The organism is Actinacidiphila guanduensis, assembly GCF_900103985.1.
GTDB classification, from domain to species: domain Bacteria; phylum Actinomycetota; class Actinomycetes; order Streptomycetales; family Streptomycetaceae; genus Actinacidiphila; species Actinacidiphila guanduensis.
In genome coordinates this window covers 286,966-344,636 of record NZ_FNIE01000010.1, presented here as the reverse complement: position 1 = coordinate 344,636, position 57,671 = coordinate 286,966, and the positions used below count along the sequence as shown (strand labels likewise).

Below are 57,671 nucleotides of genomic sequence, written 5' to 3'. Positions count from 1 at the left end.
GCAACTGCCCGGCCGACGTGGTGGAGACCTGCCTGTCCAACGCCGGGCTGCTGCCGTACTTCGACCACATCGTGGTCCCCGACAGCGCGGTGCGCCCCAAGCCCGCGCCCGACGTCTACCTCACCGCCGCCCGGCTGTGCGGCGCCGCGCCCGAGGCGAGCCTGGCCGTGGAGGACTCCAGGACCGGGATCCGCGCGGCCGTCCGGGCCGGGCTGCGGGTGATGGGCGTGGGGCCCTGGCCCGGCGAGGAGGCCGCCGTCGGCGTCGACCTCTGGGTGGCCCGGCTGGACGACCCGTACGTCTTCGAGTGGACCGGCCGCCGCGTCGCCCAGGCCGTGGCGCACTGACCAGGCGGCGGCGCCCGCGGGCGCGACCACCGGCCTGCCTCCCCGGCTCCGCGCCCCAGGCTGCCGCCGCTTGGGGGAACTTTTTGCCTCCCCCGGAAACATGCCTCCCGCCGGCACGGTTGGCACAGGCATGGCTACTCTCGGACTCATCGGCAGTGGAAACATCGGCGGCACCATCGCTCGTCTGGCGGTGGACGCCGGCATCGATGTGGTGCTCAGCAACTCCCGCGGGCCGGAGACGCTCTCCGGCCTCGTGGCCGAGCTGGGGCCGCGGGCCCGCGCGGCCACGCCCGAGGAGGCGGCCGCCGCCGGCGACTGGGTCGTGGTGACGATCCCCTACCACGCCCGGACCTCGGTGCCGCGCGAACCGCTCGTCGGCAAGACCGTCATCGACACCGGCAACTACTACCCGGACCGCGACGGCACCGTTCCGGAGCTGGAGTCGGGCGAGGCGGTGGAGAGCGAACTGCTCCAGCGGCACCTGCCGGGCGCGCACGTCGTCAAGGCGTTCAACAACATCTTCTACAAGGACCTCGCCGCCCTCCCGCGGCCGGTCGGCGCCCCCGACCGCACGGCCCTGCCCATCGCGGGCGACGACGAGGACGCCAAGAAGCAGGCCGCCGACCTGCTCTCCCGGCTCGGCTACGACGTCGTCGACGTCGGCCCCCTCGCCGAGAGCTGGCGCTTCCAGCCGGGCACCCCCGTCTACGGCCGCCCCTACACCGAGACCAAGGACGACCAGTTCGCCACCCAGCCCCCCGCGAGCGCCTCGATCGCCGAGGTCAGCGCGGCCCTGGTCGCCGCCAAGCGCTGACCCGCGCGCCCTCCCGGCCCCTGCTCACCCGGTCACCCCGGCGCCCGACCCACAGCCCCCCGCGGCCTGCTGGCCGGGCCCGGGAGTGTCGAAGGCGGGGCCGAGCCCGGGGTGAGCTGCCGCCCGGGGCGGCAAACCGGCACCGGGCGGGTTGCCGGGGCGCCATCTGACATCGGGGGGCAGCCGCGGTTGCCGGGCCCGTGGATGCCCCACATGCGGGCGCGGAGGCGCGGGCCTCGGCTATCGCGCCCTCGCGCACGGCCGGCGGCGCCGCTTCCGCGCGGTCCCGTCGCTGCCGTGCCCTTCGCGGCGGCCGCCAGCCGCTGCTCAGCGGGCCCGTGGTTGCCGCTCTCTGCGTGCCGGGCTGGCAGCCGCGGCGGTCAGTGCACCCCTGCGGTTGCGGCGATCTTCGTGGGTGGCCGACAGTCGCGGCGCTCAGCGGGCTCCCGTGGCTGCCGCAGCATCCGTGCCTGGTTGGCAGCTGCAGGGCTCAGCGCGCCCTGCGGTTGTGGCACTCTGCGCGGGTGGCCGACAGCCGCATGGTTCAGCGTGGCCCCGTGGTTGCCGCGCCCTCCGTGGGCGGTCAACAGGCGCGGTGCTCAGCGCGCCCCCGTGACTGCCGCACTGTCCGTGGGCGGTGGCAGGCAGCGTACGGCGCGGCCCGAACCTTCCAGCGCGCACCGCCCGTACCGGTAGGGCAGCAGCACGCTCTCGCCTGCCGTCATCACCGTGCGCCCGCCTGCCTCGTCCACGAGCGCCAACTCGCCGTCCACGCACACCAGCACCGAGAACGCCGCCGCCAGCAGCGCCCCGGCCGACACCGACTCCGCCCGGAAGAACGGATCGGCCCGCTCGGGCAGCAGCCTGGCCACACCCGGAGCCAGCGGCAGCGGCGCCGGCAGCCGCAACTCGGCCAGCCGCTCCGGTGTCCAGCCACTGCGGTCCACAGCCGCGAGCGCCATGTCCGGGCCGAGACCCAGGTGCCACTCGCCGCCCTCGCCGAGGTCGAGTCCCGCGTGCTCCAGCATCAGCGACCAGTCGGTGGGCTCCTGCAACTCCACCGCGAACACACCCGCGCCCACCGCGTGCGGCACCCCGGCCGGCACCAGAATCGCGTCCCCCGCCTGCACCGGGACCCGGTTCAGTGCCGCCAGCATCGCCACGCTGTCCTGCGCCTGCGACAGCGCCGCCAGCGCCTCGGCGGAGACCTCCTCGCGGAAGCCCAGGTGCACCGCGCCGTCCGCTGGGGCGTCCAGCACCACCCACGCCTCGGTCTTGCCGTGCGCGCAGCCCAGGTGGATCCGCGCGAACTCCTGGTCGGGGTGGTAGTGGACGGCCAGCCGCTCGTCGGGGTCGAGCAGCTTCACCAGCAGTTCGGTGCTGGTGCCGAAGGCCGCCACGTGGTCGGGCCCGAGGAAGCCCTCCGGGTCGGCCGCGACCGCCTCGGCCAGCAGCCTGCCGTCGGCGAGCCGGCTCGGCCCCAGCCCCTCGGGAGCGCCGAGGGCCTGCGTGGTCGACCCGACCCAGTCCTCCCCGTCGTACGGGCCGGTCGCGATCCTGCGGAACGGGCCGAGCCGGGACCCGCCCCGGTAGAACCGCGGCACGAAGTTGGCCGGCAGCCGCAGGGGAGCGGAGGCTGCCCCACCGGGCTGCTCGCCGGACATGGCCTGGGACATGGGAAACACTTCCTCGGGGCGGCAGTTGCGCGGTACTTCAGGCGTACCTCGACGCTGACGTGGTGATCTTCCCACGGCGGCGACGTTCGGTCCGGCACCTGCGGTGTCGTTCCCCGGCGGTGTCATTCCTCGCACATGGCCAGCAGCCGGGTGACCGTGTTCCAGTTCCGGGCCGTCGCCGTCATGCCGAGCCAGCGGTCGGTGAACCGGGCGGCCAGCTTGGAGTTGCGGATGGAGTCCGGGAAGTGGGCGTAGATCTCCCGCTCACCGGGCCGGAACTCGTCCGGGGCGTACGCGGCCGGGTCCAGGGTCGCCAGCTTGTCGAGGGGCGCGGGCCCCGACAGGAAGACGACCAGGAACCGCGAGCCGTCGACACCCTCCATCGGGAAGGGGTTGGCGGTCACCACCCGCCGCAGGTCCTGCCCCGTCCGGACCAGGCAGGTGATGGTCAGCCCCAACTCGTCGGCGATGCGCTGCTCCAGTTCGGCGCCCAGGCGCCGGGTGTCCTCCTCTCGATGGCTGAAGACGGCGTTGCCGCTCTGCAGGTGCGTGCGTACCGCGGTGCCGCCCATCGCGGTGAGCAGTCCGCGCAGTGTCGCCATGGGGACCTTGGCCCGGCCCCCGACGTTGATGCCGCGCAGCAGCGCGACGTGGACGGTGGATGTGTCGGCGTTCGTCACCTCCGTAAAACTAGCGGTGGACATCGTGGTCGGCGCGTTCGGCGGTCGCGCGGCACGCGGGGAGTGCCGTACGGCCGTGGGGACGCGGGGTGTTGGAGTGCGGTCGGGCGCCGGGTGATTCGGGCACGCACGGTTCCGATCCGCTGACCGTTTGCTTTCCGGATTCCATGCGGGTTAAGCCGAATGTCCCTCGATCGGATGACGAAAAGCGCGATGGAACGGTTCGGCGGGTTTCCCGGTGGCTACGTTCCCGCCCATGAGCAGCAGCCAGCCCCGGCCGATCGTCACCGAACTCCGCCTTTCCGCCTTCAAGTCGCATCGAGGCGCCAATTTCGCACTCGATCCGATCACTCTCCTCACCGGAGCGAGCGGAACCGGGAAGTCGAGCGTCCTCGAAGCGCTCGCGGTCCTGGGCCGGCTCGCGGCGGGCGCGGAGCTGCCGGAGGTCTTCGGCGCGGGCGGCGCCAAGTCGGTGGTGCGCGGCGGCGCGGCCGCGTGCATCCCGCAGGGGGCGCAGCCCGACGGGGAGGGCCGCCGCGGCTTCCGGATCGGCTGCACGGCGACCGGTCCGCTCGGCCCGCTCCGCCTCGACCTGGCCGTACAGGTCGAGCCGTCGCTGCGGATCGTCGGCGAGCGGCTCACCGGTGTGGGCGAGACCTTGCTGACCACCGCCCTGCGGGACCCCACCCGCCGTACGGTGCAGGCGGCTTGGCACACCGCGGGCGTGGTGGCCGTCACCCGCGCCCCGCTGCCGGACAGCCGGCTCGCCACGTCGCTGCTGCCGCTGCGCGTCGCCGGCCGAACTGAGGGCCAGCGCCTGGTGCTGGCCGCCGCCGAGCAGATGGTGGTCGCGCTGCGCGGGGTGTTCCCGATCGCCCCCCGGCCCGAGACGATGCGGGCGCCGGTCCGGCTCGGTGACGGGCGGCTGCGCAGCGCCTGCGACAACCTCTCGGCGGTGCTGGCCAGGACCGAGGGGGAGTGCGGCATCCGGCACGGCATGCTGGTCAAAGCGGTGCGGGACGTCTGCAGCGGTCCCGTCGAGCGGCTGACCACGGTCCCGGCGGCGCGCGTCGCGGGCAGCCGCGGCGGGCCGACGGTCGACGGTGTGATCGCCGCCGTCGACCGTGGCGATCTCGGCATGGTCCCTATCGACCGGCTCGGCGACGGCGAACTGCGCTTCCTGGCCCTCGCGCTGGTCCTGCTCACCGGGCCGGGCGTGCTCGATGTCGACACCAGCACCGAGTTGCTGCCGGCCGGACAGGTGCTGACCGTCGTCGCCGACGGGCTCGACCTCGGCGTGGACCGCCGCCAGGCGCGGGAGTTGCTGCGGCTGGCGGGGCTCGCGGCTTCCCGCGGCCACATCCGGCTGCTGGCGACCGTCCAGGACCCGTCGTGCGCGGACGATCTGGAGGGGGTGTCGCTGACGGTCGTGGGGGCGGAGGAGGCGGCGGCTGCGAAGGAGCCCGGGGGAGCGGGCGAGGACGGGGCGGCGAGCGAGGCCGCGATGGCGCCGGCGGGAGAGACGGCTTCGGCGGACGCGGAAGAGAGCGGTGGCCGCGCTGGGGCGGGCGGCAGCGCGGGAGCAGAGGGCACCGCTGCCGGCGCGGATCGCGCGGGCGGGAAGGCTCCGATCGACGAAGCCGTGGCGGCGACCGGAGCGGGTGCCGACGCGGCGGCTGGTTCGGGTGTCGGTGCCAAGGTCGGTGCCGAGGTCAGTGCGGAGGCGGGCGCGGGTCCCGTCGCCGCTGCGGGTCCGAACGCGGGCTCGGACCCGGGGTCTTCGGCCGTTCCGGCCGCGGGTCCGTCCGCAGGCCCTGGCGAGGAGCGCCGGATCGATGCCGCACGCTGGGAGGATGAGGTAGACCAGAGCGGGTGACCGAACGACAGGATCTCGCCGCGCTCCAGCAGCGCCTGGTGGACTTCGCCGCCGCCCGGCGCTGGCAGCCCTTCCACACGCCCAAGAACCTCGCGGCCGCGCTCAGCGTGGAGGCGTCCGAACTCCTGGAGATCTTCCAGTGGTTGACGCCGGAGCAGTCCGCCGCGGTGATGGACGAGGCCGACAGCGCGCACCGCGTGCGGGACGAGGTCGCCGATGTCCTCGCCTACCTGCTGCAGTTCTGCGACACCCTCGGCATCGACGTGCTCGACGCGCTCGCAGCCAAGATCGACCGCAACGAGCTGCGCTTCCCCCGGCCGGATAGCTCGGCCGGATGACGGAGTTATCCACAATCGAGCAGTTGTCCACAGATATCGAATTTTCTGTCGTCCGACCCCTTGTGTTCTGTCACGCTGTGTGACATCGGGCAGCGGTACGGAGCCGCCGCCCACACAACGGGAGGTACGGACGATGGACGCGGCACGGCTGGTGGCGCAGGCAGAGCGGGCGATGGGTTCCGACCTGCGTCCGGAAGAGATCGTCGCCGAGGCATGGCAGGCGTACGAGTTGACGGAAGCGGTCGTGCGGCTGCTCGACGAACGGGCGACGCGCGTCGCGGGGTCGGGTCCGCCGGGACATCCGGAGGACGGTTACCCGGACGAGGCGCGCCGCTCGGGGGCGGGTCCTGGGACCGTGCCTTCGGCCGCGGGCGGGCGACGTGCCGCCCGGCTGACGACGGTGCGCGATCCCGACGGCACCCTGCGGGCCCTGCGGGTCCTCCTCGGCGAGATCGGGCTCGCCGTGGTCGACCTCATCGGGTCCGCCGCCGACGAGCAGGCGTACTGGAGCTGCGTCGAGGCGATGGACGCCGTGGACGAGGCGAAGGACCGGCTGCGGGAGCTGGCGCGGGTGGACGCGGGATGAAAGGCGGCTGGTGCAGGATGGAGGAATGGATCTACGCATCTTCACCGAGCCCCAGCAAGGGGCGAGCTACGACACGCTGCTGGCCGTCGCCAAGGCCACCGAGGACCTCGGGTTCGACGCCTTCTTCCGCTCCGACCACTACCTGGTCATGGGGGACGGCGACGGGCTGCCCGGACCCACGGACGCGTGGATCACCCTGGCCGGCCTCGCGCGGGAGACCAGCCGTATCAGGCTCGGCACCCTGATGACCGCGGGCACCTTCCGCCTGCCGGGCGTCCTGGCCATCCAGGTGGCACAGGTCGACCGGATGTCGGGCGGGCGCGTCGAGTTCGGGCTCGGCGCGGGGTGGTACGAGGCGGAGCACACCGCGTACGGCATCCCGTTCCCGAAGGAGAAGTTCGACCGGCTCGAGGAGCAGCTGGCCGTCATCACCGGCCTGTGGAACACCCCAATCGGCGAGACCTTCGACTTCGACGGGACGTACTACCAGCTGAAGGACTCTCCCGCGCTGCCCAAGCCGGCGCAGTCCCCGGTGCCGGTGCTCGTGGGTGGGATGGGTGCCAAGCGCACCCCGGAGCTGGCGGCGCGCTACGCGGCGGAGTTCAACGTGCCCTTCGCCTCGGTGGAGGACACCGGCCGCCAGATCGAGCGGGTGCGGGCAGCGGCGAAGGCCGCCGGCCGGACCGACGAACTGGTCTACTCCAACGCGCTGGTCGTCGCCGTGGGCAAGGACGACGCCGAGGTCGCCCGCCGGGCCGCGGCGATCGGCCGGGACGTCGAGGAGCTGAAGGCCAACGGGCTCGCGGGCTCGCCGGCCGAGGTCGTCGACAAGATCGGGCGGTATGCCGAGCAGGGTTCCACCCGCTTCTACCTCCAGGTGCTGGACCTCAGCGACCTGGAGCACCTGGAGCTGATCGCCGCGCAGGTCAAGCCGCAGGTGGGGTGAGAGTCCGATGACGCTGCCGGGGCCGGCGGGGGCCGCGGGCGGAGCCGAAGCCGCCACGGGGCGGGGCGAACCTGTCCCGGCGGAGGGTTCGTTCGGCTCGCACGGCCCGGGGGACTCCGGTGCCCACGGCGGTTCCGGCCGCACGAACATCCGGGCCGGCGCGAGTGGTCCGGGTGCCTCGGGCTGCCTCGGCGGCTCGGATGACTCGGCAGGTCCGGGTGGTCCGCAGGGCGCGGGCAGTGCGGACGGCTCGGGCGGCGCGGAGGGTGCGGGCCGTGCGTACGGGTTCCGTGGGCTTCGGCAGCGGCTCGGGGCCGGGGAGGTCGTGGTGCTGGACGGCGGGTTGTCGAACCAGCTCGCAGACCAGGGATGCGACCTCGCCGACCCGCTGTGGACGGCTCGTCTCCTCGCGGAGGAGCCCGAGCAGATCCGCGCGGCGCACACTGCGTACCTCCGGGCGGGCGCCCAGGTGCTGACGACGGCCAGCTACCAGGCGACGTTCGAGGGGTTCGCACGGCGCGGAGTGGGCCGGGCGGAGGCGGCGGGGCTGTTGCGGCGGAGTGTGGAGCTGGCCCGGGAGGCCGCGGATGCTTGGTCAGCTCCTCGTGCGGATTCGGCTCAGTCCCGGTCTCCGGCTCCGAGCCCGGCTTCGGCTCGGGGTGTGGACCCGGGCGGTGGCCGGCCCGAGGTGTGGGTGGCCGCCTCGGTGGGGCCGTACGGGGCGATGCTCGCGGACGGCAGCGAGTACCGGGGGCGGTACGGGCTGAGCGTGCGGGAGTTGGCTCGGTTTCACCGCCTGCGGATCGAGGCGCTGGCGGAAGCAGGGCCGGATGTGCTGGCACTGGAGACGGTGCCGGATGTGGACGAGGCCGAGGCGATGCTGGCGGCGGCCGAGGGCACGGGACTTCCGGTGTGGCTGTCGTACACGATCGAGGGGCGGCGGACCCGCGCGGGGCAGCCGTTGGAGGACGCCTTCGCCCTGGCCGCGGGGCGGGACGAGGTGGTGGCCGTCGGCGTGAACTGCTGCGCCCCGGGCGATGCGGCAGAAGCGGTACGGCTGGCGAAGGAGGTGAGTGGCAAGGCGGTGGTGGCCTATCCGAACAGCGGGGAGCGGTGGGATGCGCAGGCGGGGCGGTGGGCGGGCGACGCTGCCTTCGATCCGGAGTCGGTCGCCGACTGGCGGGAGTCCGGTGCTCGGCTGGTCGGCGGGTGCTGCCGGGTGGGGCCCGCGGGGATCGCCGGGATCGCAGCCGCGCTGCGGAAGAACGCCTGAGGGCGAGCCGGCGCGAACTCGCAACCACGGGACCGTTCACACTGGGTGCTGGGTGCTGGGTGCTGGGTGCTGGGTGCTGGGTGCTGGCTGCTGGCTGCTGGCTGCTGGCTGCTGGGTGCGATGGGGTGCGCGGTTCGGGACTGGGCGTACCGGGGTGCCGTTCTGGGAGCTGGCACCGCTGCCGGAGTGGGGTGGGCGAGGTACGGGGATAAACCGGTGTCGGTCGGCAGGGGCGGAGCTGGATACTCGGCGACGTGTTCCTGACGATCACCACCACCGGCAGCACCGAAGTCCCGGCCACCGACCTGGGGTTCCTGCTGCACAAGCATCCTGGCAAGGCGCAGCCGTTCTCGACCGCCTACGGCGAGGCGCACGTGTTCTACCCCGAGGCGACGGCCGAGCGGACCACGGCCGCGCTGCTGCTGGAGGTCGATCCGCCCGCGCTGGTGCGGCGCGGGAAGGGCAAGGGGCGCGGCGGGGCGCCCGATGCGGCGCTGGCGCAGTTCGTCAACGACCGGCCGTACGCGGCTTCGTCGCTGCTGGCGGTGGCGTTGCGGACGGTGTTCTCGACGGCGATGCGCGGTGAGTGCCGCTCGCACCCCGAGCGGGCGGCGGCGCCGATGCCGTTGCGGATCGAGGTGCCCGTGCTGCCCGCGCGGGGCGGAGCGGAACTGGTGCGCCGGTTGTTCGAGCCGCTGGGCTGGCGGGTCGAGGCGAGCGCGGTGGCGCTGGACGAGCGGTTCCCCGAGTGGGGGCAGTCGCGGTACGTGGGCCTGGTGCTTGAGGGCGAGGTGCGGCTCGCCGAGGCACTGCGGCACCTGTACGTGCTGCTGCCGGTGCTGGACGACGCCAAGCACTACTGGGTGTCGGCGGACGAGGTGGACAAGTTGCTGCGGTTCGGTGAGGGGTGGCTGGCCCTGCACCCGGAGCAGAAGCTGATCACCACCCGCTACCTGTCGCGGCGCTGGTCGCTGACCCGGGAGGCGATGGAGCGGCTGGAGCTGGCGCGGCTGGCCGATGCCGACGACATCGGGGTGGAGCAGATCGACAACGCGGTGGAGGAGGAGGTACCGGAGGAGGTGGCCGAGCGGCCGGCGCCTCTGGCCGTGCAGCGCAGGGAGGCGATCCTGGCCGAGCTGCGGGCGGCGGGCGTGGCTCGGGTGCTCGACCTGGGGTGCGGCCAGGGACAGTTGGTGGCGGCGATGCTGAAGGAGGTGCGGTTCACCGAGATCCTCGGGGTGGACGTGTCGATGCGGGCGCTGGACATCGCCGCGCGCCGGCTGCGGCTGGACCGGATGGGCGAGCGGCAGGCCGGGCGGGTGGGCCTGGTGCAGGGCTCGCTGGCTTACACCGACAGCCGGCTCAAGGGGTACGACGCGGCGGTGCTCAGCGAGGTCATCGAGCACCTGGACCTTCCGCGGCTGCCGGCACTGGAGTACGCGGTGTTCGGCTCGGCGCGGCCGGGGACGGTGGTCGTGACGACGCCGAACGCGGAGTACAACGTGCGCTGGGAGTCGCTGCCCGCGGGGCACGTTCGGCACGCGGACCACCGTTTCGAGTGGGCGCGGGCGCAGTTCGCCGAGTGGGCCCGGGCGGTGGCGGACAGGCACGGATACGCCGTGCGGTTCGCCCCCGTGGGTCCGGACGACCCCGAGGTGGGGCCGCCCACCCAGATGGCGGTCTTCACCCGTACCGCCGACGGCGGCCGGGCCCGCGCCCAGAGCGAGCCCAACGCCGCAGCCGAGCCTGGAAGTTCGGGCCGACCCGACAGCCCGGGCACCCTGGGTGCTCAGGACAGTACGTACACGACAGAGACCAGTGGCAAGGAGGCCGTCGCATGACCGAGCACCGCAGGGACCCGAGCGCCGAGCGCGCCCAGGGCACCGCCGACGTGCCCGCGCCCGCCACCGAGCCCACGGCCGCGTCTGCGCCCGCACCCGAGCCCACGGCCGCGTCTGCGCCCGCACCCGAGCCCACGGCCGCGTCTGCGCCCGCACCCGAGCCCGCGACCACGCCTGCCGCCGAGTCCGTGCAAGCACCCGCGCCCGCCCCGGTGCCCGCCGCTGCGACGGAGCCTGGGCTCGCCACCGTGGCCCCGTCTGCCGCCGAGCCCGGGGCCGTACCCGCGTCTGCATCCGAGCCCGTGCTCGCACCTGGGATCGATGCCGCCACGATGCCGGCGCCCGCCGCTGGGACCGAGGTCGGGCGCGCCACCGCACCTGCCGCCGAGTCCCCGTCCGAGCCCGTGACCACGCCTGCCACCGAGCCAGCCACCGCGTCTGCGCCCGCACCCGAAGCCGTGACCGCGTCTGCATCCGCGCCCGCCACCGCGTCTGCACCCGCGCCCGCGCACGCACTCGGCACCACCGCCGTAGCGCGGGAGCTGGCTGTTACGGATCTTTCGCTGGTGGTGCTGATCGGGGCGACGGGGTCGGGCAAGTCGACGTTCGCCGCGCGGCACTTCAAGCCGACGGAGGTCATCTCGTCGGACTTCTGCCGGGGGCTGGTCAGTGACGACGAGAACGACCAGAGCGCCACCCGGGACGCCTTCGACGTGCTGCACTACATCGCCGGCAAGCGGCTGGCGGCCGGGCGGCGGACGGTGATCGACGCCACGAGCGTGCAGAAGGAGGCCCGCCGCCAGTTGGTCGACCTGGCGCGCGAGCATGACGTGCTGCCGATCGCCATCGTGCTCGACGTCCCGGAGCAGGTCTGCCTGGAGCGCAACGCGGCCCGCCCCGACCGGGCCGGCATGCCGCCGCACGTGGTGCAGCGGCACCAGCGCGAGCTGCGGCGTTCACTGCGCGGCCTGGAACGCGAGGGGTTCCGCAAGGTACACGTGCTGCGCGGCACCGCGGAGGTTGACGCCGCCACGGTCGTCACCGAGCGCCGGTACAACGACCTGACGCACCTGACAGGGCCGTTCGACATCATCGGCGACGTCCACGGGTGCAGCGCGGAGCTGGAGGCGCTGCTCGCCAAGCTCGGGTACGAGGACGGCGTGCACCCGGCCGGCCGTACCGCGGTGTTCCTCGGCGACCTGGTCGACCGCGGCCCCGACAGCCCCGGCGTGCTGCGCCGGGTGATGGGCATGGTCGCGGCCGGCACCGCGCTGTGCGTGCCGGGCAACCACGAGAACAAGCTCGCCCGCCATCTCAAGGGCCGCAAGGTGCAGATGACACACGGCCTGGCGGAGACCGTCGAGCAGCTGGCGCGCGAGGACGAGCGGGACCCGCGGTTCCGCCAGCAGGTCGCGGACTTCATCGGCGGCCTGGTCAGCCACTACGTGCTGGACGGCGGCCGGCTCGTGGTGTGCCACGCCGGGCTGCCCGAGAAGTACCACGGCCGCACCTCCGGCCGGGTCCGCTCGCACGCGCTCTACGGCGAGACCACCGGCGAGACCGACGAGTTCGGGCTGCCCGTGCGCTACCCGTGGGCCGATGACTACCGCGGCAGCGCCGCCGTGGTCTACGGCCACACCCCCGTACCCACCGCCTCGTGGATCAACAACACCCTGTGCCTGGACACCGGCGCCGTCTTCGGCGGCCGGATGACCGCGCTGCGCTGGCCCGAGCGGGAGATCGTGGACGTCCCCGCCGAGCGGGTCTGGTACGAGCCGGTCAAGCCGCTGACGACGCAGGTGCCCGGCGGCACCGACGGCCGCCCGCTGGACCTGGCCGACGTCGCGGGCCGCCGCTCCGTGGAGACCACGCGGATGGGCCGGCTCACCGTACGCGAGGAGAACGCGGCCGCGGCACTGGAGGTGATGTCCCGCTTCGCGGTGGACCCGCGGCTGCTCGCCTACCTGCCGCCGACCATGTCGCCGTGCGCCACCTCCCGCCAGGAGGGGTACCTGGAGCACCCGGCCGAGGCGTTCGCCGCGTACCGGGAGGACGGCGTCGCGCAGGTCGTGTGCGAGGAGAAGCACATGGGTTCGCGCGCGGTCGCCCTGGTCTGCCGCGACGAGGACGCGGCCCGGGAGCGCTTCGGCGCCTCGGCCGGCGTCACCGGGACGCTGCACACCCGCACCGGGCGCCCCTTCTTCGACGACCCCGCCACCACCGAGCAGGTGCTCGCCCGGATACGCGACGCCGTCACCGCCGCCGGGCTGTGGGCGGAGCTGGACACCGACTGGCTGCTGCTCGACGCCGAACTGCTGCCCTGGTCGCTGAAGGCGTCCGGCCTGCTGCGCACCCAGTACGCGGCGGTGGGCGCGGCGGCCGGCGCCGCGTTCCCGCCCGCGCTGGCGGCACTGGAGGCGGCGGCCGCCCGCGGCACCGAGGTCTCCGGCCTGCTCGCCAGGCAGCGCGAACGGGCCGCGGACGCAAGCGCGTTCACCGACGCCTACCGGCGCTACTGCTGGAGCACCGACGGGCTGGAGGGGGTCTGCCTCGCACCCTTCCAGCTGCTCGCCGTCCAGGGCCGCAGCCTCGCCGCCCTCCCGCACGACGAGCAGCTCGCCCTCATCGACCGCATGGTCGGCGCGGACGGCAGCGGGCTGCTCCAGGGCACCCGCCGGCTCATGGTCGACACCGGCGACGAGGAGTCGGTGGCCGCCGGCATCCGCTGGTGGCTGGAGCTGACCGCCTCCGGGGGAGAGGGCATGGTGGTCAAGCCGCTGGGCGCGATCGTCCGCACCGGGAGCGGCCGGCTGGTACAGCCGGGCGTGAAGTGCCGCGGCCGGGAGTACCTGCGGATCATCTACGGTCCCGAGTACACCCGCCCCGAGCACCTGGAGCGGCTGCGGCACCGGGCGCTGACCCACAAGCGCTCGCTCGCCCTGCGCGAGTACGCCCTCGGCTTGGAAGCGCTGGACCGGCTGGCCGCCGGCGAGCCGCTCTGGCGCGTCCACGAGGCCGTCTTCGCGGTCCTCGCCCTGGAGTCGGAGCCGGTCGACCCCCGTCTGTGAGCCCGCGCGGGCCCCACACCCCGCCGCCCCGCCGCCGCTTCGCCCCCGTGCGTGGCGGCGGCGGGAAAACGGGGAAGGTCTGCTCCATGGGATTCCACGTCGACTCCGAGGCCGGGCGGCTGCGCAGCGTCATCCTGCACCGCCCCGACCTCGAACTGAAGCGCCTGACCCCCACGAACAAGGACGCCCTCCTCTTCGACGACCTGCTCTGGGTGCGCCGCGCCCGCGCCGAGCACGACGGGTTCGCCGACGTCCTGCGCGACCGCGGTGTCGAGGTGCACCTCTTCGGCGACCTGTTGCGCGAGTCCCTGGAACTGCCCGCCGCCCGGAACCTGGTGCTCGACCGCGTCTTCGACGAGAAGCAGTACGGCCCGCTGGCCACCGACCCGCTGCGCGAGGCGTTCGAGGGCATGCCCGCCGCCGACCTGGCCGAGGCACTCGTCGGCGGCATGACCAAGCGCGAGTTCCTGGCCCGCTTCGCCGAGCCGGTCTCCGTCCTCTTCCACGCCATGGACCTGGACGACTTCCTGCTCAACCCGCTGCCCAACCACCTGTTCACCCGCGACACCTCCGCCTGGGTCTACGACGGGGTGAGCATCAACGCGATGCGTTGGCCCGCCCGGCAGCGCGAGACCGTGCACTTCGAGGCGATCTACCGGCACCACCCGCTCTTCGCCGGCGGCGGCTTCCACGTGTGGTCCGAGGGCCAGAGCGCCTATCCGTCCACGATCGAGGGCGGCGACGTGCTGGTGCTCGGCCGCGGCGCCGTGCTCATCGGCATGAGCGAGCGCACCACCCCGCAGGCCGTGGAGATGCTGGCCCGGCGGATGTTCACCACCGGCTCGGCCCGCACCATCGTCGCCCTCGACATGCCCAAGGGCCGCGCCTTCATGCACCTGGACACGGTGATGACGATGGTCGACGGCGACACCTTCACCCAGTACGCGGGCCTGGGCATGCTGCGCTCGTACACGATCGAGCCCGGTGGCGAGGCGGGCGAGCTGAAGGTCACCGACCACCCGCCCGAGCACATGCACCGGGCCATCGCCGCCGCGCTCGGCCTGGACACCGTCACCGTGCTCACCGCCACCCAGGACGTGCACGCCGCCGAGCGCGAGCAGTGGGACGACGGGTGCAACGTGCTCGCGGTCGAGCCCGGCATGGTGCTGGCCTACGAGCGCAACGCCACCACCAACACCTACCTGCGCAAGCGCGGCATCGAGGTGATCGAGATCCCCGGCAGCGAGCTGGGCCGCGGCCGCGGCGGACCGCGCTGCATGAGCTGCCCGATCGAGCGGGACCCCGTCTGAGAGGGGCTGTATAAGAATGCTATTCATCGTATAGAGTTCCACCGTTCCGCCCGCCCGACCTAGGAGCCCCCGCATGCCCGTCGACCTCAAGGGCCGGCACTTCCTCAAGGAGCTGGACTTCACGCCCGAGGAGTTCCGCCACCTCGTGGAGTTCGCCGCGGAGCTGAAGTCGGCCAAGAAGGCGGGCACCGAGCAGCAGCGGCTGCGCGGCCGGAACATCGCCCTGGTCTTCGAGAAGACCTCCACGCGTACCCGCTCCGCCTTCGAGGTCGCCGCCGCCGACCAGGGCGCCTCCACCACCTACCTCGACCCCTCCGGCTCGCAGATCGGCCACAAGGAGTCGATCAAGGACACCGCCCGCGTGCTCGGCCGGATGTTCGACGGCATCCAGTACCGCGGCCACGGCCAGGCCGTCGTGGAGGAGCTGGCCGCCTACGCGGGCGTGCCCGTCTGGAACGGTCTCACCGACGAGTGGCACCCCACGCAGATGCTCGCCGACGTGCTCACCATGACCGAGCACAACCCCAAGCCGCTCGCCGAGATCTCCTACGCCTACCTCGGCGACGCCCGCTACAACATGGGCAACTCCCTGCTCGTCACCGGCGCCCTGCTCGGCATGGACGTGCGGATCGCCGCCCCTCGCGCGATGTGGCCGCACACCGACGTCGTCGGGCAGGCCCGCGAGCTGGCGGCCCGCACCGGCGCGCGGATCACCCTCACCGAGGACGTCGAGGAAGGGGTGCGCGGCGCCGACCACGTGCACACCGACGTGTGGGTCTCCATGGGCGAGCCCAAGGAGGTGTGGGACGAGCGGATCACCCTGCTCAAGCCGTACGCCGTCACCGCCGAGGTGATGCGCGCCACCGGCAACCCGCAGGCCACCTTCCTGCACTGCCTGCCCGCCTTCCACGACCTCGGCACCGCCGTCGGCCGGGAGATCCACGCCCGCCACGGGCTGGACCACCTGGAGGTCTCCGACGAGGTCTTCGAGTCCGAGCGCTCGGTCGTCTTCGACCAGGCCGAGAACCGGATGCACACGATCAAGGCGGTCCTGGTCAGCACGCTGGCCTGAGCGGCAGGGGCACCGCGGCGCCGAGCCGAAAGCCGCAGGACACCGCGGCGCCGGGCCTCTGGCGCCGCCGCCGGACCCGGAGGCCCGCACCGCACCCGACATCTCCGCCCAGCGGGCCTCACCCCGGACAGCCACCCTGGACAGCCACCTCGGACAGGGCGTCGCCCGGACAGTCACCCCGGGCAGGGCCTCAACCGGGCAGCCACCCCGGGCAGCCACCCCGGGCAGTCACCCCCGACGGGGCCTCACCCCAGGAAAGCCCGCAGCAGCGCCGCCGTCGCTTCCAGGTGCTCCCGCGTCGCCCGCCGCGCCCCCTCCGGATCACCCGCCAGGATCGCCTGCGCCATCGCCCGGTGCTGGGCCGCGGAGTGCTCGATGTTGCGGTCGAGCACCGGGATCGCGTTGAGCAGGTCGTTCAGCCGCATCCGGGCCTCGGCCACCCCCGCCACCAGCGTCGGCGACCCCGTCAGCTCCGCCACGGCCAGGTGGAAGCGCGAGTCGAGTTGCCGGTACTCGCCCGGGGTCGCCGCCTCCAGGTCCGCGAGCCGCCCGCTCAGGTGCGCCCGCCCGGCCTCGTCGAGCACACGCCCCGCGGCAACCTCTGCCGCGCCCGTCTCCAGCACCATCCGGTGCACCAGCGCGTCTTCCAGCCCCGCGCCCAGGTCCCGCGCGGCCCGCCGCAGCCGGCCCACCCCCGGCTGCGGCTCCCGGTAGGTGACGAACGTGCCGCCGTAGCGGCCGCGGCGCGACTCCACGTAACCCTCGCGCTGGAGCGAGCGCACGGCCTCGCGCAGCGTGTCGCGGCTGACGCCGAGCCGCGCGGACAGGTCCCGCTCGGCCGGCAGCCGCTCGCCGTGCGCGTAGATGCCGAGCTTGACCGCCTGCAGGATGCGCTCGACGGTCTCCTCGAACGCGTTGCCCCCGCGGACCGGCCGGAACACCGCGTCGGCCGGCCGCCGCACGCGCGACTCACCGGTGGCCACGGCGGAATCGTACCCACGCCGCTCCGCCCGCGGTCTTGACGGCCCCACTCGCCCGGCGCCACCATGCTGGGCAGTCCAATGGACGAGTAGTCGTCCATTGCGCACCCGCGCCCCAGGCCGTGCCCCGACCCCCAGGGGAGCCCATGACGACCGCAGACCGCAGCCCCGGCCCGGACCCCGCCGGCCCCACCCGCCATGTCCCGCTGCCCGGCACTCCCGAAGCAGCGACGGAACCAGCCCCGGAACCAGCCCCGAAGCCAGCCGCGGAAGCAGCGACGGATCGGGCCGCAGAACCCGCCCCGGACGCCGGCAGCACACCCCGAACCGGCGCCGACCACCCTTCCCCCGCGGTGTTTCCGCCCGGCGCCGCTCCCGTTACCGACGACGAACGCCGCCTGCGCGAACTCGGCTACACCCAGGAGCTGGCCCGCTCCCTGTCCGGCTTCTCCAACTTCGCGGTGTCCTTCTCCATCGTCTCGATCCTCTCCGGCTGCCTGACCCTCTACGGCACCGGCATGAACACCGGCGGCCCCGCGATGATCACCTGGGGCTGGCCGCTGGTCGGCGCGTTCACCCTGTGCGTGGGCCTGGCGATGGCCGAGATCTGCTCCAGCTACCCCACCGCGGGCGGCCTGTACTACTGGTCGGCGCGCCTGGCCCGTACCCGCGGCCCCGCCTGGAGCTGGGTGACCGGCTGGTGCAACTTCATGGGCCAGGTCGCCGTCACCGCCGGCATCGACTACGGCGCCGCCTTCTTCACCAACGCCCTGCTCGACCTGCAGTTCGGCCTGAGCGCCACCCCGGGGCACACCGTGGAGATCTTCGCGGTGCTCCTCGCCCTGCACGGCGTGCTCAACACCTTCGGGGTCCGGCTGGTCGCGGTGCTGAACACCGTCAGCGTCTGGTGGCACCTGGCCGGCGTCCTGGTCATCGTCGGCGTGCTCGTCGCCGTCCCCGACCACCACGCCTCCGCCTCCTTCGTCTTCACCCACTTCGTCAACAACACCGGCTTCCACAACTCCTTCTACGTGGCGATGCTCGGCCTGCTGCTCGCCCAGTACACCCTCACCGGTTACGACGCCTCGGCGCACATGACCGAGGAGACCCACGACGCGGCCCGCAGCGGCCCGCGCGGCATCGTCAACGCCATCACCGTCTCGCTGGCCGCCGGCTGGGTGCTGCTGCTCGGCATCACCTTCGCCATCCAGAACTACGGCGGCGAACTCGGCAGCGCCACCGGCGTGCCGCCGGCCCAGATCTTCATCGACGCCATCGGCGAGCGCGGCGCCAAGGTGCTGCTGCTCATCGTCATCGGCGCCCAGTTCTTCTGCGGGATGGCCTCGGTGACCGCCAACTCCCGCATGATCTACGCCTTCTCCCGCGACGGCGCGCTGCCCGGCTCGCGGCTGTGGCACCGCATCCACCCGCGCACCCAGACCCCCGTCAACGCGGTCTGGCTCGGCACCGGCGGCGCCCTGCTGCTCGGCCTGCCCGCGCTGTGGAACAGCACCGCCTACGCCGCCGTCACCTCGATCTCGGTGATCGGCCTCTACCTGTCCTACGTCATCCCGGTGTACCTGCGGCTCCGCCAGGGTGACTCCTTCGTGCGCGGACCCTGGCACCTGGGCCGCTGGAGCCGGATCATCGGGAGCGTCGCCGTGGCCTGGACGGCGGTGATCACCGTGCTCTTCATGCTCCCGACGGTCCGCCCCATCACCGCCAGGACCTTCAACTACACACCGGTCGCCGTCGCGGTCGTGCTCGGGTTCGCCGGCGTGTGGTGGGCGGTCTCCGCGCGCAAGTGGTTCACCGGGCCGCGGACACCAGCCCCCACCCCGCTCCCGCACGCCGAACTGGAGAAGCGATGACCGGCGGCATGCTCACTCTGGACGAACTGCGCACCCAGGCCGCCCACGGCGCCCTGGACACAGTGGTGCTCGCCATGACCGACATGCAGGGCCGCCTGCAGGGCAAACGGGTCGCCGCCTCGCACTTCCTCGCCGACATCGCCGAGGGCACCGCCGAGGGCTGCGGCTACCTGCTCGCGGTGGACGTCGAGATGAACACCGTGGACGGCTACGACATCTCCTCCTGGGAGAGCGGCTACGGCGACCTCGTCCTCGCCCCCGACCTGTCCACGCTCCGCCGCGTCCCCTGGCACCCGGCGACCGCCATGGTGCAGTGCGACGTCGTGGACCACGAGGGCCAACCCGTCGCGGTCTCGCCCCGCCAGGTGCTGCGCCGCCAGCTCGACCGGCTCGCCGCCCACGGCTGGACCGCGCAGGTCGGCACCGAGCTGGAGTTCATCGTCTTCCGCGACTCCTACGAGCAGGCGTGGGAGAAGGGCTACCGCCGGCTCACCCCGGCCAACCAGTACAACGTCGACTACTCCGTCCTGGGCACCGGCCGGATCGAGCCGCTGCTGCGCCGGCTGCGCAACGAGATGGCCGGCGCGGGCCTGACCGTGGAGTCCGCCAAGGGCGAGTGCTTCCCCGGCCAGCACGAGATCGCCTTCAAGTACGCCGAGGCGCTCACCACCTGCGACAACCACGCCGTCTACAAGACCGGCGCCAAGGAGATCGCCGCCCAGGAGGGCTACGGCCTGACCTTCATGGCGAAGTTCGACGAGCGCGAGGGCAACTCCTGCCACGTCCACCTCAGCCTGCGCGACGCCGCCGGCGCCCCCGTGATGGCCGGCGACGGGCCGCACGGCTTCTCCCCGGTGATGGAGCACTTCCTGGCCGGGCAGCTCGCGTGCCTGTCCGACTTCGCGCTGCTGCTCGCCCCCAACGTCAACTCCTACAAGCGCTACGTCGCCGGCAGCTTCGCCCCCACCGCGATCGCCTGGGGCCGCGACAACCGCACCTGCGCCCTGCGCGTCGTCGGCCACGGGCTCTCGCTGCGGTTCGAGAACCGAGTCCCCGGCGGCGACGTCAACCCCTACCTCGCGGTCGCCGCCCTCGTCGCCGCCGGCCTGTACGGGATCGAGCACCGCCTGCCGCTGGCCCCCGAGCACACCGGCAACGCCTACGCCTCCGATGGTCCGCGGGTGCCGGCCACCCTGCGCGAGGCGGTGGCCGCGTTCGAGACCAGCCAGGCCGCGGAGGAGGCGTTCGGAAAGGACGTCGTCCGCCACTACAGCCACGCCGGACGGGTCGAACTGGCCGCCTTCGACGCCGCCGTGACCGACTGGGAGCGGCAGCGCGGATTCGAGCGCCTGTGAACGCCCCCGACACCGCCCGCCGCCCGCTGGTGGGCATCAGCACCTACAGCACGCAGGCCGCCTGGGGCGTGTGGCGGCAGCAGGCGGCGCTGCTGCCGTCCACCTACGTCGAGGCGGTCACCCGGGCCGGCGCGCTCGCGGTGCTGCTGCCCCCGCAGCCGGCCGGCGCGCTGGAGGCCGTCGCCGCCCTGGACGCCCTGGTCGTCTCCGGCGGCCCGGACGTCGACCCCGCCCGCTACGGCGAGCCGGCCCACCCGCGCACCGACCCGCCCGACGTGCTGCGCGACGCCTGGGAGTTCGACCTGCTGCACGCCGCCCTCACCCGCGACCTGCCGGTGCTCGGGGTCTGCCGCGGCATGCAGGTGCTCAACGCCGCGCTCGGCGGCACCCTGGAGCAGCACCTGCCCGACCGGCTGACCGGCCGCGTCCACCGCGACCCGCCGGGCCGCTTCGCCCGCACCCGCGTGAACGTGCGCCCGGGCAGCAGACTCGCCGGCATCGTCGGGGAGAGCGCCGAGGTGTCCTGCTACCACCACCAGGCGGTGGCCCGGCTCGGCGCGGGCCTGGTGGCCACCGCGTGGAGCACCGACGAGACGGTGGAGGCCGTCGAACTGCCCGGCCGCCGCTTCGTCCTGGGCGTCCAGTGGCACCCCGAGAACGACACCGAGGACATCCGCCTCTTCCGCGCCCTGACCGAAGCGGGGGCCCGCGGCAGCGGACGAAGGGGAGCCGACCGCAGGGAGGTGCGGGGGGCTGCCGCCGACCGCGGGCCCGTCGGGCACACCGAGCCTGCCGATCCCGCCGGGAAGATCGAGCCCGCCGGGAGGACCGAGCGCGTCGATCCTGCCGGGCCCGCGGAGACGACCAGGCGCGTCGATCCTGCCGAGCCCGCCGAGAGGACCGAGCCCGCCGGTACGGCCGAGCCCGCCGGGAGGACCAGGCACGCCGAGTCCGCCGGGCGCGCCGGCCGGCAGCCCGCCGATCCCGCCGGCAGTCACCCCACCGCTCCGCACCGCGACCGCGCCGACCGCCGAAAGGCCGACCGATGACCGCAGCACCGCCCGCCACCGCGGACCCCGGCGAGCAGGACGCCCCCGATCTGCTCGACCTCGTCAACCCCGCCACCGAGAAGGTCATCGCCACCGTCACCATGGCGAGCACCGCGCAGGCAGACGCCGCCATCGCGCGTGCCGCGGCCGCCTACCCCGCCTGGCGGGCGCTCGCCCCCGCCGACCGGGCCCGGCTGCTGCGGGCGTTCGCGGCCGCCGTGGACGCCGACCGCGAGCACCTGGCCGACCTGGAGGTCGCCAACGCCGGCCACACCATCGGCAACGCCCGCTGGGAGGCGGGCAACGCGCGTGACGTCATCGAGTTCTACGCCGCCGCGCCCGAGCGCCTGCACGGCCGGCAGATCCCGGTGGCCGGCGGGATCGACCTCACCTTCAAGGAGCCGCTGGGCGTCGTCGGCGTCATCGTGCCCTGGAACTTCCCGATGCCGATCGCCGCCTGGGGCCTGGCCCCCGCGCTCGCCGCCGGCAACACGGTGCTGGTCAAGCCCGCCGAGGCCACCCCGCTCACCGCGCTGCGGCTGGCCGAACTCGCCCTGGAGGCAGGGCTGCCCGAAGGGGTGCTGCAGGTGCTGCCCGGCCGCGGCGGCGTCGTCGGGCACCGCTTCGTCACCCACCCGGACGTGCGCAAGGTGGTCTTCACCGGCTCCCCGGCCGTCGGGCGCGCCGTGATGGCCGGCTGCGCCGCGCACGTCAAGCGGGTCACCCTCGAACTCGGCGGCAAGAGCGCCAACATCGTCTTCGCCGACGCCGACCTGGAGCGGGCCGCGGCCACCGCACCGTACGCCGTCTTCGACAACGCCGGGCAGGACTGCTGCGCGCGCTCGCGCATCCTGGTGCAGGAGAGCGTGCACGAGGAGTTCATGGCGCTGCTGGAGCCGGCCGTGCGCGGGGTGCGGGTGGGCGACCCGCGGGCCGAGGAGACCGAGATGGGCCCGCTGATCTCCGCCGCCCACCGCGAGCGGGTCGCCTCCTACGTCACCGCGCCGCCCGCCGTGGTCGGCACCGTGCCCGAGGGGCCCGGCTTCTGGTACCCGCCGACCGTCCTGGCGCCGGTCCGCCACGACGACCGCGCCTTCGTGGAGGAGATCTTCGGCCCGGTCGTCACCGTGGTGCCCTTCCGCGACGAGCAGGACGCCGTACGGATCGCCAACGCCACCGCCTACGGCCTGTCCGGCTCGATCTGGACCCGCGACATCGGCCGCGCGCTGCGCACCGCCCGGGCGGTGGAGGCGGGCAACCTGTCGGTCAACTCGCACGCGTCGGTGCGCTACGCCACGCCCTTCGGCGGCGTCAAGCAGTCAGGACTCGGGCGGGAGCTGGGCCCCGACGCCCTCGACGCCTTCACCGAGACCAAGAACGTGTTCATCGCGACGGAGGACTGAGACACCCATGAACCCCACCATCGGCCCCGACTCCGGCACCGCGCCCACTTCGCGCCGGCTCGACGGCCGCACCGCGGTCGTCACCGGTGCCGGCAGCGGGATCGGCCTGGCCACCGTCCGCCGGTTCGCCGCCGAGGGCGCGCACGTGGTCTGCGTCGATGTGGACGCGGAGAGCGGCGCCAAGGCGGCGGCCGAGGCCGGCGGCCTCTTCGTCCAGGCCGACGTGACCGACGAGGACGCCGTGCGGGGCGTGTTCGCGCAGGCCGTGCAGGAGTACGGCCGCCTCGACATCGCCTTCAACAACGCAGGCATCTCCCCGCCCGAGGACGACTCCATCCTCACCACCGGCCTGGACGCCTGGCGCCGGGTGCAGGAGGTCAACCTCACCAGCGTCTACCTGTGCTGCAAGTACGCCATTCCGCACATGCTCGCCCGCGGCAAGGGCTCGATCATCAACACCGCCTCCTTCGTCGCCGTGATGGGCGCGGCCACCTCGCAGATCTCCTACAGCGCCTCCAAGGGCGGGGTGCTGGCGATGTCCCGCGAACTCGGCGTGCAGTTCGCCCGCGAGGGCGTACGGGTCAACGCGCTGTGCCCCGGCCCGGTCAACACCCCGCTGCTGCAGGAGCTGTTCGCCAAGGACCCCGAGCGGGCCGCCCGCCGGCTGGTGCACATCCCGCTCGGCCGGTTCGCCGAACCGGAGGAGATCGCCGCGGCCGTGGCCTTCCTCGCCAGCGACGACTCCTCGTTCATGACCGCGAACACCTTCCTGGTGGACGGCGGCATCTCCGGCGCCTATGTGACCCCGCAGTAAGGCCGCCTGCCCGCCGCCCTTCTTGACCTGGCTTGATCAGGTCGCCCTCCTCCCGTCGCCCGCTGTTCGCCGCAGCGCCCGGTCGGCTCAATACCTTTCCCGGCGCCCCATTGCCTTCCAAAGGTGTTGAGCCATGTCAGAACTGTCCCGCAGGGGGTTCCTCGGCGCCGCCACCGCGCTGACCGGTGCCGCGGCGATCGGCGCCGCCGGCCCGGCCGCGGCGGCCGACGCCGGGCGCACCGAGCCCGGCCGCGGCCCGCGTCCCAAGCCCCACGGCGACATCCGCGACATCCGGCATGTGGTGATCCTCATGCAGGAGAACCGCAGCTTCGACCACTACTACGGCTCGCTGCGCGGTGTACGCGGCTTCGGCGACCGCTCCACCATCACGCTGCCCGGCGGCCTGTCGGTCTTCCAGCAGCCCACCGGCAAGCCGGGCGACCCCGTCACGGCCACCCAGTACCCCTGGCGGCTGAGCGACGCGCCCGCCTCGGCGTACCCGGCCGGCCACCAGCCGCCCAGCTCCGAGGTCGGCGCCCAGAACTACGGCGGCACCGACCACAGCTGGGAGAGCCAGCACACCGCCTGGTACGGCGGGCTGATGAACGCCTGGTACGCCAGCAAGGGCGGCCCCACCACGCTGGGCTACCTCGACCGCCGCGACCTGCCGTTCCACTACGCGCTCGCCGACGCGTACACCATTGGCGACGCCTACCACTGCTCGGTGCTCAGCGCGACCGGCCCCAACCGCACCTACCACTGGGGCGGCACGATCGACGCGGCGCACAAGTACAGCAACTTCACCGCCTACTCCGGTGGCGACGAGCTCGGCCGGTTCCTGCTGTGGGAGTCCTACGCCGAGACCCTGCAGAAGGCCGGTGTCGGCTGGAAGCTCTACCAGGGCAGCGACAACTACGGCGACAACGGCCTGGAGTACTTCAAGTCCTTCGCCCAGTACGACCCGGAGCAGGGCGGCACTCCGGCACCGGGCAACGTGCTGTACGACAACGGTGTCGCCACCGTTCCCGAGCCCAGCGACCCCGAGACGGGCAACGCCGACAACCTCGCGCTCGCGATCCGCAAGGACGTCGAGGCCGGCACGCTGCCCCAGGTCTCCTGGGTCGTCACCAACCAGCGCTTCTCCGAGCACCCCGACGGCGCGCCCACCGACGGCGCCTACTACCTGCACCAGGTGCTCAAGGCGCTCGCCGCCGACCCGGACGTCTTCGACTCCACCCTCGTGATCGTCAACTTCGACGAGAACGACGGGCAGTTCGACCACGTGCCGCCGCCGGTGCCCGCGCCCGGCGAGGCCGACGAGTTCGTCGCCGGCACCGACCTGGCCTCGTACGGCCTCACCGCGCCCGCCCCGGTCGGCCTCGGCTTCCGGGTGCCGCTGCTGCTGGTCTCGCCCTGGACCCGCGGCGGCTGGGTCACCTCCGAGGTCTCCGACCACACCTCGGTGATCCAGTTCATGGAGCAGTGGACCACCGCGCTCGGCACGCCCGCGGTCTGCCCGAACATCAGCGACTGGCGGCGCCGGGTCTGCGGCGACCTCACCTCCGCCTTCGACTTCGCCCACCCCGTGTACGGCCTGCCCGACCTGCCCGACCTGCAGCCCATCGGCGAGCCCGAGGGCTACAACCCGCCGGTCACCACCAATGCCATGCCGCAGCAGGAGACCGGCACCAAGCGGGCCCGCTCGCTGCCCTACCAGCCCGGCGCCGACCTGACCGGCTTCACCCGCGCCGCCGACGGCTCGTACACCGCGCGCCTCGCGCTCTCCAACACCGGCGACCACGTCCGCAGGGCCAGCCACTTCTCGGTCTACGACAACCTCGCCGGTTCGCCGTCGCTCACCGAGTACCCGGCGAAGTTCCCCGGCCAGTACACGGTGGACCCCTCCCGCGGCGGCAGCGCCCGCACGGTCCCCGCGACCGCGCCCGTCGGGACCGGCGGCGGCACCGGCTACGACCTCACCGTCGTCGGCCCCAACCGCTTCCTGCGGCACTTCACCGGTGACGTCTCCGGTGCCGGCGCGGCCGCGCACGTCACGGCCGAGTACACCGTCGCACGGCACGGCGGCGCGCCCGGCCTGGTGCTGCGGCTGACCAACGACGGCGAGCACACCGCCGTGTTCACCGTGTCCGCCAACGCTTACGGCAAGGACCGCGCGGCCACCTACCGCGTCCCGCCGAAGGGCCACGCCGACCACGCGGTCGACTCGCTGGGCCGCACCGACGGCTGGTACGACCTCCAGGTCCGGCTCGCCGCCGACCCGTCCTGGTCCCGCCGCTACGTCGGCCACGTCGAGAACGGCGAACCCAGCATCACGGGCTGACCGGGCCCGCGCCGGGCCGCGGCCGACCCCGCGTGCTCCGGCCGGTCCCGGCCGCGCCGGCTCACGGCGCACCCCTGCCGTGAGCCGCCCCACCGCGCGCCCGGCGGCCCTCCCGCCCGCTCCTGCCACGGGCCGGGACAGGGCCGCCGGGCGTACCCTGCTGGCATGGATGCAGGTGCCCCGACGAGTCGGACGGCGCCGGGCCCCACCGGCGCCACCGTGCTGGCGGCCCGGGCCACGGCCCCCGCCCAGGACCCCGCAGGACCCGCCGCCCGAGCGGCCGGACCCGACGCGCCCGACGCCGGCGACGTCCTCGAACGGGTCGCCGGACTGCTCGCCGGCGGCGGCGTGGTCGTCCTCAGCGGCGCCGGCCTGTCGACCGAGTCCGGCATCCCCGACTACCGGGGCGCCACCGGCCGGCAGCGCAAGGGCACCCCGATGACCTTCCAGGAGTTCACCGCCGCCGAGGCCGGAAGGCAGCGGTACTGGGCGCGCAGCTACCTCGGCTTCACCTCGATCACCGGCGCCCGGCCGAACCCCGGCCACCGCGCGGTGGCCCGGCTGGCCGCCGCGGGCCTGGTCACGGGCGTCATCACGCAGAACGTCGACGGGCTGCACGCCGCCGCCGGCACCCCCGACGCGGTCGAGCTGCACGGCAGCCTGCACCACGTGGTGTGCCTGTCCTGCGGCGACCGCAGCCCGCGGCAGCGGCTCCAGCAGCGGCTGGCCGCCGCCAACCCCGACTTCCGCGCCCTGGCCGCCCAGGTCCGTCCGGACGGCGACGCCGACCTCGACGACACCCATGTCGCCGGCTTCCGCGTGGTCGCCTGCGAGGCGTGCGGCGCCGGCACCCTCAAGCCCGACGTCGTCTTCTTCGGCGAGAGCGTGCCGCGGCCCCGGGTGGACCGCTGCTTCGCGCTCGTCGACCAGGCCGCCGCCCTGCTCGTGCTGGGCTCCTCGCTCACGGTGATGTCCGGCCTGCGCTTCGTCCGCCACGCCGCCAAGCAGGGCATCCCGGTGGCGATCGTCAACCAGGGGGCCACTCGCGGCGACGCCCTGGCCGCGGTCCGCGTGGACCGCCCGCTGGGCGCCGCCCTCGCCGACCTCCTGGAACGCCTGGGCGTGTAGGGGGCGTTCGGGCCCCCTCGCGCACGCGAGGGTGCCGCTCGCGCACGGAAAAGCGCCGCGTCCCGCAGGACACGGCGCCTTTCCCTCCTGCGCCCTGGCGTCAGTTGACGACGGCGATGCCGTCCGTGGTGATCGTCGGGCGGCCGGAGGTGCCGACCACCACGACCTTCAGGGTGTGCTTGGCGGAGGAGGACCAGGTGTGGGTCCAGATCGCCTGCCGGTAGAGGGTCTTGCTGGACTTCAGGTCCACCGTCGAGATCTTCGTGCCGTCCAGGTAGACGTACGCCTGGCCGGAGGTCGAGGCCCGCGAGACAATCCAGGCCACCGAGCGGCCGGTGAAGGTCCAGCTGATGCTCGCGCCCTTGGAGCCGGAGCTGTAGGAGTAGCCGCCCAGGTAGCTCGAACTCGCCCGGTGCGACCAGGAGCCCGAGCGGGTGGTGGACGTCTCCTGCACCAGGCTCGGGGTGCGGGTCACCGACGCCGTCGTGGCGTTGCCCGCGAGGTCGGTGACCTTGACCGAGAACACCGATGAGCTGCCCGGCTTGGCGGTGGTCGACCAACTGGTGGCCGTCGTCGCCAGTGTGGCGCCGCTCGGCGACGTGCCGTACTCGCCGTGGATGCCGGTGTTGTCGGCGGCCTTGAAGGTCACCGAGACCGGCACGGCGGTGCTGCTCACGGTGCCGGTGCGGGTCCTGACGGACGGGGCCGTCGGGAAGGTGGGCTTCGTGGTGTCCGCGATGTCGTGGACCACCGCCGACAGGCTGGTCTTCCCGGACACGTGCGTGGCCCTGACCTGGATGCTGTGGCTGCCCGAGGCGAGCTTGACGGTCGCGCTGGTGCCGGTGGTGTGCAGTACGGCCTTGCCGTCGACGAGCACGTCGTAGCCCGAGATGAGCGCGGCGGGGGTGGTGGCCGACCACTTCACGGCCGCGCTGGTGCCGGTGACGTACGACGTGCCGGACTTCTGCGTGCCGTACGGGCCGGTGACGCCGGTGACCGCGAGGCCCGCGACGGGGCCGGCGGCGTACGAGCGGATGGCCGGCAGCGCGCTGTAGAGCTGGTTGCCCGGGCAGTCGGTGGCGAAGCCGTTGCGGTGCCCGGAGACGGCGTTGAGCGTGTACGTCTTGTTGAACGTGAAGCCGGAGGAGTCGGCGGCGCCCTCGACCAGGGTGGAGGTGCCGGTCGGGCTGATGCCCGACATGCCCAGCTTCCAGGCGGCCAGGCGCGCGATGGCGCCCTTCATGGCGGCCGAGGGGGCCGCGCCCTTGAAGGTGCTCGCGGTGGAGTCGCCGCCGGACAGGTCGGTGTAGGTGCCGATGGCGGCGATGCCCATGCTGTTGGTGTTGAAGCCGTAGGTCTGGGCGCCGACCACGGGCAGCGCCATGCCGCCGAAGCGGCCCTCGAAGATGGTGCCGCACTTGTCGACCAGGAAGTTGTAGCCGATGTCCCGCCAACCCTGGTGCAGGTGCTCGGCGTAGATGCTGCGGACGATGGCCGGCGACTGGTCGCAGGTGTAGCTGTTGGTGGTGTCGGTGTGGTGGACGAAGACCACCTTCACCGCCGTGCCGTACAGCGGGTACCCGGACTCGCGGGCGCACTCGTCGGCGCCCCAGCCGGCCCGGGTGACCACGCTCGGCGGCGCGATCGGCGAGCTGGTCTGCGCGGGCATCGGGGAGGGCGGCACCTGCTCGGAGGGCGGCGTGCTGCTGCCGGAGCAGGTGGGGTACGCCTGCGCCAGAGTGGGCAGTTGGGCGGGCCAGGCAGCCGTGGGGGAGGCCGACGCCGTGGCGGTGGTGGTCGGCGAGGCCGTGGCGGTGGTGGTCGGCGGCGTGGTCGGCGGCTGCGTGGTGGGCGCCGCGGTGTCGCTCGGCGTCGTGGTGGGGCTCGCCGTGGCGGTGGGCGTCTGCGTCGCGGTCGGCGCACCGCTGTCGCTCGGCGAAGCGGTGGCCGTGGCCGTGTCGGTGGGCTCGCCGGTCGCGGTCGGGTCGGCGGTGGCGTCGGTGGCGTAGCCCGCGAGCGCGATGCCGCTGCCGTCGGAGCTCTTGGCCGGCTTGCCCGGGTCCACCAGGTCCACGGTCAGGCCCTTCGGCAGGGCGGTGGTGCCGGAGCCGGCCGCGACGCGCACCTGCACGCCGTCGGACGGGCCGGTCCACATCGGGGACATCCCGCCGCGCACGCCGTGGGCGTCGCGCTCGGCGGGGTCCGGTATCTCGTCGGCCGGTGCCATCGCCAGCCAGCCCGTCCAGGTGCCGCTCTTCGCGTCACGGGTGCGGACCTCGACCCGGCCGTGCAGTGCGGACCTCGCGTCGTCCCAGGTGACGCCGACCATGCTGAACGGTTTCGTCGAGCGCGCCGGAAGCGCGCGCACGGTTCCGGTGCCGTCCAGTCCGAGCGAGCGCACGGACGTTTTCACCGGCCCGTCGGCGACCACCGACGAGCTGCTCTGCGCCATCAGCACGAACGTTCCCGCACCGCCGGCGAGTACGGCGCCGGCCGCCACCCACACCCGCAGTCCGGGTCTGCGCCGGTGCGCCCCGCCCCGTTTCCCCAACCCCATGTCTCCCGCCCCTTTTTTCGTCAGGAGGGGAGGACGCCCCGAACCGGGATCCCCCCCACGTCTTTCAAGCCCCCGGATCATAGGGACACCGCGCCGCTCCGGGCGACCCGGCCCCCGAACCCGCCCCAACCCCCCGGATCCGCCCGAAGATTACAGCTCCTGGTGCTTGGTGCGGCTGAGGGTCCACCAGAGGAGCGCGGCGGCCGCGGTGGCTCCGGCGGCGGCCGCGGTGCGCGGGCGCCAGGTCGCGGGGCCGTCGGCGCGGCGGCCGGCGTAGGCGCCGTTGGACTGCCAGCTGAGGACCGAGCCGTTGGACTGGCCGGACAGCCACGAGCCGAAGGACTGGAAGGACCAGGCGGACAGCGCCGACATCGAGGAGCCCACCGAGCCGAAGGAGGCGAACGAGGCGACGGACCCGATCGACAGCGCCGACCCCATCGACCCGATCGACAGCACCGACTCCGTGGAGGCGATGCTCAGCACCGAGTTGCGCGAACCGATCGACCAGCGAGAAGGCATCTGCACGTCCTTGCCGAAGGAGGGACACCGGGTGCGGGCAAGGCTACGCGCCCGGCGCGCCCCCGGCCGCCCGGGAGCACACCACGGCGGGTCCCGGTGGGCCCTGGTGGGAGCGGTGGTCGTATCAGGGCGGCGTTCGGGGCGTGGCCGTATGCGGATCTTGCGGAGCCGCCTCGCGGGCGCCGGCCGCGTGCCGAGGGGCCTACGCGGGACAGGCGCTGTCGGACCACGGTGTGGCGGCACCGGCTCGGCGACCGACCGTCACACCGGCTGCCGGCTGACGGAGAGCCGCACAGCGCCCCACATCAGATGACGCGGCCACCCGCGGTCCCCGTGCCGGCCGCCGAACCGCCTGCGCGGCCCGTGAGGGCCGCGGCCGGCGTCATCCGGTGGGCGAGGGCGATCGCCCCCAGTACCTCCGCCCGTTCACCCAGGCTGCCCGGGACGATGCCCACCGACCCGTTGACGGGTGGTGACACCTCCCTGGCCAGTGACGCCCGGATTCCGTCCAGCAACGGCTCTCCCGCAGCGCCGGTCCGGCCCCCGACGATGATCAGACGCGGGTTCAGCATGGTGCACAGACCAGAAAGGGCCCGGCCGACGGCGCGTCCGGCGTCCTGCACGGCGCGCCGGGCGCCCGGATCGCCGGCCCGGGCCAGCCGCAGGACGTCGTCGAGCGTCGTGTTCGGCCCGGTGACCTGGGACAGGGCCGCGGTGAGCGCCCTTCCGCCCGCCACTGTCTCCAGGCAGCCGCGGTTGCCGCAACGGCAGACGAAGCCGTAGGGGGAGACGACCACGTGGCCCAGCTCGCCGGCGGTCCCTGTCGCGCCCAGGTGCAGCCGGCCGTTGAGCATGATCCCGGAGCCGATGCCGTCGGACAGCATCACGTAGACGAAGTCGTCCACGCCGCGCCCGGCCCCGAACATCCACTCCGCCACAGCGCCGAGGTTGGCGTCGTTGCCCACGTATACGGGGAGTCCGAGGCGGCGGTCCAACTCCTCGGCCACGTTCACGTCGTCCCAGCCCTTGAGCGGGGAGGGGGAGGCGATGGCGCCGGAGTCGTGCCTGACCGGAGCGGAGACGGCGACCCCCAGGCCCACCACGCGGGAGACCGCCAGATCCAGGCGGCCCAGCAGGCGCGCGGCCATCTCGCAGGCATGTCCGAACGCGTCCCCGACGTGTTCCTCGACATCCATCGTGCGCTGCTCCTCGTCGAGGACGGTGCACGACAGATCGGCCACGGCGACACGCAGGCCGTCATGCCCGAAGTGCATCCCGAGGAAGCCGCCCGCGCCCGGGTCGAGCGTCAACAGGGTGGCGGGGCGCCCGCCGTTGGGCGAGGCGGGTGGCGGCTGCTGGTCGGGTCTCTCCACCAGGAGGCTCTCGGACACCAGTTCCGCGACCAGGCTGGAGACCGTGGTGCGGGACAGGCCGGTCAGCCTGACGATGTCCGCGCGGCTGGCCGCGCCGCGGCTCTGCACCGTCTGCAGTACGCGCAGCCGGTTGGTGCGGCGCAGACTCTCCAGCGATCCTGGCGCGTTCCCCACATGCGACAGCCTACTTTCTCCGTTCTTCGGCGTAAGTTCCCTGTAAAGAAGACGGAGTTACTCATTGACCCTGATTTACATGCCCCTTACTGTCGGCGGCTGACACCTCACTTCCAGCGACGGCGGCCGGCCGGCATGTGGTGGGCCAGCCGATCCGCCCGCGGATCGGAGAGCTACATGAGAACGAGAACGCGGTCGTGGCCTGCCATCGTTGTCATCGGCGTGGTCGCGAGTTGTGCTCTGTCAACCGGCGCTTCGGCGACGACGGGTCAGGCCGGCCGACCCGGCTCCGCTCCTGCCGCGTCCCCCATCTACCTCGACCGCCACTACTCCCCTGAGGAGCGTGCGGCGGACCTGGTCTCCCGGATGACGCTGCAGGAGAAGGCCTCGGAGATGAACAGCAGCCAGGCCGCTGCCATCCCACGGCTGGGCATCGCGGCCTACGGCTGGTGGAACGAGGCGTCCCACGGCGTCGCGGCGGAGCAGACCGCCAACAACGTCAACTCGCCAGGGGTGACCAACACCACCTCCTACCCGGTGGACCTGTCCATGGGGTCCACCTGGAACCCGGCGCTGATGTACAAGGAAGCCGGGATGATCTCGGACGAGGCCCGGGAGGTCGTCCGGAACAACAACCTCGATCTGAGCTTCTACTCGCCCACGGTCAACCTCTCGCGCGACCCCCGCTGGGGCCGCAACGACGAGTCGTTCAGCGAGGACCCGCTGCTGACCGGGGCGATCGCCTCACAGTTCGTCGACGGCATGGAGGGCAAGAGCCCGAGCGGCACGATGCTGCCCGGCTCGGACGGATACCTCAAGACGCTGCCCACGCTCAAGCACTTCGCCGCCAACAACAGCGAGTACAACCGGCTCACCGGTACCTCGGACATGGACGAGCGCACCCTGCGCGAGTACTACACGGCGCAGTTCCGCGACCTGGTCCAGCAGAGCGGCCCCGCCGCGATCATGAGCTCGTACAACGAGGTCAACGGTGTCCCGGCGGCTGCCGACGTCCACCTCATCGACGAACTCGCCCGCGAGACCTTCGGTTTCCAGGGCTACTTCACCTCCGACTGCGACGCCGTGTACGAGATCCAGGCCGGGCACCACTGGCAGCCGCCTGGCGCCTCCGCGCCGCTGGACGCCGCGGGACGCACCGCGTACGCCAACTCCGCCGGTGAGGATCTGGACTGCAACCAGGGCTACCACGACGGCTCCAACTACGCGAACACCGTCCCCACCGCGGTGGGCCAGCACATCCAGACCCAGACCGGCGTCTACAACGAGAACGACGTGGATGTCTCGCTGGTCCGGCTGTTCACCGCGCGGATCGAGACCGGCGAGTTCGACAACGAGGCGTCCGTCCCGTGGGTGGCCGCCGCCCGGGCCCGCTTGGCCCCGGGCACCTGGGTGAACTCCGACGCCAACAATGCCGTCACCGAGACCCCGGCCCGCCTTGCGACAGCCCGCCAGTCCGGTGACCAGAGCATCGTGCTGCTGAAGAACGACCCGGTGAAGCAGCAGAACGGCAGCACCACCAAGCTCCTGCCGCTCAAGGTGCCGTCCTCCGGCGCCTTCAAGGTCGCCGTCATCGGCTACTACGCCAACCCCACGTCGATGTTCCTGGGCGGCTACGCGAGCAGGCAGGGCCCGGCGGGCGTCGCCAAGGAGGTGAACGGCTACAACGGGCTCAAGACCGCCATCCAGCGCATCGACCCGGACGCCACCGTCGACTACTACCCCGGCGTCACCCCCGGGACCCTGGCCTCGGTCGACGCCGCGTCGGTGAAGGCCGCGGCGAACTACGACGCCGTCGTCGTCTACGCGGGCACCGACGGCAGCACCTCCTCCGAGGACCACGACCGCACCTCCCTGGCCCTGCCGGGTGCGCAGTCGCAGCTGATCAGCCAGGTGGCCGCCGTGAACCCGAACACCATCGTCTACATGGAGACCGTGGGCGAGGTGGATGTCACGTCGTTCCAGAACCAGGTCCCGGCGATGCTGTGGAGCTCCTACAACGGCGAGCGCAAGGGCGAGTCGCTCGCCGACGTCGTCCTGGGCGACTACAACCCGAGCGGCCGGCTGCCCTTCACGTGGTACCAGGACATCACCAAGCTGCCTCCCATCGGCGACTACACCATCCGTCCCACGGCGTCGGACTCGGGCCGCACCTACATGTACTACTCGGGCCCGGTCTCGTACCCCTTCGGCTACGGGCTCAGCTACACCGACTTCGCGTACTCCCACCTGAAGGTCAGCTCCAGGAAGCTCGACGCGAACGGCACCCTGCGGGTCGGCGCCGACGTCACCAACACGGGATCCACCGCCGGTGACGAGGTCGCGCAGGTCTATGTGACGACCCCCGACGCGCCGGCGGCGCTGCAACGACCGATCAAGCGCCTGGAAGCGTTCACGAAGGTCTCGCTGCGGCCGCACCAGACCAAGCACGTCACCTTCACGATCCAGGTTCCCAAGCTCGCGTTCTTCAGCGACCAGGCGAACCGCTACCAGGTGGACGACGGCAGGTACGGGATCCAGCTCAGCACCTCCAGCGCTGACGCCGACATCCAGGCCCAGACGTTCGTCCACGTCAGCGGCAAGCTGACGCCGACGCCCATGACCGTCACCGCCCGCGCGGTGGCCGCCGGGGACGCCGCCCAGGGGATCTCCCAGCGGGTGTACTTCCCGGACCACGTCTCCGTCGACCCGCAGCTCACCGTGGCGATGAGCGACGACACCCTCTACGGCTACATCATCAAGGGCTCGAGCACGGCCCTGCCGGCCGGCATGAAGGTGCACTACCGCAGCAACCGACCGGACGTTGTCGCGGTCGGCCCGTCGGGCACCGTCCGCACCCTCGGAAGCGGTGTCGCGACTGTCTCCGCGACGGTCGACTACCACGGCAAGCACGCCTCCACCCAGTTCGTGGTCGACGTGCAGTGACCCGCTGAACCGCACGCGGCGGCCGGCCCGGTGGCACCGGGCCGGCCGCCGCACCCCTGGCCTGCCTAGATGTCGCGGAACGTCTCGATCTGGGCGCCGATCGTGTTGAGGCGCTCGGCGAGGTCCTCGTAACCGCGGTTGATGACGTAGACGTTGCGCAGCACCGAGGTGCCCTCGGCGGCCATCATCGCGAGCAGCACGACGACGGCCGGGCGCAGGGCCGGCGGGCAGACCATCTCCGCCGCGCGCCAGCGGGTGGGGCCCTCGACCAGCACGCGGTGCGGGTCGAGCAGCTTCACCTGGGCGCCCAGCCGGGTGAGTTCGGTGAGGTAGATGGCCCGGTTGTCGTAGACCCAGTCGTGGATGAGGGTCGATCCCTGCGCCACGGCGGCGATGGCCGCGAAGAAGGGCACGTTGTCGATGTTGATGCCGGGGAACGGCATCGGGTGGATCTTGTCGATCGGCGAACTCAGCTTGGAGGGACGGACGGTGAGGTCCACCAGCCGGGTGCGGGCGTTGTCCGCGCGGTACTCCGGGCCGGTCTCGAAGTCCAGCCCCATCTCCTCCAGCACCGCCAGCTCGATCTCCAGGAACTCGATCGGCACCCGGCGGATGGTGAGTTCGGACTCGGTGACCACCGCGGCCGCCAGCAGGCTCATCGCCTCGACCGGGTCCTCCGAGGGCGCGTAGTCCACGTCGCGGTCGATGTGGGCGACACCGTGCACGGTGAGCGTGGTGGTGCCGATGCCCTCCACCCGCACCCCCAGCTCCTCCAGGAAGAAGCACAGGTCCTGCACCATGTAGTTGGGGCTGGCGTTGCGGATGACGGTGACGCCCTCGTGGCGGGCGGCGGCCAGCAGCGCGTTCTCGGTCACGGTGTCGCCGCGCTCGGTCAGCACGATCGCCCGCTTCGGCGCCGTCCCGCGGTCCACCTCGGCGTGGTAGAAGCCGTCGGTCGCGGTGATGTCCAGGCCGAAGTGGCGCAGCGCGTTCATGTGCGGCTGCACGGTGCGCGTGCCGAGGTCGCAGCCGCCCGCGTACGGGATCTTGAAGCGGTCGGTGCGGTGCAGCAGCGGGCCGAGGAACATGATCACACTGCGGGTGCGGCGGGCCGCCTCGGTGTCCATCGCGGCCAGGTCCAGCTCGGCCGGCGGCACGATCTCCAGGTCGTTGCCGTCGTTGATCCAGCGGGCCCGCACGCCGATGCTGCCGAGCACCTCCAGGATCCGGTAGACCTCCTCGATCCGCGCCACCCGGCGCAGCGTGGTGCGCCCGGCGTTGAGGAGCGTCGCGCACAGCAGGGCGACGCCGGCGTTCTTGCTGGTCTTGACGTCGATCGAGCCCGACAGCCGGCGGCCGCCGACCACCCGCAGGTGCATGGGGCCCGCGTACCCGAGGGAGACGATCTCGCTGTCCAGAGCCTCACCGATGCGGGCGATCATCTCAAGGCTGATGTTCTGGTTACCGCGCTCGATCCGGTTGACCGCGCTCTGGCTGGTGCCGAGCGCTTCCGCCAACTGCGCCTGTGTCCAGCCGCGATGCTGCCGGGCGTCACGGATGAGCCTGCCGATACGTACGAGGTAGTCGTCGGTCATGTCCCCAAGGTTATCTCACATGTGAGATAGGGCCAGCGGGGATCGGCCATTCGGGGCGGGCTGTTGCCCGGCTGGTACGAAGCAGTGCCGGACCGATCATGTGACCGGCGCAACCGTTACACCCGTAAAACGACCACGCGCCTCACGCTACTCCCGCCTGCCCGCACCGCCCGGGGAGCACACGCAAACGGGCGACGCCGGCAGGAAAGGCGGCCGGCGGCCCCGGTATGGGGCGCGGGCCGCCGCGCAGGTGCGGACCGGTCGGGCCGGGCCGCGCGGCCGCACGCGCGTGCTCGCGTATACAAAGGACGCCTTCGGGGCGGAACCGGTTCCTCCACGTCTCGATCCGGTCCGTTCCCGGCAACCGTGCGATAAACGGACCGGGCGCGCGGGATACGGCGGGAGAGACTGCCGCCCATGGCCGCACGCGAGGTGAAGGTGGGGGAGTGGCCCGACGCTCCCCCCGGGGGAGTCGTCCACCGGCCCCCGGAAGGCGCCTTCGGGCTCGGCTGCGGCTGCGTGTTCGCCGTGCTCGGCGGCGGCCTGGCACTGCTCCTGGTGGTGCTCTTCTCGCTCTTCTTCTTCTGGTTCCGCCTCGGCCCCGAGGAGCACTCCGTGCCGCGGTCGGACGTCGACGCCGCCGCGGCCTCGCAGGCCGTCGCCCGCGCCTCCACGGCCGCGCTCCGCCGCGACCAGGCACAGCTCGACGCGGCCACCACCGCCGTGCGCGGCACCCTGCTCGGCACGGACGGTTCCACGGACGCCTGCCGCGGCACCCCTTGGGGCGCGGTCCAGCCCCTGCGCGGCGGCCGCATCGTCTGCACCCTGACCACCCAGCGCACCCTCGGCGTGGGCGGCGACACCGCGCGGACCCTGCGCTCCCTCGACGCCGCCCTGCGCAAGGCGGGCTGGCACCTCGGCGACCGGGTCGGCCCCGCCGTCCCCGGCGCCGCGCCGGCCACCCTGCCGCCGCACCCGGCGCTCCGCACGACGCTGACGTACGTCGGCCCCGCGCACGAACTGCTGACCGTCGACCGCCTGCCCAGGACCCCCGGGACGGTCCCCGTCTTCGACGACCTCTCCCTCCTCGCCGATGGGATGCGCTCGCGGCACCCCGGCCCCGACCGCGGTGTCCTGGAACGTGCCGCCGACCGCCACCCGGCCCTGCTCACCCTGCACCTGGCCGACGGCTACTGGAGCGGCGACGGTCCCGCGCACTGACGCCGGCCCCGGCCGATCCGGCCCGTTCCCGCGGCGGGCCGGGGGTGTCGGAGGCGGTCAGGTGTACTAGAGTTATCTCGACATCGAGATATCTGCCGAAGGCGTGCCCGTCCGGACGCCGGCAAACGCGGCGGTAGGCCGCGAGATCATGCGTGAAGGAGACTGTCGTGTCGGCGAACAGCTTCGACGCCCGCAGCACCCTGCAAGTGGGCGACGAGACATACGAGATCTTCCGGCTGGACAAGGTGGAGGGCTCCGCCCGCCTGCCCTACAGCCTCAAGGTGCTGCTGGAGAACCTGCTCAGGACCGAGGACGGCGCCAACATCACCGCCGACCACATCAGGGCGCTGGGCTCCTGGGACTCGCAGGCCCAGCCCAGCCAGGAGATCCAGTTCACGCCGGCCCGCGTGATCATGCAGGACTTCACCGGCGTGCCCTGCGTGGTCGACCTGGCCACCATGCGCGAGGCGGTCAAGGAGCTGGGCGGCGACCCGGCCCGGATCAACCCGCTCGCCCCCGCCGAGCTCGTCATCGACCACTCGGTCATCGCCGACGTCTTCGGCGCCCCGGACGCCTTCCGGCGCAACGTCGAGCTGGAGTACGGCCGCAACAAGGAGCGCTACCAGTTCCTGCGCTGGGGCCAGACCGCCTTCGACGAGTTCAAGGTGGTCCCGCCCGGCACCGGCATCGTCCACCAGGTGAACATCGAGCACCTGGCCCGCACCGTGATGGTCCGCGGCGGCCAGGCGTACCCCGACACCCTCGTCGGCACCGACTCGCACACCACCATGGTCAACGGCCTGGGCGTGCTCGGCTGGGGCGTGGGCGGCATCGAGGCCGAGGCCGCCATGCTCGGCCAGCCGGTCTCCATGCTCATCCCGCGCGTGGTCGGCTTCAAGCTCACCGGCCAGCTGCCCGCCGGCACCACCGCCACCGACCTGGTGCTCACCATCACCGAGATGCTGCGCAAGCACGGCGTGGTCGGCAAGTTCGTGGAGTTCTACGGCGAAGGCGTGGCCGCCACCAGCCTCGCCAACCGCGCCACCATCGGCAACATGTCCCCGGAGTTCGGCTCCACCGCGGCCATCTTCCCGATCGACGCCGAGACGCTGAGCTACCTGCGGCTGACCGGCCGCTCCGCCCAGCAGGTGGACCTGGTCGAGGCGTACGCCAAGGAGCAGGGCCTGTGGCTGGACCCGGCCGCCGAGCCGGACTACTCCGAGAAGCTGGAGCTGGACCTGTCCACGGTGGTGCCCTCCATCGCCGGGCCCAAGCGCCCGCAGGACCGCATCGTGCTCGCCGAGGCCGCCCGCCAGTTCGCCCACGACGTGCGCAACTACGTCACCGAGGACGAGGAGGCGGGCAAGGAGTCCTTCCCGGCCTCCGACTCCCCGGCGCTGGACCACAACGGCGTCCCCACCAAGCCCACCCTGGTCACCCCGGCCGAGGGCGCGCCCTACGAGATCGACCACGGCGCCGTCACGGTCGCCGCGATCACCTCGTGCACCAACACCTCCAACCCGTACGTGATGGTCGCGGCCGCCCTGGTGGCCAAGAAGGCCGTCGAGAAGGGCCTGACCCGCAAGCCGTGGGTCAAGACCACGCTGGCGCCCGGCTCGAAGGTCGTCACCGACTACTTCGACAAGGCCGGCCTCACCCCGTACCTGGACAAGCTCGGCTTCAACCTGGTCGGCTACGGCTGCACCACCTGCATCGGCAACTCCGGCCCGCTGCCGGAGGAGGTCTCCAAGGCGGTCAACGAGGCCGACCTCGCCGTCACTTCGGTGCTCTCCGGCAACCGCAACTTCGAGGGCCGGATCAACCCCGACGTGAAGATGAACTACCTCGCCTCCCCGCCGCTGGTCGTCGCGTACGCCATCGCGGGCTCGATGAAGGTGGACATCACCAGCGACGCGCTGGGCACCGACACCGACGGCAAGCCGGTGTACCTGGAGGACATCTGGCCGACCGAGGCCGAGGTCAACGAGGTGGTCGCCTCCGCCATCGGCAAGGACATGTTCACCTCGTCCTACAAGGACGTCTTCGCCGGCGACGCCCAGTGGCAGGCGCTGCCGATCCCGACCGGCGACACCTTCGAGTGGGACCCGCAGTCCACCTACGTCCGCAAGCCCCCGTACTTCGAGGGCATGGGCACCGAGCCGGAGCCGGTCGCCGACATCACCGGCGCCCGGGTGCTGGCCAAGCTCGGCGACTCGGTCACCACCGACCACATCTCGCCCGCGGGCGCGATCAAGGCCGACACCCCGGCCGGGAAGTACCTGACCGAGCACGGCGTCGAGCGGCGCGACTTCAACAGCTACGGCTCGCGCCGCGGCAACCACGAGGTCATGATCCGCGGCACCTTCGCCAACATCCGGCTGCGCAACCAGATCGCGCCCGGCACCGAGGGCGGCTTCACCCGCGACTTCACCCAGGAGGGCGGCCCGGTCGCCTTCATCTACGACGCCTCGCGCAACTACATCGACCAGGGCATCCCGCTGGTGGTCCTGGCCGGCAAGGAGTACGGCTCCGGCTCCTCGCGCGACTGGGCGGCCAAGGGCACCGCGCTGCTCGGAGTCAAGGCCGTCATCGCCGAGTCCTACGAGCGCATCCACCGCTCGAACCTGATCGGCATGGGCGTGCTGCCGCTGCAGTACCCCGAGGGCGCCACGGCGCTCAGCCTCGGCCTGACCGGCGAGGAGACCTTCACCATCACCGGGGTGACCGCGCTCAACGACGGCACCACCCCGCGCACCGTGAAGGTCACCACCGACACCGGCACGGAGTTCGACGCGATCGTGCGCATCGACACCCCCGGAGAGGCGGACTACTACCGCAACGGCGGCATCATGCAGTACGTGCTGCGCTCGCTGCTGCGCAAGTGACCGTGCAGCCGGCCCGCCGACGCGCGGGCCGGCCCACCGGCTGACGCACAGGCGGACCACAGGCGGCCGCGCCCCCCGAGGGCGCGGCCGCCTGCCGTTTCGCTCCGCCGAACGGGTGGTTTACCCCCGCCGACCCGGTGACCTGCGACTTCGCCGTCCCACGTTTCGGACAGGTCTCAACTCGGGAAAGCTTACCGACCAAACCTTCTCCTGATCTTGCCCCGTCCGAGAGAAGTGGACTATACCTGTCGGCATCCAAGGAGCCCGCTGGCACGGCGGGGCGGCGGGGGTCCGGCGGGCATTCAGCGCCCGGTGTTCGATATCGTTCCTCGCCTCACTGGATGCATGGCATCACTCACGCTTCAACTGTTCGCGGTCGTCGGCGGGTTCCGCTGCACCACCGCATGAGTCCTGGAGAAGGCGAGGACTTGAGCATGGGACCTCAGTTCAACCGGCGTGACGCGATCAAGCGGGCACTGGCCATCGGTGTGGTGGCGATTCCCAGCGCGTCGCTGCTGTCGGCGTGTGCCTCCGACAGCGGGAGCGACAAGCCCGACAAGCCGGCCGCCACCGGCGCCAAGTCGGCGAGCAACCCCCTGGGTGTGAAGAAGGGCGCCCCCCTGGAGGCGTTCATCTTCAAGGGCGGTTTCGGCGACGACTACGTCAAGGCCGCCGAACAGGTCTACAACAGCGAGTACGGCATCAAGGTCAAGCACACCGGCACGCAGGGCCTCGGCCCCAAGCTGCAGCCGCGCTTCGCCAGCAACACCCCGCCGGACGTCATGGACAACTCCGGTGCCGACAACCTCGACACCGCGGCCCTGGCCAAGGAGAACAAGCTCCAGGACCTCACCCCGCTGCTCGACGCGCCCACCGTCGACGACCCGAGCAAGAAGGTCCGCGACGTCCTGATCGCCGGCACCATCGAGCAGGGCCAGTTCGGCACCCAGGCGATGTACGCGCTGAACTACGCCTTCACCGTGTACGGCGGCTGGTACTCCAGCAAGCTCTTCAAGGAGAAGGGCTGGGAGTACCCGCAGACCTTCGACCAGGCGATCGCGCTGGGCGCCAAGGCGAAGAAGGAGAACATCTCCCTCTTCACCTACCCGGGCAAGTACCCGTACTACGTGCACTTCGACCTGCTCGCCCAGATCGGCAAGGTCGGCGGCAAGGAGGTCCTCAACGCGATCGACGACCTCGAGGACGGCGCCTGGCAGGTCGACGCGGTCAAGCAGGTCATCGGGTACTACGAGGAGCTGGCGGCGAAGAAGTACTTCATGCCCGGCTCCGAGGGCATGACGCACATCCAGATGCAGACCGCCTGGACCAAGGGCAAGGCCGCCATCGTGGCCGACGGCTCGTGGGTGGAGAACGAGGCCGCCCCGACCATGCCCAAGGACTTCGACCTGGCGGTCGGCCCGCTGGTCGGCTCCGGCCCCTCCGACAAGCTCCCCTTCGGCACGATCTACGCCGCGGCCGGCGAGCCGTACATCGTCGCCGCCAACGGCAAGAACCCGGTCGGCGGCATGGAGCTGCTGCGCATCATGCTCAGCAAGAAGGAGACCGACAACTTCACCAACACCACCAAGTCGCTGACCTGCGTCACCGGTGCCGCCGACGGCCTGTCCCTCACCCCGGGCCTGGCCTCCGCGAGCGCCGCGCTGAAGGCGGCCGGTCCCAACGTGCTCAACTCCCGTCTCCAGGACTGGTACGTCAAGCTCAACCAGGAGACCCTCGGCAACCTCACCCTGCAGCTGCTGACCGGCAAGATCAACGCCGCGAAGTGGATCGAGGGCGCCCAGAAGGCCGCGGACGCCACCAAGAACGACTCGTCCGTGCCGAAGTTCAAGCACGTGTGACGAACCACCCCTGACGGCTGAGACGAGAGCGACCGGCGACATGCGACACGGCAAGTACCGGTTCATCATCGGATTCCTGGCAGTCCCCGTGGCGTTGTACGCGGTCCTTGTGATCTCGCCCTTCGTCCAGGACTTCCAGATCTCGTTGACGGACTGGAGCGGGCTGACCCCCGAGAAGCACTACATCGGGTTCGACAACTACCAGAAGATCATCCACAACAACCTCTTCTGGAAGGCACTGTGGCACAACATCCTGATGCTGCTCATCGTGCCGATCGTCACCCTCGCCCTCGGTCTCTTCTTCGCCTTCATGCTCAACGTCGGCGGCCGGCGCAAAGGCAGCGCGTCGGTCGCCGGCGTCAGGGGAGCCGGGTTCTACAAGATCGTCTACTTCTTCCCGCAGGTGCTGTCGGTCACCGTCATCGCGGTGCTGTGGCAGCAGATCTACAACCCGGACCCGGACGACGGACTGCTCAACTCCCTGCTGGGCCACGTCGGCCTGACATCGCTTCAGCAGTCCTGGCTGGGTGACCCGAGCATCGCGCTGGCCTGCATCATGGCCGTGATGGTCTGGGCGAACGTCGGCTTCTACGTCGTGCTCTTCTCGGCTGGCATGGCGTCGATCCCCGCCGAGATCTACGAAGCCGTGCTGCTGGACGGCGCCAACCGGATCACCACCTTCTTCCGGATCACGCTGCCGCTGCTGCGCGACACGGTGGCCACCGGCTGGGTCTACATGGGCATCATCGCGATGGACGGCTTCGCCTTCGTCCAGCTGATGTCCGTCAACAACGGCGGCCCCAACGAGGTCACGGACGTGGTGCCGCTGCTGCTGTACAAGACGGCCTTCCGCGACAACAGCCAGTACGGCATGGCGGCGGCGATGGGCGTCGCGATGCTGATCGTCACGCTGGTGTTCGCCGTACTGACTCTGCGGCTGTCGCGCCGCGAGCGTATCGAGTTCTAGAGGTGGCGCGATGACCGCAGAGACCGTCGATTCGACCCCCGGCCCCGCGCCGCAGGGCAGCCCGCCGAAGCCCGCGCCGGACGCCGCGGCCAAGCACCGCTGGCGCGGTGAGGGCATCGTGCTCAACGTCTTCAGCCACGGCTTCCTGTGGGTGTGGACGCTGATGGTGGGCGTCCCGCTGCTGTGGGCGCTGTGGAGTTCCTTCAAGACCTCGGGCGACATCCTCGCCCACCCGTGGTCGCTGCCCACCCACCCGCACTTCGACAGCTGGTCGCGGGCGTGGACCAAGGCGCACATGGGCCGCTACTTCATCAACACGGTGATCGTCGTCGGCTTCTCGACGGCCGGCACCATGCTCTTCGGCTCCATGGCCGCCTACGTGCTGGCCCGCTTCGAGTTCTTCGGCAACCGCTTCATCTACTTCCTGTTCGTGGGCGGCATGGCCTTCCCGGTCGTGATGGTGCTGGTGCCGCTGTTCTTCGTGACCAAGAACCTGGGCATCCTGAACACGCTGCCCGGCCTGATCCTGGTCTACATCGCCTACTCGCTGCCCTTCACCGTCTTCTTCATGACGTCCTTCTTCCGGACGCTGCCCACCTCGGTCGCCGAGGCGGCACTGGTGGACGGGGCGAGCCACACCCGCACGTTCTTCCAGATCATGGTGCCGATGGCCAAGCCCGGCATCATCAGCATCGGGATCTTCAACATCCTCGGCCAGTGGAACCAGTACCTGCTGCCCCTGGTGCTCAACCAGGGCAACACCGACAAATGGGTGCTCACCCAGGGTCTGGCCGACCTCGCCGTGCAGCAGGGCTACCAGGGCGACTGGTCCGGCCTGTTCGCCGGCCTGTCGATCGCGATGCTCCCGGTGCTCGCGGTGTACGTGATCTTCCAGCGGCAGGTCCAGGCCGGCCTGACGGCAGGCGCTGTCAAATAGTCCACTCCCGGTCTTACGCTGGTCCGGCGGCCCCGCAGGCATGCGGGGCCGCCGGTCGTGTGACAGGGGTGTCCAGCGTAAAGGTGTGGTTCTGCCCCTTGACGGGACATCACCCCAAACACTCAACTTAGAGTTCACATGTTGTAGACGACGGGGTCTCACGGGTGTGGCTGCGCCGATGCTCCACCGAGGCATCACCGATGCGGCGCCCATGACCGGCCGGGTCCCCGTCCCGTGCGGGCTGCCGGAACGGCTCCGGCTGCCGGGCAGGAGTGGATGTCGTGGAGACTCCGGGATCGCAGTCGTCGCTGCACCGGGCCAACCTGGAGCGGGTCGTGCGCGCCGTGCGGCTCGCCGGCTCGCTCACCCAGGCGGAGATCGCGCGCACGACCGGCCTGTCGGCCGCGACGGTGTCCAACATCGTGCGCGAGCTGCGGGACAACGGCACGGTGCAGGTCACGCCGACCTCCTCCGGGGGTCGGCGGGCGCGCAGCGTGGCGCTGTCCGGTGACGCGGGGATCGTGGTCGGCGTCGACTTCGGCCACTCCCACCTGCGGGTCGCCGTCGGCAACCTGGCCCACCAGGTGCTCGCCGAGCAGTCCGAGCCGATCGACGTGGACGCCTCCGCGTCGGAGGGCTTCGACCGGGCCGAGCAGCTGGTGGCGCGGCTGGTGGAGTCCACTGGCATCGGCCGGGACAAGGTGCTCGGGGTGGGCCTGGGCGTGCCCGGGCCGATCGACATGGAGTCCGGCACGCTGGGCTCCACCGCCATCCTCCCCGGCTGGAGCGGGATCAACCCCCGCCAGGAGCTGACCGACCGGCTCGGCGTCCCGGTCCAGGTGGACAACGACGCGAACCTCGGCGCGCTCGGCGAGCTGGTCTGGGGCAGCGGCCGCGGGGTGCGCGACCTCGCCTACATCAAGGTGGCCAGCGGCGTCGGCGCGGGGCTCGTGGTGGACGGCCGGATCTACCGCGGCCCGGGCGGCACCGCCGGCGAGATCGGCCACATCACGCTCGACGAGTCCGGGCCGGTCTGCCGCTGCGGCAACCGCGGCTGCCTGGAGACCTTCACCGCCGCCCGCTACGTGCTGGAGCTGCTGCGCGGCAGCCACGGCGACCAGCTGACCGTACCGCGCATGGTGCAGCTCGGCCGCGAGGGCGACCCGGGCTGCCGGCGGGTGATCGGCGACGTCGGGCGGCACATCGGGATGGGGGTGGCGAGCCTGTGCAACCTGCTCAACCCGAGCCGGGTGGTGCTCGGCGGGGACCTGGCCGAGGCCGGTGAGCTGGTGCTCGGCCCGATCCGTGAGTCGGTCTCGCGCTATGCCATCCCCAGCGCCGCCCAGCGGCTGTCGGTGATGCCCGGCGCGCTGGGCCCGCGGGCCGAGGTGCTGGGGGCACTGGCCCTGGTGCTGAGCGAGATGGGAGACTCCACCCTGCTGGACGGGAACGCCGGCGTGGACACTCCGGCATTCTCGGCATAACGGAGCGTTCACACTGCTAACGAAACGCGCCGTTGCCATCTCGTTAAGTGTTTACTTCTTGACGACACGTGTCAGCCGGAGTTGACTCACGAGCACCTCGGCCGCGGTGTTGCGGCCCTGTCAGGGAGGCAACCTCAATGAACGCAATGACGCGTCGGATCGTGATCGGCACTGCAGCGGTGTCGATGGCGCTCACCATGGCCGCGTGTGGCAAGGCGGGCGGCAGCAGCTCCAGCAAGGACAACAAGTCCATCGGCATCCTCCTGCCGGACACGGTGACCAACCGGTACAACCAGTTCGACAAGCCGCTCATGGAGCAGAAGATCAAGGAGCTGTGCTCCGACTGCCAGATCAACTACGACAACGCCGCCGGTGACCCCTCCAAGCAGGCGCAGCAGGTCAACACCATGATCACCAAGGGTGTCAAGGTGCTCATCCTCGACCCCGAGGACTCGGTCGGCATCCAGTCCTCCGTCGAGGCCGCGGTCAAGAAGGGCATCAAGGTCATCGCGTACGACCGCCTCGCCCAGGGCCCGGTCTCCGCGTACGTCTCGTACGACAACGAGAAGATCGGCGAGCTGCAGGGCCAGGCGCTGCTGAACGCGATGGGCCCCAAGGCCACCCCGTCCAGCAAGATCGTCATGATCGACGGTGACCCGGGCGACCCGAACGCCGCGCAGTTCAAGGCCGGTGCCCACAAGGTCCTGGACGGCAAGGTGAACATCGCCTACGAGCAGTCCGGTCTGTGGAAGGACACCGAGGCGAACAAGAAGATGTCCGCCGCCATCACCTCGATCGGCGCGAAGAACATCGCGGGCGTCTACTCCGCCAATGACACCATGGCCGGCGGTATCGCCACCGCCCTCAAGGGCGCCGGCATCAACCCGCCGCTGACCGGCCAGGACGCCGAGCTGACCGGCCTGCAGCGGATCCTGGTGGGCACCCAGACCTCCACGATCTACAAGCCGTACAAGCCGGAGGCCGACGCCACCGCCGAGATCGCGGTCGACATGCTCGAGGGCAAGGACTGGAAGTCCATCACGGACACCACCTCCAAGAGCGGCTCCGGCCAGGATGTCCCGGCCCACCTGATCACCGCCACGTCCGTCACGAAGGCCAACATCAACGCCACCGTGGTCAAGGACGGCCTGTACAAGATCTCGGACCTGTGCTCCGCGCAGTTCGTGGCCGCGTGCAAGGCAGCCGGCATCACCGTCGGCTGACCCGCGCTCCGATCCACCGGCCGGTGACGGCCCCTCAAAGGGCCGCCCGCGGCCGTCGCCTCCCACAAGCCTGTCCGGCGTCCCGCCCCACCATCACCACCCCGCTGCCGGGGCGGGGCGCCGGGCAGAGGCGAGCGGGAGGAACCGGATCGGCCAAGGGGAACGGGGAATCAACCCCCTTCCCCGTTCCGTTCTGTCCGGCGGTCCCCCAGGATCACGTACAGGTTCACATCACGTCAGTCCCGTGCTCGTGACGAGCACACCCTCCGCGGCCGGGTAGCACCCCGGACCGCGGCATCCCCGCCGGTCAGGCGGCGAAGGAGATGGTTCACGTGTCCGCTACGCCCGTGCTGGCGTTGCGCGGAGTCTCCAAGCGATTCGGTGCGGTCCAGGCCCTCACCGATGTCGAGTTGGAGGTCCATGCCGGAGAGGTGGTCGCCCTGGTCGGCGACAACGGCGCCGGCAAGTCCACCCTGGTCAAGACGATCGCCGGGGTCCACCCGATCGACGAGGGCAGCATCGAGTGGGAGGGCAGGGAGGTCAGCATCAACCGCCCGCAGGACGCCCAGCACCTCGGTGTCGCCACCGTCTACCAGGACCTGGCGCTCTGCGACAACCTCGATGTCGTCGGCAACCTGTTCCTCGGCCGCGAGCTGCTGCGTTTCGGCAGCCTCGACGAGGTCGCGATGGAGCAGCGCTCCCGCGAGCTGCTCGACACCCTCTCGATCCGCATTCCCAGCGTCCGCATCCCGATCGCGAGCCTCTCCGGCGGCCAGCGCCAGGTGGTCGCCATCGCGCGCGCCCTCATCGGCGAGCCGAAGGTGGTCATCCTCGACGAGCCCACCGCGGCCCTCGGCGTCGAGCAGACCGCGCAGGTCCTCGACCTGGTCGAGCGGCTGCGCGAGCGCGGCCTCGGGGTCATCCTGATCAGCCACAACATGGCCGATGTGATGGCCGTCGCGGACAACGTGCACGTGCTGCGGCTGGGCCGCAACAACGGCACGTTCGAGGTGAAGACCACCACGAACGAAGAGATCATCGCGGCAATCACCGGTGCCACGGACAACGCCGTGACCCGTCGGCGCGCGCGCAACCCGGAGGCGGCGAAGTGAGCAGCGACAAGACCACGGTCGACACGACCAAGGCAGGCACGGCGGTGGACGCACCGCCCGCCGCCATCCCCGTGGTGGACCCGCGGCTGCTCGTGCGCGAGCAGGGATTCCGCGGCTACTGGACGGAGTTCGTCCGCCGGGTCAAGGGCGGCGAGCTGGGCTCGATGCCCGTCATCGGCGCCCTGATCATCATCTTCATCGTGTTCCAGGTCGCCAACGACCGGTTCCTGAGCGCGAACAACATCAGCAACGTCGGCTACTACCTGGCCGGCACCGGGATGCTCTCCATCGGCCTGGTGTTCGTGCTGCTGCTCGGTGAGATCGACCTGTCAGTGGCCTCGGTCAGCGGTCTGGCCTCGGCCATCTTCGCGGTGTTCACCACCACCCACGGCATGAACATGTGGCTGGCGGTCCTGCTGACCGTACTGATCGGTGTGGTGATCGGCGCCTTCCACGGGTTCTTCCTCGCGAAGGTCGGCGTGCCGGCGTTCGTCGTCACCCTGGCCGGCTTCCTCGGCTGGAACGGCCTGATGCTGTGGCTGCTGCGCAAGACCGGCAGCCTCTCGATCGCCGACAAGGGCCCGATCCACCTGGTGGACCAGACGTCCTTCTTCATGGGCTCCGACATCGCCGGCGCCTACATCCTGGCCACCGTCGGCGTCGCCGTGCTGCTGATCGGCTCCCTGGTCGACCAGGCCCGGCGCCGCAAGGCCGGCGTGCCGTTCCGGCCGACCAGCGAGATCATCCTGCGCACGGTGCTGCTGGCGATCGTCTCCTACGCGATCGCGGCCCTGCTGAACAACGCCAACGGCGTGCCCAACGCCCTGGTGCTGTTCCTGGTCGTCCTGGTCATCGGCGACTTCGTGGTGCGCCGCACCACCTTCGGCCGCAAGGTGTTCGCGCTCGGTGGCAGCCTCGAGGCCTCCCGCCGTGCCGGTATCAGCGTGCCGGCCATCCAGATGGCCGTCTTCGCCATCGCCGGCGGCTTCGCGGCCCTGGGCGGCCTGTTCATCGCCGGCCAGACCCAGACCGCCAACAGCCAGGCGGGCAGCGGCAACCTGCTGATGCTGGCGATCGCCGCCGCGGTCATCGGCGGCACCAGCCTCTTCGGCGGTCGCGGCAGCATCTGGTCGGCCCTCATCGGTGGCCTGGTCATCCAGTCCATCCAGACCGGTCTCGACCTGCTCAACATGGACACCTCGATCCAGTACATGATCACCGGCGCGGTCCTGCTGGCCGCGGTGATCATCGACTCGGTGTCCCGCCGCACACAGCGGACCTCCGGCCGGGCCTGACCCCGGGTGGCGCGGCCGGCCCACGGGCCGGCCGCGCCGTAAAGCCTCCGGTCACGGCCCCGTCTCGCGGCACGCCCGCCAGGCGCCCCCGAACCTTACGGGTGCGCGCCTGGCGGGCGTGCCGCATTTCGGGGTGTTAGCCGGGGTTCCGCCGTGTTCGGCTGTGTTCAGCCGTGTTCGGTCGTTTCCGTCGGGTTCAGCTGAGTTCAGGGGGCCCTGCCGTGCCGCCGCGGAGGGGAACACTAGACTCGCTGGGGCCCGTCAGGCCGCGCCGCGCGCGGACGACCGGGCCCCGCCCCACGGGAAAGGCACGGGGGGCGGTACGAGAGCGGCGCCGGCACAGCTCAGGCACAGCACGGCAAGAACCAGGAAGAGGAGGCACGGGTGGCAGCGCTGACCCGTATCAACGGACCCCGCGACCTGGACCGGCTCGGCCCGCAGCAACTGGTGGAACTCGCCGCCGAGATCCGCGCGTTCCTCGTGGACGCGGTCTCCAAGACCGGCGGGCACCTGGGGCCGAACCTGGGCGTGGTGGAGCTGACGATCGCGCTGCACCGGGTGTTCCACTCGCCGGCCGACCGCATCCTGTGGGACACCGGCCACCAGTCCTACGTGCACAAGCTGCTCACCGGCCGTCAGGACTTCGCGAAGCTGAAGAGCACCGGCGGCCTGTCCGGCTACCCCTCGCGGGCGGAGTCCGAGCACGACGTCATCGAGAACAGCCACGCCTCCACCGTGCTCGGCTGGGCCGACGGCCTGGCCAAGGCCAACCAGCTGCGCGGCCGCGGCGACCACGTGGTGGCCGTCATCGGCGACGGCGCCCTGACCGGCGGCATGGCCTGGGAGGCGCTGAACAACATCGCGGCCGCCAAGGACCGCCCGCTGGTCATCGTGGTCAACGACAACGAGTGGTCGTACTCGCCGACGATCGGCGGCCTCGCCAACCACCTGGCCACCCTGCGCACCACCGACGGCTACGAGCAGTTCCTCGCCCGCACCCGCGAGGTCCTGGAGCGCACCCCGCTGATCGGCCGCCCGCTCTACGAGACGCTGCACGGCGCCAAGAAGGGCCTGAAGGACTTCATCACCCCGCAGGGGATGTTCGAGGACCTGGGACTGAAGTACGTCGGCCCGATCGACGGCCACGACATCGAGGCCGTGGAGTCCGCCCTGCAGCGCGCCAAGCGCTTCAATGGCCCGGTGATCGTGCACTGCATCACCGAGAAGGGCCGCGGCTACAGCCCCGCCGAGCAGGACGAGATCGACCGTTTCCACGGCATCGCGCCCATCCACCCCGACACCGGCCTGCCGCTGTCGGCCGGCGGTCCCGACTGGACCTCCGTCTTCGGCGACGAGATGCTGCAACTGGGCCGCGAGCGCGAGGACATCGTCGCCATCACCGCCGCCATGCTGCACCCGGTGGGCCTGACGAAGTTCGCCAAGGCGTTCCCGGAGCGCGTGTACGACGTCGGCATCGCCGAGCAGCACGCCGCCGTCTCCGCCGCGGGCCTGGCCACCGGCGGGCTGCACCCGGTCGTCGCCGTCTACGCCACCTTCCTCAACCGGGCCTTCGACCAGGTGCTGATGGACGTCGCCCTGCACAAGTGCGGTGTCACCTTCGTCCTGGACCGGGCCGGCGTCACCGGCAGCGACGGCGCCTCGCACAACGGCATGTGGGACATGTCGATCCTCCAGGTCGTCCCCGGCATCCGGATCGCCGCCCCGCGCGACGCCGACCAGGTGCGCGCGCAGCTACGCGAGGCCGTCGCGGTGGACGACGCCCCCACCGTGGTGCGCTACTCCAAGGGCGCGGTGGGCCCCGCGGTGCCCGCGGTCGGCCGGATCGGCGGCATGGACGTGCTGCGGGCCCCCGAGGGCGCCCCGGAGCGGCCCGACGTGCTGCTGGTCTCGGTGGGCGCGCTGGCCCCGATGTGCCTGGAGATCGCCGCCCTGCTCGACGCCCAGGGCATCACCTCCACCGTGGTGGACCCGCGCTGGGTGACCCCGGTGGACCCGGAGCTGCCGCCGCTGGCGGCCCGGCACCGCGTCGTCGTCACCGTGGAGGACAACGGGCGGGTCGGCGGCGTGGGCGCCACCGTCGCGCAGGCGCTGCGCGACGCCGAGGTGGACGTCCCCCTGCGCGACTTCGGCATTCCGCAGCAGTTCCTCGCGCACGGCTCCCGGAAGGACGTGATGGCCGCGATCGGCCTGACCGCCCCCGACATCGCCCGCCAGGTCACCGGTGTCGTCGCGGTCCTCGGCGGCCGCTTCGCCGACGAGGCCGAGGGCGTCAGCCAGGAGTAGCGCCGTCGCGGGCCACGGCAGCCGCAGGCAGCGCCCGCGCGGTCGCCGGGCGTACCCGGGCCCGCGGGCCCCGCGGCAAGGCGCACACGCGGCAGGGGCCGGGCGGTTCACCCCCAGGGGTGGACCGCCCGGCCCTTCGGCGTACGCATGGGCGCGCCTTTCCGGGTGAGGCGAGACCCCGGAGTGGAGTAACCAGGGCCGTCCGGACCGCCCGGCGGCGCTGCCACCAGGAGGTGCGGGCGTTGGACACCGACATGCGCGAGAGCCCGAAGGCCACCCCACGGGGGGTGTTCAGGACCAAGTCGATCGAGCAGTCCGTCGCCGACACCGAGGACCCCGAGCACGGCCTGCGCAAGTCGCTGTCCGCCCTGGACCTGGTGGTCTACGGGGTCGGCGTGATCGTCGGCACCGGCATCTTCGTGGTCACCGGGTCGGTCGCCAAGCAGTACGCCGGGCCCGCCACCGCCCTGGCCTTCGTCGCCTCGGCCGTCGTCTGCGGCCTGGCCGCGCTGTGCTACGCCGAGTTCGCCTCCACCGTGCCGGTGGCCGGCTCCGCCTACACCTTCGGCTACGCCTCCATCGGCGAGCTGCCCGCCTGGATCATCGGCTGGGACCTGATCCTGGAGCTGGCGCTGGGCGCCGGCGTGGTCTCCGGCGGCTGGTCCGGGTACGTGGCCAACCTGATGGGGAACGCCGGGATCGGCGTGCCGGACGCGCTCAGCCACAAGAGCGGCAGGTTCGGCTTCGACATCCTGGCGGCAGGGCTCGTGCTGGTGCTCACCGGCATCGTGATGGCCGGCATGAAGCTGTCGGCGCGGGTGACCGGCGTGGTCGTGGCGGTCAAGGTCACCGTCGTCCTCGTGGTCATCTTCGCCGGCCTGTTCTTCATCACCGGCAGCAACTACCACCCGTTCCTGCCGCCCTCCCGGCCGAACACCGGCAGCGGCTCCGACCTGCACGCGCCCCTGGTGCAGATCATGTTCGGCTTCACGCCCTCGTCCTTCGGCGTGATGGGCATCTTCTCGGCGGCCGCGGTGGTCTTCTTCGCCTTCATCGGCTTCGACATCGTGGCCACCGCCGCCGAGGAGACCCGCAACCCGCAGCGGGACCTGCCGCGCGGCATCTTCGGCTCCCTCGCGGTCTGCACGGCCCTGTACGTGGCCGTCTCGCTCGTCGTGACCGGCATGCAGAAGTACAGCCGGCTGGACACCGACGCGCCCCTGGCGACCGCCTTCAAGTCCGTCGGGGCGCCCTTCTGGTCCGGGCTGATCAGCTTCGGCGCGGCCGTGGGCCTGACCTCCGTGGTGATGATCCTGCTGCTCGGCCAGACCCGGGTGTTCTTCGCGATGAGCCGCGACGGGCTGCTGCCGCGCGCCTTCTCCAAGGTGCACCCGAAGTTCGGCACCCCCTACCGCACCACACTGCTGCTGGGCGGGGTGGTGGCGCTGATCGCCGGCTTCTTCAGCGTGGGGGAGCTGGAGGAGATGGTGAACATCGGCACGCTGTTCGCCTTCGTCGTCGTGGCGATCGGCGTGATCGTGCTCCGGCACACCCGCCCCGACCTGCACCGCGCGTTCCGGGCGCCCTGGGTGCCGGTGCTGCCCGTGCTGTCGGTGTGCGCCTCGCTGTGGCTGATGATCAACCTCAGTGTGGAGACCTGGCTGCGGTTCGCCGGGTGGATGGCGGTCGGCTTCGCGGTCTACTTCGGCTACGGCCGCAGCCACAGCCTGCTGGCCCGCGGCGGCGGCGCGCAGGACGGCTCCGCGCCGTCCCGGCCCCGTTTTCCGGGGCGGGCGTGACCGGTGGTAGAAATGCGCGAGAGCTGGTGCGGGACGATCGAGGTGGCATAGTCATGGCGGAGTCCAAGGGACCCGACAACCCCGGCGGCACTGCGTTGCCGGGGCAGAAGAAGCGCAAGGGCATAGTGGCCAGGCTGCGGCCCTACGCGGTCGGCGCGATGACCCTGGTCGTGGTCTTCGGCGGCTCGGCGCTCATCGGCGCCCATGTGCGCTCCAACAAGGACAAGAAGGTCAGCGCCCCCACCGGCGCCGTCGGCGCCGCCGTGGTGCCCACCGGCCCGGAGGACACCGCCTCGCCCAGCCCGACCGCCTCCTCCGGGCCGAACCTCCAGGTCGCGGTGAAGCCCTCGGTCCCGGTCACCATCACCGTCTTCGAGGACCTGCGCAGCCCCGACTCCAAGGCGTTCGCCGACGAGTACGCGGACACCTTCCGCCAGCTGCTGACGACCGGTCAGGTGCAGTTGCACTACCAGCTGGTGACCGCGAGCGACAGGACGTACGGCGGCAGCGCCTCGGAGTACGCGGCCAACGCGGCCGCCTGCGCCCAGGACCAGAGCCGCTTCACCCAGTTCGTGCAGGAGATCTGGGACCACCAGCCGGACCCGAAGAGCGACGCCCTGGCCGGCGAGAAGCTGATCAAGCACTTCGCCGTCAAGGCGGGCAAGATCAAGATGGCCAACTTCGAGCCGTGCATCGAGCAGGGCGACCACATCGGCTGGGTGCGCAAGGCCCAGGCGAGCTACAAGGCCGCGGGGCTCGACGGTGTGCCGGCGGTGGAGGTCAACGGCAAGGTCGTCAAGGACGTGCGCACCTCGCTCACCCCGGCCAAGCTGCGCACGATGGTCCAGAAGGAGGCCAAGCGCGTGATCGCGATCCAGGCCACCCCGACCGCGTCGCCGACGCTGAGCTGAGCAACTACGGCCTCCCGCACGGGGGTCCGGGGAACAGCGGTGAAGGGGCCCGGCAGTCCGCCGGGCCCCTTCACCGTTTTCGCTGTTTCGCCCTGTGCCGCGTTCCGGCCGGTCCCGTCAGGCGGGCACGCTCGCCACGCCGGGCGCGAGGAACGGCTTGCCGTTCACCCGGGCCGAGACGCCCTCGCGGTCCAGGTACGGGGTGATGCCGCCGAGGTGGAACGGCCAGCCGGCACCGGTGATCAGGCACAGGTCGATGTCCTGCGCCTCGGCCACCACGTGCTCGTCCAGCATCAGGCCGATCTCCTGCGCCACCGCGTCCAGCACCCGCTCGCGGACCTGCTCCTCGGTGAGCACCTTGTCGCCCTGCTTGAGCAGCGCGGCGACCTCCGGGTCCAGCTGCGGCGTCCCGGAGTCGTAGACGAAGAAGCCGCGCTTGCCGGCCTTGACGACCGCCGCGAGGTTCTCCGAGACGGTGAAGCGGTCCGGGAAGGCGTCGTGCAGCGTCTGCGAGACGTGCAGGCCGATCGCGGGGCCGACCAGCTCCAGCAGGACCAGCGGCGACATCGGCAGGCCCAGCGGCTCGACCGCCTTCTCCGCCACGGCGATCGGCGTGCCTTCGTCGATGACGTTCTGGATCTCGCCCATGAACCGGGTCAGGATGCGGTTGACCACGAACGCGGGGGCGTCCTTGACCAGCACCGCGGTCTTCTTCAGCTTCTTGGCGACCGCGAACGCCGTGGCGAGCGAGGCGTCGTCGGTGGCCGAGCCGCGGACGATCTCCAGCAGCGGCAGCACCGCGACCGGGTTGAAGAAGTGGAAGCCGACCACCCGCTCGGGGTGCTCCAGGCGCGCGGCCATCTCCGAGACCGACAGCGAGGAGGTGTTGGTGGCCAGGATCGCGTCCGGCCGCACCACCGCCTCCAGTTCGGCGAAGACCTTCTGCTTGACGCCCAGTTCCTCGAAGACCGCCTCGATCACGAAGTCCGCGTCGCCGAACGCGGCCGCCTTGTCCAGGTGGCCGGTGACCAGGGCCTTGAGCCGGTTCGCCTTGTCCTGGCCGATGCGGCCCTTGGCGAGCAGCTTGTCGACCTCGGTGTGGACGTAGCCGACGCCCTTGTCGATGCGCTCCTGGTCGATGTCGGTGAGCACCACCGGCACCTCCAGGCGGCGGGCGAACAGCAGCGCCAGCTGCGAGGCCATCAGCCCCGCGCCCACCACGCCGACCTTGGTCACCGGGCGGGCCAGCGCCTTGTCGGGCGCGCCGGCCGGGCGCTTGCCGCGCTTCTGCACCAGGTTGAAGGCGTAGATGCCGGCTCGCAGCTCGCCGCCCATGATGAGGTCGGCCAGCGCGGTGTCCTCGGCGGCGAAGCCCCGGCGCAGGTCGCCGTTCTTCGCCTCGGCGATGATGTCCAGCGCCCGGTAGGCGGCCGGGGCCGCCCCGTGCACCTTGCTGTCGGCGACCGCGCGGCCCCACTCGACGGCCTGGTCCCACGCCTCGCCCCGGTCGATCTCCGGGCGGATCACCTCGATCTCGCCCTTGAGCACCGAGGCCGTCCAGGCGAGCGACTGCTCCAGGAAGTCCGCGGCCTCGAACAGCGCGTCGGCGATGCCGAGTTCATGCACCTGCGCGCCCTTGAGCTGGCGGTTCTGGTTGAGCGAGTTCTCCACGATGACGGTGACCGCGTGGCCGGCGCCGATCAGGTTCGGCAGCAGCGTGCAGCCGCCCCACCCGGGCACCAGGCCGAGGAAGACCTCGGGCAGCGAGAACGCCGCGATCGAGGCGGAGACGGTGCGGTAGGTGCAATGCAGGCCGATCTCGACGCCGCCGCCCATGGCCGCGCCGTTGTAGTACGCGAAGGTCGGCACGGCCAGTTGCTGCAGCCGCTTGAACACCTCGTGGCCGCCGCGGCCGATGGCCAGCGCGTCCTCGTGGCGGGCCAGCAGCTCGACGCCCTTGAGGTCGGCGCCCACCGCGAAGATGAACGGCTTGCCGGTGATGCCCACGCCGACGATCTCGCCGTCGGCGGCCTCCTTCTCGACCTGGTCGATCGCCTCGTTGAGGTTCGCCAGCGACTGCGGGCCGAAGGTGGTCGGCTTGGTGTGGTCGAAGCCGTTGTCCAGGGTGATGAGCGCGAAGCGGCCGGCGCCGGGCAGCTCCAGGTGGCGCACCTGGGCCTGGGTGACGACCTCGCCGGGGAAGAGCTCGGCGGCGTGCCGCAGCAGCTCGGTGGTCTCGCTCACTTGCCGCTCCCGTCGAAGTTCGGGTTCTCCCAGATGACCGTGCCGCCCATGCCGAAGCCGACGCACATGGTGGTGATGCCGTAGCGCACGTCCGGCTGGTCCTCGAACTGCCGGGCCAGCTGCGTCATCAGCCGCACGCCGGAGGAGGCCAGCGGGTGGCCGAAGGCGATGGCGCCGCCGTACTGGTTGACCCGCGGGTCGTCGTCGGCGATGCCGTAGTGGTCGAGCAGCGACAGGACCTGGACGGCGAACGCCTCGTTGACCTCGATCAGGCCGATGTCGTCGATCGTCAGGCCGGCCCGGGCGAGCGCCTTCTCGGTGGCCGGGATCGGGCCGATGCCCATCACCTCGGGCTCCACACCGGCGAAGGCGTAGGAGACCAGCCGCATCTTCACCGGCAGGCCCAGCTCACGGGCGGTGTCCTCGGCGGCGATCAGGGAGGCGGTGGCGCCGTCGTTGAGACCGGCGGCGTTGCCCGCGGTCACCCGGCCGTGCGGGCGGAAGGGGGTCTTCAGCCCGGCCAGCTGCTCCAGGGTGGTGCCCGGGCGCATCGGCTCGTCGGCGGTGGCCAGGCCCCAGCCGGTCTCCCCGCCCTCGGGGGAGGTGCGGCGGATCGCGACGGGCACCAGGTCCTGCTGGATCTTGCCGTTCGCGTACGCCTTGGCGGCCTTCTCCTGGCTGCGCACCGCGTACTCGTCGGCGCGCGCCTTGGTCAGCTGCGGGAAGCGGTCGTGCAGGTTCTCCGCGGTCATGCCCATGAACATCGCGGACTCGTCCACGAGCTTCTCCGAGACGAACCGCGGGTTGGGGTCCACGCCCTCGCCCATCGGGTGCCGGCCCATGTGCTCCACACCGCCGGCCAGCGCCACGTCGTAGGCGCCGAAGGCGATGCCGCCCGCGGTGGTGGTCACCGCGGTCATCGCGCCGGCGCACATGCGGTCGATCGAGTAGCCGGGCACGGTCGTGGGCAGCCCGGACAGGATCGCCGCCGTGCGGCCGAGGGTCAGGCCCTGGTCGCCGATCTGGGTGGTGGCCGCCACGGCCACCTCGTCGATCCGGGCGGGGTCCAGGCCGGGGTTGCGGCGCAGCAGCTCCCGGATGCACTTGATCACCAGGTCGTCCGCGCGGGTCTCGTGGTAGATGCCCTTCGGGCCGGCCTTGCCGAACGGTGTGCGGACGCCGTCGACGAAGACGACGTCCCTCGCGGTACGAGGCATGGCGCTCCCCTTTATGTACGTGTACGTGGACCGGTGGTGTCGCTTCCACGGTCATGCTACTCGCGGGTAACCGATGTGCACACCTCCGTCCGGTGAAGCGGCGGAGGTCACATCGCGGGCCCGCGGGTCCCAAGTTACCCGCGGTTACTCCGAGGTGGCGGGGCGGGCCCGCAGCGCGGTCGTCATCAGCGGCGCGACCAGCGCGACCTGCCAGGGGCGCGCCCCCAGCGAGGTCAGGGTGGAGGCCACCACCTCCGGGTTCGGGTCGGTGGGCGGCGCCCAGC

41 protein-coding genes (2 of these 41 only partly in view) are annotated in these 57,671 nt (G+C 72.0%); 31 read left to right on the top strand and 10 right to left on the bottom strand.

Annotation, left to right across the window (positions count from 1 at the left end; genetic code table 11):
- Both BLR33_RS23240 and BLR33_RS23235 read left to right on the top strand, forming a co-directional pair.
- Positions 1–347, top strand: partial view of an HAD family hydrolase gene (locus BLR33_RS23240; RefSeq protein WP_245771605.1) — the 3' end only. It extends 355 nt beyond the left edge of the window; only the last 347 of its 702 coding nucleotides appear in the window; its start codon lies off the left edge, out of view; it ends in the stop codon at positions 345–347.
- 130 nt (positions 348–477) lie between these two features.
- A complete protein-coding gene (locus BLR33_RS23235; RefSeq protein WP_093786489.1) occupies positions 478–1,161 on the top strand; it encodes an NADPH-dependent F420 reductase in 684 nt (227 codons plus the stop codon).
- A 599-nt stretch (positions 1,162–1,760) separates the two neighbouring features.
- On the opposite strand, the gene BLR33_RS23230 is transcribed toward BLR33_RS23235, so the two are convergent.
- Both BLR33_RS23230 and BLR33_RS23225 read right to left on the bottom strand, forming a co-directional pair.
- Positions 1,761–2,837, bottom strand: a complete 1,077-nt coding sequence (locus tag BLR33_RS23230; protein WP_218136683.1) for a class I mannose-6-phosphate isomerase — start codon at positions 2,835–2,837, stop codon at positions 1,761–1,763.
- A 122-nt stretch (positions 2,838–2,959) separates the two neighbouring features.
- Entirely contained in the window at positions 2,960–3,517 is a 558-nt protein-coding gene (locus BLR33_RS23225; protein ID WP_245771604.1) for a DUF1697 domain-containing protein, read from the bottom strand.
- Between the two features lie 256 nt (positions 3,518–3,773).
- Here BLR33_RS23225 and BLR33_RS23220 point away from each other — a divergent pair, with 256 nt between their 5' ends.
- The 9 genes from BLR33_RS23220 (at position 3,774) to argF (ending at position 15,827) form a co-directional block, all read left to right on the top strand.
- Positions 3,774–5,393, top strand: a complete 1,620-nt coding sequence (locus tag BLR33_RS23220; protein ID WP_407639713.1) for an AAA family ATPase — start codon at positions 3,774–3,776, stop codon at positions 5,391–5,393.
- Entirely contained in the window at positions 5,390–5,731 is a 342-nt protein-coding gene (locus BLR33_RS23215) for a nucleotide pyrophosphohydrolase (RefSeq protein ID WP_093786487.1), read from the top strand. The genes BLR33_RS23220 and BLR33_RS23215 overlap by 4 nt, the downstream gene beginning before the upstream one ends.
- Before the next feature lie 133 nt (positions 5,732–5,864).
- Positions 5,865–6,317, top strand: a complete 453-nt coding sequence (locus BLR33_RS23210; protein WP_093786486.1) for a DUF6099 family protein — start codon at positions 5,865–5,867, stop codon at positions 6,315–6,317.
- Between the two features lie 25 nt (positions 6,318–6,342).
- Positions 6,343–7,263 (top strand): LLM class F420-dependent oxidoreductase, encoded by a 921-nt coding sequence (locus BLR33_RS23205; protein ID WP_093786485.1) that lies wholly within the window; start codon positions 6,343–6,345, stop codon positions 7,261–7,263.
- A gap of 325 nt (positions 7,264–7,588) precedes the next feature.
- Positions 7,589–8,536: a homocysteine S-methyltransferase gene (gene mmuM / locus BLR33_RS23200; protein WP_245771603.1), complete on the top strand. Its 948-nt coding sequence runs from the start codon at positions 7,589–7,591 to the stop codon at positions 8,534–8,536.
- A gap of 254 nt (positions 8,537–8,790) precedes the next feature.
- Positions 8,791–10,377: a 3' terminal RNA ribose 2'-O-methyltransferase Hen1 gene (locus tag BLR33_RS23190; protein ID WP_093786483.1), complete on the top strand. Its 1,587-nt coding sequence runs from the start codon at positions 8,791–8,793 to the stop codon at positions 10,375–10,377.
- A complete protein-coding gene (locus BLR33_RS23185; RefSeq protein ID WP_245771602.1) occupies positions 10,374–13,445 on the top strand; it encodes a polynucleotide kinase-phosphatase in 3,072 nt (1,023 codons plus the stop codon). The genes BLR33_RS23190 and BLR33_RS23185 overlap by 4 nt, the downstream gene beginning before the upstream one ends.
- Before the next feature lie 86 nt (positions 13,446–13,531).
- Positions 13,532–14,755 carry an arginine deiminase gene (locus tag BLR33_RS23180; protein WP_093786482.1) on the top strand — a complete coding sequence of 408 codons (1,224 nt, stop codon included), beginning with the start codon at positions 13,532–13,534 and terminating at the stop codon, positions 14,753–14,755.
- A gap of 73 nt (positions 14,756–14,828) precedes the next feature.
- Entirely contained in the window at positions 14,829–15,827 is a 999-nt protein-coding gene (gene argF, locus BLR33_RS23175; RefSeq protein ID WP_093786481.1) for an ornithine carbamoyltransferase, read from the top strand.
- A gap of 245 nt (positions 15,828–16,072) precedes the next feature.
- On the opposite strand, the gene BLR33_RS23170 is transcribed toward argF, so the two are convergent.
- On the bottom strand, positions 16,073–16,810 hold the full coding sequence (locus BLR33_RS23170) for a FadR/GntR family transcriptional regulator (RefSeq protein WP_218136682.1): 738 nt from the start codon (positions 16,808–16,810) through the stop codon (positions 16,073–16,075).
- 350 nt (positions 16,811–17,160) lie between these two features.
- Here BLR33_RS23170 and BLR33_RS23165 point away from each other — a divergent pair, with 350 nt between their 5' ends.
- From BLR33_RS23165 to BLR33_RS23135, 7 genes are all read left to right on the top strand, one after another.
- Positions 17,161–18,678 (top strand): amino acid permease, encoded by a 1,518-nt coding sequence (locus BLR33_RS23165; protein WP_245771601.1) that lies wholly within the window; start codon positions 17,161–17,163, stop codon positions 18,676–18,678.
- Complete coding sequence (locus BLR33_RS23160; RefSeq protein ID WP_093786479.1) at positions 18,675–20,033, top strand: glutamine synthetase family protein; 1,359 nt, start codon at positions 18,675–18,677, stop codon at positions 20,031–20,033. The genes BLR33_RS23165 and BLR33_RS23160 overlap by 4 nt, the downstream gene beginning before the upstream one ends.
- Positions 20,030–21,082, top strand: a complete 1,053-nt coding sequence (locus BLR33_RS23155; protein WP_322987183.1) for a gamma-glutamyl-gamma-aminobutyrate hydrolase family protein — start codon at positions 20,030–20,032, stop codon at positions 21,080–21,082. Before BLR33_RS23160 ends, BLR33_RS23155 begins: the two co-directional genes overlap by 4 nt.
- On the top strand, positions 21,079–22,485 hold the full coding sequence (locus BLR33_RS23150) for an aldehyde dehydrogenase family protein (protein WP_093786478.1): 1,407 nt from the start codon (positions 21,079–21,081) through the stop codon (positions 22,483–22,485). Before BLR33_RS23155 ends, BLR33_RS23150 begins: the two co-directional genes overlap by 4 nt.
- Before the next feature lie 7 nt (positions 22,486–22,492).
- Positions 22,493–23,299: a 3-oxoacyl-ACP reductase gene (locus BLR33_RS23145; protein WP_093786477.1), complete on the top strand. Its 807-nt coding sequence runs from the start codon at positions 22,493–22,495 to the stop codon at positions 23,297–23,299.
- Between the two features lie 133 nt (positions 23,300–23,432).
- Positions 23,433–25,640 (top strand): phosphocholine-specific phospholipase C, encoded by a 2,208-nt coding sequence (locus tag BLR33_RS23140; RefSeq protein WP_093786476.1) that lies wholly within the window; start codon positions 23,433–23,435, stop codon positions 25,638–25,640.
- A 165-nt stretch (positions 25,641–25,805) separates the two neighbouring features.
- Positions 25,806–26,768: an NAD-dependent protein deacetylase gene (locus BLR33_RS23135; protein ID WP_093786475.1), complete on the top strand. Its 963-nt coding sequence runs from the start codon at positions 25,806–25,808 to the stop codon at positions 26,766–26,768.
- 100 nt (positions 26,769–26,868) lie between these two features.
- On the opposite strand, the gene BLR33_RS23130 is transcribed toward BLR33_RS23135, so the two are convergent.
- From BLR33_RS23130 to BLR33_RS23120, 3 genes are all read right to left on the bottom strand, one after another.
- Positions 26,869–29,325, bottom strand: a complete 2,457-nt coding sequence (locus tag BLR33_RS23130) for a peptidoglycan recognition protein family protein (RefSeq protein WP_093786474.1) — start codon at positions 29,323–29,325, stop codon at positions 26,869–26,871.
- 150 nt (positions 29,326–29,475) lie between these two features.
- Positions 29,476–29,844 carry a hypothetical protein gene (locus tag BLR33_RS23125; RefSeq protein ID WP_093786473.1) on the bottom strand — a complete coding sequence of 123 codons (369 nt, stop codon included), beginning with the start codon at positions 29,842–29,844 and terminating at the stop codon, positions 29,476–29,478.
- A gap of 305 nt (positions 29,845–30,149) precedes the next feature.
- Positions 30,150–31,391, bottom strand: a complete 1,242-nt coding sequence (locus BLR33_RS23120; protein WP_093786472.1) for an ROK family transcriptional regulator — start codon at positions 31,389–31,391, stop codon at positions 30,150–30,152.
- Between the two features lie 366 nt (positions 31,392–31,757).
- Between BLR33_RS23120 and BLR33_RS23115 the strand changes: the two genes are divergently transcribed.
- Positions 31,758–34,334: a glycoside hydrolase family 3 C-terminal domain-containing protein gene (locus BLR33_RS23115; RefSeq protein WP_218136681.1), complete on the top strand. Its 2,577-nt coding sequence runs from the start codon at positions 31,758–31,760 to the stop codon at positions 34,332–34,334.
- Positions 34,335–34,399: 65 nt separating this feature from the next.
- On the opposite strand, the gene BLR33_RS23110 is transcribed toward BLR33_RS23115, so the two are convergent.
- Entirely contained in the window at positions 34,400–35,929 is a 1,530-nt protein-coding gene (locus BLR33_RS23110) for a helix-turn-helix domain-containing protein (RefSeq protein WP_093786470.1), read from the bottom strand.
- A gap of 417 nt (positions 35,930–36,346) precedes the next feature.
- On the opposite strand from BLR33_RS23110, the gene BLR33_RS23105 reads away from it, so the two are divergent.
- The 12 genes from BLR33_RS23105 to BLR33_RS23050 all read left to right on the top strand — a co-directional run bounded on the left by BLR33_RS23105 (position 36,347) and on the right by BLR33_RS23050 (position 53,926).
- A complete protein-coding gene (locus tag BLR33_RS23105) occupies positions 36,347–37,150 on the top strand; it encodes a hypothetical protein (RefSeq protein WP_093786469.1) in 804 nt (267 codons plus the stop codon).
- A 167-nt stretch (positions 37,151–37,317) separates the two neighbouring features.
- The gene (acnA, locus tag BLR33_RS23100; RefSeq protein WP_093786468.1) at positions 37,318–40,035 is read left to right on the top strand and encodes an aconitate hydratase AcnA; all 2,718 of its coding nucleotides are present in this window, start codon (positions 37,318–37,320) and stop codon (positions 40,033–40,035) included.
- Positions 40,036–40,469: 434 nt separating this feature from the next.
- Entirely contained in the window at positions 40,470–41,894 is a 1,425-nt protein-coding gene (ngcE, locus tag BLR33_RS23095) for an N-acetylglucosamine/diacetylchitobiose ABC transporter substrate-binding protein (protein WP_093786467.1), read from the top strand.
- Positions 41,895–41,934: 40 nt separating this feature from the next.
- Positions 41,935–42,861 carry a carbohydrate ABC transporter permease gene (locus tag BLR33_RS23090; protein WP_093786466.1) on the top strand — a complete coding sequence of 309 codons (927 nt, stop codon included), beginning with the start codon at positions 41,935–41,937 and terminating at the stop codon, positions 42,859–42,861.
- 10 nt (positions 42,862–42,871) lie between these two features.
- The gene (locus BLR33_RS23085) at positions 42,872–43,798 is read left to right on the top strand and encodes a carbohydrate ABC transporter permease (protein WP_093786465.1); all 927 of its coding nucleotides are present in this window, start codon (positions 42,872–42,874) and stop codon (positions 43,796–43,798) included.
- A 281-nt stretch (positions 43,799–44,079) separates the two neighbouring features.
- Positions 44,080–45,282: an ROK family transcriptional regulator gene (locus BLR33_RS23080; RefSeq protein ID WP_093786464.1), complete on the top strand. Its 1,203-nt coding sequence runs from the start codon at positions 44,080–44,082 to the stop codon at positions 45,280–45,282.
- Positions 45,283–45,419: 137 nt separating this feature from the next.
- Positions 45,420–46,505: a sugar ABC transporter substrate-binding protein gene (locus tag BLR33_RS23075; protein ID WP_093786463.1), complete on the top strand. Its 1,086-nt coding sequence runs from the start codon at positions 45,420–45,422 to the stop codon at positions 46,503–46,505.
- A 323-nt stretch (positions 46,506–46,828) separates the two neighbouring features.
- Positions 46,829–47,617 carry an ATP-binding cassette domain-containing protein gene (locus tag BLR33_RS23070; protein ID WP_093786462.1) on the top strand — a complete coding sequence of 263 codons (789 nt, stop codon included), beginning with the start codon at positions 46,829–46,831 and terminating at the stop codon, positions 47,615–47,617.
- Positions 47,614–48,912, top strand: a complete 1,299-nt coding sequence (locus BLR33_RS23065) for a sugar ABC transporter permease (protein WP_093786461.1) — start codon at positions 47,614–47,616, stop codon at positions 48,910–48,912. The genes BLR33_RS23070 and BLR33_RS23065 overlap by 4 nt, the downstream gene beginning before the upstream one ends.
- A 384-nt stretch (positions 48,913–49,296) precedes the next feature.
- A complete protein-coding gene (dxs, locus tag BLR33_RS23060; RefSeq protein ID WP_093786460.1) occupies positions 49,297–51,216 on the top strand; it encodes a 1-deoxy-D-xylulose-5-phosphate synthase in 1,920 nt (639 codons plus the stop codon).
- A 254-nt stretch (positions 51,217–51,470) separates the two neighbouring features.
- The gene (locus tag BLR33_RS23055) at positions 51,471–53,015 is read left to right on the top strand and encodes an amino acid permease (protein ID WP_093786536.1); all 1,545 of its coding nucleotides are present in this window, start codon (positions 51,471–51,473) and stop codon (positions 53,013–53,015) included.
- 53 nt (positions 53,016–53,068) lie between these two features.
- Positions 53,069–53,926, top strand: a complete 858-nt coding sequence (locus BLR33_RS23050) for a DsbA family protein (protein WP_245771600.1) — start codon at positions 53,069–53,071, stop codon at positions 53,924–53,926.
- Between the two features lie 117 nt (positions 53,927–54,043).
- Here the strand turns inward: BLR33_RS23050 and BLR33_RS23045 are convergent, their stop codons facing one another.
- The 3 genes from BLR33_RS23045 to BLR33_RS23035 form a co-directional block, all read right to left on the bottom strand.
- On the bottom strand, positions 54,044–56,170 hold the full coding sequence (locus BLR33_RS23045; protein ID WP_093786459.1) for a 3-hydroxyacyl-CoA dehydrogenase NAD-binding domain-containing protein: 2,127 nt from the start codon (positions 56,168–56,170) through the stop codon (positions 54,044–54,046).
- On the bottom strand, positions 56,167–57,387 hold the full coding sequence (locus BLR33_RS23040) for a thiolase family protein (RefSeq protein ID WP_093786458.1): 1,221 nt from the start codon (positions 57,385–57,387) through the stop codon (positions 56,167–56,169). Before BLR33_RS23040 ends, BLR33_RS23045 begins: the two co-directional genes overlap by 4 nt.
- 144 nt (positions 57,388–57,531) lie before the next feature.
- A protein-coding gene (locus BLR33_RS23035; protein WP_093786457.1) for a ribonuclease D crosses the window boundary here: on the bottom strand, positions 57,532–57,671 show its end. It continues 1,108 nt past the right edge of the window; the window shows 140 of its 1,248 coding nt (coding positions 1,109–1,248); its start codon lies beyond the right edge, outside the window — the gene reads right to left on this strand; the stop codon is at positions 57,532–57,534.

Bases quoted from the DNA above. Each gene is read 5' to 3' on its own strand.
- BLR33_RS23150 (WP_093786478.1), top strand. From the start codon at position 21,079: ATGACCGCAGCACCGCCCGCCACCGCGGACCCCGGCGAGCAGGACGCC.
- BLR33_RS23130 (WP_093786474.1), bottom strand. From the start codon at position 29,325: ATGGGGTTGGGGAAACGGGGCGGGGCGCACCGGCGCAGACCCGGACTG.
- BLR33_RS23205 (WP_093786485.1), top strand. From the start codon at position 6,343: ATGGATCTACGCATCTTCACCGAGCCCCAGCAAGGGGCGAGCTACGAC.
- BLR33_RS23160 (WP_093786479.1), top strand. From the start codon at position 18,675: ATGACCGGCGGCATGCTCACTCTGGACGAACTGCGCACCCAGGCCGCC.
- BLR33_RS23145 (WP_093786477.1), top strand. From the start codon at position 22,493: ATGAACCCCACCATCGGCCCCGACTCCGGCACCGCGCCCACTTCGCGC.
- BLR33_RS23110 (WP_093786470.1), bottom strand. From the start codon at position 35,929: ATGACCGACGACTACCTCGTACGTATCGGCAGGCTCATCCGTGACGCC.
- BLR33_RS23050 (WP_245771600.1), top strand. From the start codon at position 53,069: ATGGCGGAGTCCAAGGGACCCGACAACCCCGGCGGCACTGCGTTGCCG.
- BLR33_RS23040 (WP_093786458.1), bottom strand. From the start codon at position 57,387: ATGCCTCGTACCGCGAGGGACGTCGTCTTCGTCGACGGCGTCCGCACA.
- BLR33_RS23135 (WP_093786475.1), top strand. From the start codon at position 25,806: ATGGATGCAGGTGCCCCGACGAGTCGGACGGCGCCGGGCCCCACCGGC.
- BLR33_RS23075 (WP_093786463.1), top strand. From the start codon at position 45,420: ATGAACGCAATGACGCGTCGGATCGTGATCGGCACTGCAGCGGTGTCG.
- BLR33_RS23235 (WP_093786489.1), top strand. From the start codon at position 478: ATGGCTACTCTCGGACTCATCGGCAGTGGAAACATCGGCGGCACCATC.
- BLR33_RS23115 (WP_218136681.1), top strand. From the start codon at position 31,758: ATGACGCTGCAGGAGAAGGCCTCGGAGATGAACAGCAGCCAGGCCGCT.
- BLR33_RS23085 (WP_093786465.1), top strand. From the start codon at position 42,872: ATGACCGCAGAGACCGTCGATTCGACCCCCGGCCCCGCGCCGCAGGGC.
- BLR33_RS23140 (WP_093786476.1), top strand. From the start codon at position 23,433: ATGTCAGAACTGTCCCGCAGGGGGTTCCTCGGCGCCGCCACCGCGCTG.
- BLR33_RS23090 (WP_093786466.1), top strand. From the start codon at position 41,935: ATGCGACACGGCAAGTACCGGTTCATCATCGGATTCCTGGCAGTCCCC.
- argF (WP_093786481.1), top strand. From the start codon at position 14,829: ATGCCCGTCGACCTCAAGGGCCGGCACTTCCTCAAGGAGCTGGACTTC.
- BLR33_RS23185 (WP_245771602.1), top strand. From the start codon at position 10,374: ATGACCGAGCACCGCAGGGACCCGAGCGCCGAGCGCGCCCAGGGCACC.
- BLR33_RS23125 (WP_093786473.1), bottom strand. From the start codon at position 29,844: ATGCCTTCTCGCTGGTCGATCGGTTCGCGCAACTCGGTGCTGAGCATC.
- ngcE (WP_093786467.1), top strand. From the start codon at position 40,470: ATGGGACCTCAGTTCAACCGGCGTGACGCGATCAAGCGGGCACTGGCC.
- BLR33_RS23230 (WP_218136683.1), bottom strand. From the start codon at position 2,837: ATGTCCCAGGCCATGTCCGGCGAGCAGCCCGGTGGGGCAGCCTCCGCT.
- BLR33_RS23055 (WP_093786536.1), top strand. From the start codon at position 51,471: ATGCGCGAGAGCCCGAAGGCCACCCCACGGGGGGTGTTCAGGACCAAG.
- BLR33_RS23105 (WP_093786469.1), top strand. From the start codon at position 36,347: ATGGCCGCACGCGAGGTGAAGGTGGGGGAGTGGCCCGACGCTCCCCCC.
- BLR33_RS23070 (WP_093786462.1), top strand. From the start codon at position 46,829: ATGGTTCACGTGTCCGCTACGCCCGTGCTGGCGTTGCGCGGAGTCTCC.
- BLR33_RS23220 (WP_407639713.1), top strand. From the start codon at position 3,774: ATGAGCAGCAGCCAGCCCCGGCCGATCGTCACCGAACTCCGCCTTTCC.
- BLR33_RS23180 (WP_093786482.1), top strand. From the start codon at position 13,532: ATGGGATTCCACGTCGACTCCGAGGCCGGGCGGCTGCGCAGCGTCATC.
- BLR33_RS23210 (WP_093786486.1), top strand. From the start codon at position 5,865: ATGGACGCGGCACGGCTGGTGGCGCAGGCAGAGCGGGCGATGGGTTCC.